Source organism: Fundidesulfovibrio putealis DSM 16056 (assembly GCF_000429325.1).
GTDB lineage: Bacteria > Desulfobacterota > Desulfovibrionia > Desulfovibrionales > Desulfovibrionaceae > Fundidesulfovibrio > Fundidesulfovibrio putealis.
The window spans coordinates 396,445-454,115 of record NZ_AUBQ01000003.1 but is presented as its reverse complement, the minus strand read 5'-3'; the positions used below and the strand labels follow the sequence as shown (position 1 = coordinate 454,115).

48 protein-coding genes and 1 riboswitch (2 of these 49 only partly in view) are annotated in these 57,671 nt (G+C 65.6%); of the genes, 17 read left to right on the top strand and 31 right to left on the bottom strand.

The window, feature by feature from the left end:
- The 7 genes from G453_RS0102155 to rsmI all read right to left on the bottom strand — a co-directional run.
- On the bottom strand, window positions 1-240 hold the 5' portion of the coding sequence (locus G453_RS0102155; RefSeq protein WP_027189714.1) for a glycosyltransferase. Its footprint begins 942 nt before the window's first position; the window shows 240 of its 1,182 coding nt (coding positions 1-240); it begins with the start codon at window positions 238-240; its stop codon lies beyond the left edge, outside the window.
- Window positions 241-243: 3 nt separating this feature from the next.
- On the bottom strand, window positions 244-954 hold the full coding sequence (locus G453_RS0102150; protein ID WP_156920759.1) for a hypothetical protein: 711 nt from the start codon (window positions 952-954) through the stop codon (window positions 244-246).
- Window positions 955-1,057: 103 nt separating this feature from the next.
- On the bottom strand, window positions 1,058-2,905 hold the full coding sequence (locus G453_RS21890; protein ID WP_235731667.1) for an ABC transporter ATP-binding protein: 1,848 nt from the start codon (window positions 2,903-2,905) through the stop codon (window positions 1,058-1,060).
- A 68-nt stretch (window positions 2,906-2,973) separates the two neighbouring features.
- Entirely contained in the window at window positions 2,974-5,757 is a 2,784-nt protein-coding gene (locus G453_RS21885; RefSeq protein WP_051271453.1) for a glycosyltransferase, read from the bottom strand.
- A gap of 263 nt (window positions 5,758-6,020) precedes the next feature.
- On the bottom strand, window positions 6,021-6,368 hold the full coding sequence (locus G453_RS0102135) for an Hpt domain-containing protein (RefSeq protein WP_027189712.1): 348 nt from the start codon (window positions 6,366-6,368) through the stop codon (window positions 6,021-6,023).
- Window positions 6,369-6,408: 40 nt separating this feature from the next.
- Window positions 6,409-7,932, bottom strand: a complete 1,524-nt coding sequence (locus G453_RS0102130; RefSeq protein WP_027189711.1) for a two-component system sensor histidine kinase NtrB — start codon at window positions 7,930-7,932, stop codon at window positions 6,409-6,411.
- On the bottom strand, window positions 7,925-8,773 hold the full coding sequence (gene rsmI, locus G453_RS0102125; protein WP_027189710.1) for a 16S rRNA (cytidine(1402)-2'-O)-methyltransferase: 849 nt from the start codon (window positions 8,771-8,773) through the stop codon (window positions 7,925-7,927). Before rsmI ends, G453_RS0102130 begins: the two co-directional genes overlap by 8 nt.
- 79 nt (window positions 8,774-8,852) lie before the next feature.
- On the opposite strand from rsmI, the gene G453_RS0102120 reads away from it, so the two are divergent.
- A complete protein-coding gene (locus tag G453_RS0102120; protein ID WP_027189709.1) occupies window positions 8,853-9,059 on the top strand; it encodes a hypothetical protein in 207 nt (68 codons plus the stop codon).
- A gap of 97 nt (window positions 9,060-9,156) precedes the next feature.
- Here the strand turns inward: G453_RS0102120 and G453_RS21880 are convergent, their stop codons facing one another.
- Window positions 9,157-9,804, bottom strand: a complete 648-nt coding sequence (locus tag G453_RS21880) for a YdjY domain-containing protein (RefSeq protein WP_051271451.1) — start codon at window positions 9,802-9,804, stop codon at window positions 9,157-9,159.
- A gap of 69 nt (window positions 9,805-9,873) precedes the next feature.
- Window positions 9,874-10,389, bottom strand: coding sequence for a C-GCAxxG-C-C family protein (locus G453_RS21875; RefSeq protein WP_043643951.1), 516 nt, complete (start codon window positions 10,387-10,389; stop codon window positions 9,874-9,876).
- Between the two features lie 154 nt (window positions 10,390-10,543).
- On the opposite strand from G453_RS21875, the gene G453_RS25905 reads away from it, so the two are divergent.
- The 9 genes from G453_RS25905 to G453_RS0102065 all read left to right on the top strand — a co-directional run bounded on the left by G453_RS25905 (window position 10,544) and on the right by G453_RS0102065 (window position 22,806).
- A complete protein-coding gene (locus G453_RS25905; protein ID WP_051271448.1) occupies window positions 10,544-12,577 on the top strand; it encodes a penicillin-binding protein activator in 2,034 nt (677 codons plus the stop codon).
- 120 nt (window positions 12,578-12,697) lie between these two features.
- Entirely contained in the window at window positions 12,698-13,975 is a 1,278-nt protein-coding gene (locus G453_RS0102100) for an acyltransferase family protein (RefSeq protein ID WP_084502045.1), read from the top strand.
- 1 nt (window position 13,976) lies between these two features.
- Entirely contained in the window at window positions 13,977-15,050 is a 1,074-nt protein-coding gene (locus G453_RS0102095) for a hypothetical protein (RefSeq protein ID WP_027189707.1), read from the top strand.
- Window positions 15,047-15,337 carry an Asp-tRNA(Asn)/Glu-tRNA(Gln) amidotransferase subunit GatC gene (gatC, locus tag G453_RS0102090; protein ID WP_027189706.1) on the top strand — a complete coding sequence of 97 codons (291 nt, stop codon included), beginning with the start codon at window positions 15,047-15,049 and terminating at the stop codon, window positions 15,335-15,337. The genes G453_RS0102095 and gatC overlap by 4 nt, the downstream gene beginning before the upstream one ends.
- 11 nt (window positions 15,338-15,348) lie before the next feature.
- Window positions 15,349-16,821 carry an Asp-tRNA(Asn)/Glu-tRNA(Gln) amidotransferase subunit GatA gene (gene gatA / locus G453_RS0102085; RefSeq protein WP_027189705.1) on the top strand — a complete coding sequence of 491 codons (1,473 nt, stop codon included), beginning with the start codon at window positions 15,349-15,351 and terminating at the stop codon, window positions 16,819-16,821.
- Window positions 16,822-17,042: 221 nt separating this feature from the next.
- A complete protein-coding gene (locus G453_RS0102080; protein WP_027189704.1) occupies window positions 17,043-18,284 on the top strand; it encodes a NupC/NupG family nucleoside CNT transporter in 1,242 nt (413 codons plus the stop codon).
- A 174-nt stretch (window positions 18,285-18,458) separates the two neighbouring features.
- Window positions 18,459-20,138 carry a hydantoinase/oxoprolinase family protein gene (locus tag G453_RS0102075; RefSeq protein ID WP_027189703.1) on the top strand — a complete coding sequence of 560 codons (1,680 nt, stop codon included), beginning with the start codon at window positions 18,459-18,461 and terminating at the stop codon, window positions 20,136-20,138.
- Window positions 20,132-21,451, top strand: coding sequence for a histone deacetylase family protein (locus tag G453_RS0102070; protein ID WP_027189702.1), 1,320 nt, complete (start codon window positions 20,132-20,134; stop codon window positions 21,449-21,451). Before G453_RS0102075 ends, G453_RS0102070 begins: the two co-directional genes overlap by 7 nt.
- Before the next feature lie 272 nt (window positions 21,452-21,723).
- Window positions 21,724-22,806 carry a calcium:proton antiporter gene (locus G453_RS0102065; RefSeq protein ID WP_027189701.1) on the top strand — a complete coding sequence of 361 codons (1,083 nt, stop codon included), beginning with the start codon at window positions 21,724-21,726 and terminating at the stop codon, window positions 22,804-22,806.
- A 168-nt stretch (window positions 22,807-22,974) separates the two neighbouring features.
- On the opposite strand, the gene G453_RS0102060 is transcribed toward G453_RS0102065, so the two are convergent.
- From G453_RS0102060 to G453_RS21860, 5 genes are all read right to left on the bottom strand, one after another.
- On the bottom strand, window positions 22,975-26,502 hold the full coding sequence (locus tag G453_RS0102060) for a type VI secretion protein IcmF/TssM N-terminal domain-containing protein (RefSeq protein WP_027189700.1): 3,528 nt from the start codon (window positions 26,500-26,502) through the stop codon (window positions 22,975-22,977).
- Between the two features lie 6 nt (window positions 26,503-26,508).
- Entirely contained in the window at window positions 26,509-27,393 is an 885-nt protein-coding gene (locus G453_RS25900; protein ID WP_051271445.1) for a DotU family type IV/VI secretion system protein, read from the bottom strand.
- Entirely contained in the window at window positions 27,394-28,785 is a 1,392-nt protein-coding gene (gene tssK, locus G453_RS0102050; protein WP_027189699.1) for a type VI secretion system baseplate subunit TssK, read from the bottom strand.
- Window positions 28,782-29,360, bottom strand: coding sequence for a type VI secretion system lipoprotein TssJ (tssJ, locus tag G453_RS0102045; RefSeq protein WP_027189698.1), 579 nt, complete (start codon window positions 29,358-29,360; stop codon window positions 28,782-28,784). Before tssJ ends, tssK begins: the two co-directional genes overlap by 4 nt.
- Window positions 29,361-29,543: 183 nt before the next feature.
- Window positions 29,544-30,773 (bottom strand): SEL1-like repeat protein, encoded by a 1,230-nt coding sequence (locus tag G453_RS21860; protein WP_051271443.1) that lies wholly within the window; start codon window positions 30,771-30,773, stop codon window positions 29,544-29,546.
- A 164-nt stretch (window positions 30,774-30,937) separates the two neighbouring features.
- On the opposite strand from G453_RS21860, the gene G453_RS0102035 reads away from it, so the two are divergent.
- A complete protein-coding gene (locus tag G453_RS0102035; protein ID WP_027189697.1) occupies window positions 30,938-31,738 on the top strand; it encodes an AMIN domain-containing protein in 801 nt (266 codons plus the stop codon).
- A gap of 680 nt (window positions 31,739-32,418) precedes the next feature.
- Here the strand turns inward: G453_RS0102035 and G453_RS0102030 are convergent.
- The 8 genes from G453_RS0102030 to G453_RS27700 all read right to left on the bottom strand — a co-directional run bounded on the left by G453_RS0102030 (window position 32,419) and on the right by G453_RS27700 (window position 40,107).
- A complete protein-coding gene (locus tag G453_RS0102030) occupies window positions 32,419-33,435 on the bottom strand; it encodes a DUF1786 domain-containing protein (RefSeq protein WP_027189696.1) in 1,017 nt (338 codons plus the stop codon).
- Window positions 33,435-34,013, bottom strand: coding sequence for a hypothetical protein (locus G453_RS0102025; RefSeq protein ID WP_027189695.1), 579 nt, complete (start codon window positions 34,011-34,013; stop codon window positions 33,435-33,437). Before G453_RS0102025 ends, G453_RS0102030 begins: the two co-directional genes overlap by 1 nt.
- A 3-nt stretch (window positions 34,014-34,016) precedes the next feature.
- Window positions 34,017-34,502, bottom strand: a complete 486-nt coding sequence (locus G453_RS0102020) for a hypothetical protein (protein WP_027189694.1) — start codon at window positions 34,500-34,502, stop codon at window positions 34,017-34,019.
- Between the two features lie 11 nt (window positions 34,503-34,513).
- A complete protein-coding gene (locus G453_RS0102015) occupies window positions 34,514-35,167 on the bottom strand; it encodes a CBS domain-containing protein (RefSeq protein ID WP_027189693.1) in 654 nt (217 codons plus the stop codon).
- A 72-nt stretch (window positions 35,168-35,239) separates the two neighbouring features.
- On the bottom strand, window positions 35,240-37,507 hold the full coding sequence (locus G453_RS25895) for a PAS domain-containing sensor histidine kinase (protein WP_084502041.1): 2,268 nt from the start codon (window positions 37,505-37,507) through the stop codon (window positions 35,240-35,242).
- Window positions 37,507-38,640 carry an ABC transporter substrate-binding protein gene (locus G453_RS0102005; RefSeq protein WP_027189692.1) on the bottom strand — a complete coding sequence of 378 codons (1,134 nt, stop codon included), beginning with the start codon at window positions 38,638-38,640 and terminating at the stop codon, window positions 37,507-37,509. The genes G453_RS25895 and G453_RS0102005 overlap by 1 nt, the downstream gene beginning before the upstream one ends.
- A gap of 505 nt (window positions 38,641-39,145) precedes the next feature.
- The gene (locus tag G453_RS28310; protein ID WP_169725274.1) at window positions 39,146-39,298 is read right to left on the bottom strand and encodes a hypothetical protein; all 153 of its coding nucleotides are present in this window, start codon (window positions 39,296-39,298) and stop codon (window positions 39,146-39,148) included.
- Between the two features lie 308 nt (window positions 39,299-39,606).
- A complete protein-coding gene (locus tag G453_RS27700) occupies window positions 39,607-40,107 on the bottom strand; it encodes a hypothetical protein (protein ID WP_051271438.1) in 501 nt (166 codons plus the stop codon).
- Between the two features lie 252 nt (window positions 40,108-40,359).
- Here G453_RS27700 and G453_RS0101990 point away from each other — a divergent pair, with 252 nt between their 5' ends.
- Both G453_RS0101990 and eboE read left to right on the top strand, forming a co-directional pair.
- A complete protein-coding gene (locus G453_RS0101990; protein ID WP_027189691.1) occupies window positions 40,360-41,538 on the top strand; it encodes a 3-dehydroquinate synthase in 1,179 nt (392 codons plus the stop codon).
- A gap of 2 nt (window positions 41,539-41,540) precedes the next feature.
- Window positions 41,541-42,809 carry a metabolite traffic protein EboE gene (eboE, locus tag G453_RS0101985; RefSeq protein WP_027189690.1) on the top strand — a complete coding sequence of 423 codons (1,269 nt, stop codon included), beginning with the start codon at window positions 41,541-41,543 and terminating at the stop codon, window positions 42,807-42,809.
- Window positions 42,810-43,479: 670 nt separating this feature from the next.
- Here the strand turns inward: eboE and G453_RS0101980 are convergent.
- The 3 genes from G453_RS0101980 to G453_RS21845 all read right to left on the bottom strand — a co-directional run bounded on the left by G453_RS0101980 (window position 43,480) and on the right by G453_RS21845 (window position 47,282).
- Window positions 43,480-44,376, bottom strand: coding sequence for a PEP-CTERM sorting domain-containing protein (locus G453_RS0101980; RefSeq protein WP_043643946.1), 897 nt, complete (start codon window positions 44,374-44,376; stop codon window positions 43,480-43,482).
- A 699-nt stretch (window positions 44,377-45,075) separates the two neighbouring features.
- Complete coding sequence (locus tag G453_RS0101975) at window positions 45,076-46,236, bottom strand: glycosyltransferase (RefSeq protein WP_027189688.1); 1,161 nt, start codon at window positions 46,234-46,236, stop codon at window positions 45,076-45,078.
- A 2-nt stretch (window positions 46,237-46,238) separates the two neighbouring features.
- Complete coding sequence (locus G453_RS21845; RefSeq protein ID WP_051271435.1) at window positions 46,239-47,282, bottom strand: polysaccharide deacetylase family protein; 1,044 nt, start codon at window positions 47,280-47,282, stop codon at window positions 46,239-46,241.
- 393 nt (window positions 47,283-47,675) lie between these two features.
- On the opposite strand from G453_RS21845, the gene G453_RS0101965 reads away from it, so the two are divergent.
- Window positions 47,676-48,146, top strand: a complete 471-nt coding sequence (locus G453_RS0101965) for a hypothetical protein (protein ID WP_027189687.1) — start codon at window positions 47,676-47,678, stop codon at window positions 48,144-48,146.
- Window positions 48,147-48,185: 39 nt separating this feature from the next.
- On the opposite strand, the gene G453_RS0101960 is transcribed toward G453_RS0101965, so the two are convergent.
- Both G453_RS0101960 and G453_RS0101955 read right to left on the bottom strand, forming a co-directional pair.
- The gene (locus G453_RS0101960) at window positions 48,186-50,183 is read right to left on the bottom strand and encodes an O-antigen ligase family protein (protein WP_027189686.1); all 1,998 of its coding nucleotides are present in this window, start codon (window positions 50,181-50,183) and stop codon (window positions 48,186-48,188) included.
- A 12-nt stretch (window positions 50,184-50,195) separates the two neighbouring features.
- Window positions 50,196-51,185 (bottom strand): glycosyltransferase family protein, encoded by a 990-nt coding sequence (locus G453_RS0101955; protein WP_027189685.1) that lies wholly within the window; start codon window positions 51,183-51,185, stop codon window positions 50,196-50,198.
- 69 nt (window positions 51,186-51,254) lie between these two features.
- Between G453_RS0101955 and G453_RS0101950 the strand changes: the two genes are divergently transcribed.
- The 3 genes from G453_RS0101950 (at window position 51,255) to G453_RS0101940 (ending at window position 54,343) form a co-directional block, all read left to right on the top strand.
- On the top strand, window positions 51,255-52,586 hold the full coding sequence (locus G453_RS0101950; RefSeq protein ID WP_051271432.1) for an ATP-dependent 6-phosphofructokinase: 1,332 nt from the start codon (window positions 51,255-51,257) through the stop codon (window positions 52,584-52,586).
- A 111-nt stretch (window positions 52,587-52,697) separates the two neighbouring features.
- Window positions 52,698-52,871, top strand: a riboswitch (cobalamin riboswitch).
- A gap of 109 nt (window positions 52,872-52,980) precedes the next feature.
- Entirely contained in the window at window positions 52,981-54,060 is a 1,080-nt protein-coding gene (gene cobT / locus G453_RS0101945; RefSeq protein WP_043643943.1) for a nicotinate-nucleotide--dimethylbenzimidazole phosphoribosyltransferase, read from the top strand.
- Between the two features lie 88 nt (window positions 54,061-54,148).
- Window positions 54,149-54,343, top strand: coding sequence for a hypothetical protein (locus G453_RS0101940; RefSeq protein WP_027189682.1), 195 nt, complete (start codon window positions 54,149-54,151; stop codon window positions 54,341-54,343).
- Window positions 54,344-54,433: 90 nt separating this feature from the next.
- On the opposite strand, the gene G453_RS0101935 is transcribed toward G453_RS0101940, so the two are convergent.
- The 4 genes from G453_RS0101935 to G453_RS0101920 all read right to left on the bottom strand — a co-directional run.
- Window positions 54,434-55,801: a hypothetical protein gene (locus G453_RS0101935; RefSeq protein ID WP_027189681.1), complete on the bottom strand. Its 1,368-nt coding sequence runs from the start codon at window positions 55,799-55,801 to the stop codon at window positions 54,434-54,436.
- A gap of 411 nt (window positions 55,802-56,212) precedes the next feature.
- Window positions 56,213-57,139: a hydroxymethylbilane synthase gene (gene hemC, locus G453_RS0101930; RefSeq protein ID WP_407635546.1), complete on the bottom strand. Its 927-nt coding sequence runs from the start codon at window positions 57,137-57,139 to the stop codon at window positions 56,213-56,215.
- Entirely contained in the window at window positions 57,136-57,378 is a 243-nt protein-coding gene (locus tag G453_RS0101925) for an FmdB family zinc ribbon protein (protein WP_027189679.1), read from the bottom strand. The genes hemC and G453_RS0101925 overlap by 4 nt, the downstream gene beginning before the upstream one ends.
- 124 nt (window positions 57,379-57,502) lie before the next feature.
- On the bottom strand, window positions 57,503-57,671 hold the end of the coding sequence (locus G453_RS0101920; RefSeq protein WP_027189678.1) for a D-sedoheptulose 7-phosphate isomerase. 449 nt of this gene lie beyond the right edge of the window; 169 of the gene's 618 nt are visible here — the last part of the coding sequence; the start codon falls outside the window, past its right edge — the gene reads right to left on this strand; its stop codon occupies window positions 57,503-57,505.

Below are 57,671 nucleotides of genomic sequence, written 5' to 3'. Positions count from 1 at the left end.
CTTGGCCAGATCAGGGTGCAGCGCGCTCAGGTAATCAGTCAGATATTTGATATGATACGAATAATCTTCCGTGAAAGTCACGTTGAAGGGGTCGTAGGCCCAGCCGCCCGTGTCCTCGAGATAGTACACGTCGTGCCCGAGCTTGTGGAAGCCGTGCAGGTACTGGATGTAGTCCCAGGCGACGCCGCCCAGGGGATAGGTGCAGGCCAGTCCTGATACGATGATGGTGCGCTTTTTCATGTGCTAGAGCCTCGGAAGGGGTGGATCCGGGATGGCGGGACGAGACGGCTTGAAAGGCCGGATGTTTCCGGCGCCGTCCACTTCCACGTATGACTCGCCGCTGGTTCCGGCGTATTCGGCGATGGCCGCCGCCAGGGCGGGCATGGCCTTTTGCAGGTCGCTGGTGGGGCCTTTGCTGACGATGTTGATCTTCCAGACCACGTGCCTGGGGTCGTTTCGGGCGAAGCGGGCCATGTCCACGGCCTCCAGGGAGACCTCGCGGATATAGGTCAACACGAAGAACGGCCTCGGGGTCGGCCCCATGGCGCGCTGGGAGAAGGTGTCGAACTGTGAGCGGCCGTCCTCGCGCACGCGGTAGACCAGATACAGGCCCAGATCCGCCTCGGCGAGGCTGGACGCATGCGTGTAGCCCTTGGCCACCAGGGCTCCGGACAGACGCGCGGCCACGGCCTTGAACTCGGCGTCGTCGGACTTGGTCTCCATGATGCCGGGCAGGATGTAGAAGCGCCTCCCGTAGGGGACGGACTCGGCGTAGGCGTCCACGTGCATGGTGTAGGTGGGGCCTGCCATGCTGGCCATGGGGCCGCAGCCGGTGAGGGCTGACGCCACGGCCAGCAGCACAAGCAGGGCGGCTGCCCGGACCGGACCGGAGAAGACGGCGCGGCAGACGCCCATGGACGCAAGGCTGCCGGAGGCTCTTCCATGAATGTTCACCGCTGTGGCCTCCGATGGTATTCCAGGCGCGTGCCTGGAGGCGCGTCCCGAACTGCGTCCCGAAAGGCTCTCAAGAGTACCCATGGTGCGCTCCACTGCGGTCCTACGGCGCTTCCTCGACCGCGTCCTCGACGGGCTTCTTGCGCTCCTTGAGCGGCGCGAACTGAAGCGAATGCAGTCGCGCGAACTCCCCGCCCTTGTCCAGAAGCTCCTGGAACGTGCCCATCTCCCAGACCTTCTTGTCCTTTATCACCAGGATAAGGTCCGCCCGGCGCATCATGGACAGGCGGTGGGCGATGACGAAGGTGGTCCGGTTCAGCATCAGCCGGTCCAGGCTCTCCATGATGAGGGCCTCGGTCCCGGCGTCCAGGGCGGAAGTCGGCTCGTCCAGGATGAGCAGCGGCGCATTCTTCAGGAGCGCCCGCGCGATGGACAACCGCTGGCGCTGCCCGCCCGAGAGGTTGGAGCCGCGTTCGTCCAGCTTGGTGTCGTAGCCATCGGGCATGGCCATGATGAACTCATGGGCGTTGGCCATCTCGGCGGCGTGGATGACCTCCTCGCGGGTGGCGGTGCGCTTGCCATAGGCGATGTTGTCGTGGACGCTCATGGGGAAGAGGTGCGTGTCCTGAAGCACGATGGCCACCTGCTGCCGCAGGCTTTTCAGCGTCACGGACCGAAGATCCTGGCCGTCGATGGTGATGCTGCCCTGCTGCGGATCGTAGAAGCGCAGCAGCAGGCTTATGAGCGAGGTCTTGCCCGCGCCGGTCTGGCCCACAACGGCCACGGTGGACCCGCCGGGGCAGGAGAAAGTCACGTCGGTGAGCACGGGCCGCGCCGGATCGTAGCCGAAGCCCACGCCCTTAAAGGAGACGGACCCCTTGGCGATCTCCAGGGGTTTGGCGTCCGGGGCCTCGGGCACGGCCTTGTCCTCGGCCAGGACGTCCAGCACGCGCCGGGCCTGGGCCAGGGAGCCGCGGATCGCGCCCATGGTGTTGGCGATGGAGTTGAGCGGCGTATACAGCGAGGCCAGATAGCCCAAAAAGATCAGCAGCTCGCCCGTGGTGAGGTCCCCCTCCATGACGTGGCGCGCGCCCACGTAGAGCACGTAGGCCGTTCCGGCGGCGGTGATGGCCCCGATGACCCATCCGTAGGCGGTCTGGAGCGAATAGAGCGAGAGCTTGCGGTCGAAGCTGTGCTGCGACTGGCTGACGAAGCGTTTGCGCTCCTCGTCTTCGCGGGCGAAGGCCTGCACCAGGGAGATGGAGTTGAAGATGTTCTCCACCGTGGAATAGACCTGCGACTCCTTCATGTGGGTCTCGTAGGTCAGGTTGCCGATCTTCTTGGTGACGGCGGAGATGGCCAGGATGAGAAGCGGCACCACGGACATGGCGTAGAGGGTCAGCTCCCAGTCGATGCCCAGGAGCACCACGAACATGCCCGCCAGCAGAACCAGGCTGGTGAGGGTGGTGAACACCCCGTTCATGAGCAGTGTCTGCACCGAGTAGGTATCGCCCATCAGCCGATAGAGCAGATCGCCCGTGGGGCGGGTCTGGTGGAACAGCAGGGACTGGCGCTGGAGGTGGTCGAACAGCTCGCAGCGGAAATCCTGCACCATGTCCTGGCCCATGCGGATGGTCAGGTAGTTGTTGGCCAGGGTCACGAAGCCGGAGAGGAAGTGGATGGCCACCAGCGAGATGGCCACGATGGCCAGCTGCGCGCTGGCCGAGAACATGTCCGGGGATACGGTGAATCCCCAGAATTCCAGAGGCTTGTGCGCGATCACCTGGTCCACGGCCAGTTTCAGGGGCCAGGGCTTCAGAAGTTCCAGCCCGCTCTGCACGCCCACCAGGGCCAGGCAGAACAGGAACAGCAGCGTGTAGGGCCGCAGGTATCCGAGGAGCTTGAGGAAAACGGCCATATTCTCGTGGGGGATGTTGTGGTTGGACCGCATACGGGCCGCGAAGGCTTATGCCTGCGCGGCCCGGTCGGGTCTATACGCCAGTGCGTCTAGGATGTCATCTACTGAAGCGGCGCTTCAACGGTGGTGCGGGTGGCCTCGGCCTTCCCGTCCGCCAGGGAGTCTTCGGCCACTTCCAGCGCTTCGGCAACGACCAGCTGCTCCTTCACGGCCACGGCTTCGTCGGCAGTGACGGCGGCTTCCTTGGCAGCGGCCTTCTTGGCGCAGGCGGGCTCGTCCATGCTGCAACCGGCCTTGCAGGTCATCAGGTGCTGGGACAGCTTGGTGACCATGGACGCTGCCGAGGACATGCCCTTGGCGGTCCACAGGATGGAGAGGAGCGCCGCGCCGCCGCAGGCCGCAGCCGGGATCATGGCCTTGAAGCCCAGGCAGGTGGCTGCCGCGGCAAGGCAAAGGCCGGTGAGGGCGTAGGCGAAGCCGGTGGGCAGGATGGAACCGGCCAGGCGCACGAACCGCTTCTCCGAGCCGTGGTTCTCCACGGTGGCGCGAAGGGTCATGGCGGTCATCAGGCCGGGCTGCACGCGCAGGTCCCAGGGGGCGGTGTTGGAAGAGGCGGCGTACCCGGTGTCCGTGGAGTGGCTCACGTTCAGGGTGCGCAGCACGCGCAGGATGTGGTCCAGCACGTCCTCGCGCTCAAGGGAGGCGTTGTTCCAGAAGAAGCGGTGGAACTTCAGGCCCCTGCGGAAGATGGACGTGGTGTCCTTGATCTTCTGCCAGAAGGTGTACTTGGGCAGGTTGGCTTCCTCGGGCAGGCCCAGAACCGCCATGTTGCCACGGGTCGCGCCCTTGCGGCCGGCGCGGCGAAGCTCCATCAGGGTCTGGTAGCGCGCCTTGCCGCGAATCCAGGGCTGGGCCAGGGTCAAAAGGGCGATGACCACGCGCGACAGGAAGTTGTCGTGCGCCTTGGGCAGCTTGGCCTGTGCGGCGCGGTGGCCGACGAAGGCGAAGGTGGTCAGGAGCATCAGTGCGCCCACGGCGAACATGGGGGCGAAGGCGAAGCCCGTGCCCAGGGCCACGAAGGCGGCGATCATCCATTCGAAGGACAAGGGCAGGTAGGCGGTCAGGCTGCCCTTGGGTTCGTACAGGGTCTGGAACAGGCCCGAGCCGAACACGCCGTGGTAGATCACCGGGCGGGTGGACAGCAGCGCGCCGGAGATGTCGCCGTAGATGCGACCGGCCCAGCGGGAGTTGCCCAGCACGTTGAAGCGCTGCGGGTGCTTGGGCATGAGCAGCGCCTCGGCGCGGCCGTAGCCCTTCTGCTGCTTCAGGTACGCCTTCACGGTGTTGCGTCGGTGATGCCAGACCATCATGCCCGCGTGGAAGCCGATGGTGTGGCCCATGTCCATGAGCCTCCAGCACAGGTCCACGTCGTCACCTGCGGCGCGGTAGGTCACGTCGAAGCCGCCGGTGGCCATCAGGTGCTCGCGGCGATAGGCCATGTTGCAGCCGGGGATGTGCTCGGCGATCTCGTCGGTGACCAGCACGTGGGTGGGCGCGCCGGGAGACACGGCCACGCAGGCGGCCGTGCGGTTATCCTCGGGAGGGGGCAGGTTGGGGCCGCCCACTGCCGCGAAGCGGGGGTCCTGGAAGGCCCAGGCCATGTAGGTCAGCCAGTGGGGGTCCACGTAGCAGTCGGAGTCGGTGTAGGCGATGATGTCGCCCTTGGCCGCGTACATGCCCACGTTGCGGGCGGCGGACAGGCCGAGGTTCGGCTGGTGGATCACGTGGATGAAGGGGAACTTGGCGGCGTACTTGTCGCTTATTTCCCCGGTCTTGTCGGTGGAGCCGTCATCGACGACGATCACCTCGAAATTGGGGTATTCCACGTTCTGGAAGCTGGCCAGGCAGCCCTCCATGGTGGAGTCGGCGTTGTAGGCGCACACGATCACCGAGATCATGGGCTGATGCTCGGGCAGCGGGGGCAGCGGGTTGGCGTAGGCGCGGGCCACGGCCTCGAAGGCGGCCTTGGGCTTGCGCTCGGCGTCCACGATGCCGAACTTCCAGTCCTCCACCAGATGGCCGCCGGTGTACCACTCGTCGGTCCAGGCGAAGACCATGGTGCCGGACACGCCTTCCTCAAAAGAAGCGCGCACCTGCCAGTCCAGGAAGTCGGCCACGGCGGCCTCTCCGTGGCGCAGCGAATCCATGCCGAACTCAGACAGCACCAGCGGGATATCGCCGGCAACGTTCTGCAGGCGCTTCACATACGCGCGGAAGCTCTTTTCCTCGTGCAGGTAGACGTTGATGCTGAGGAAATCCAGGAAGGGCAGCTTCAGGTATTCCGTGGAGGGGTAGTTGGCGTAGGTCACCAGGCCCGAAGGGTCCTCCTGGCGCACGATGGACGCAAGCTTCGCCAGGAACTTCTCCACCTTCTTGGCGCCGCTCCAGCGAACGATGTGGCTGGGGATCTCGTTGCCGATCAGGTACGCCAGGATGGCCGGGTGTCCGGCGCAGGCGCGGGCGGCCTCGCGCATGGTGTCCTTGATGGACTCCTTCACTTCCCACTGGTCAAGGAAGCACAGGTGCTGGGGCCAGGGGATGCCGACCATCACGTGGATGCCCGCGCGGGCGGCGGTGTCCAGGAACCACTTGGGGGGGACGTAGTACACGCGGATGGTGTTCACGCCGATGGAGCGCATCAGGCGGAAGTCCTCGGCCACGCGCTCGGGCTCGGGCAGGGGTTCTCCGTTCTCGTTCTCGGGGAAGGGACCGTAGGTCACGCCCTTGATGAAGAACTTCTTGTCGCCAAGAAACAGAAAGCGCCCGTGTACGCGGGGACGCTCCAAGATGCCTTGTCCGGCTGCGCCGCCTTCCAGTTGGAACATGGTGTCCTCACCCTTTCCGGCGTGTGCCGCCGGGATATCGCTTTGTTGGCCTCGCCCGCCCGGTGTGATCCGGGATTCCGGGGGCCGCGCACAGTGTGCGCGAGGTGCCAACAGCAAGGCGTGTGCCAGGGGTGAGGATGGGTGGGAGGCCGCGCCAGGGCTTGCCGGGGAAACCGATTACGAAGCCCGGTTACGAAAATTGCGCACGAACCGGTTACGATAATTTCCCTTGACGCGTTTTACGGGAATCGGGGCGGGGACGCCTACAGCGTCCCCTTCATCTCATCCATGGCCGCAGCCGTCTGTTCCAGCAGGGTAAGAACGGGCGCGACCAGCGCCGCCAGATCCTTGGTCCGGTTCTCGCGGGCGGCTAGTTCGAGCGCCTGGCTGGCCTGGCGCAGCGGCTCGGCCTGGAGGGTGCCGCTGGCGCCTTTCAGCGAGTGGGCCAGCATGGTCATCGTGCCCATGTCCATTTCGTCCAGCGCCTTCTCGAACCGGACGCGGCGCGCGGGCGCTTCCTCCACGAACACGCTGAACACTTCCCGGATGAGCTCCCGGTCGCCTTCCATGCGCTCGTCCAGCTTTGCCATGTCGATGAGATTTTGTTCCATAAAATGATTCCTACCATGCGCCGCAACGCGCAGGCAATTGCTATTGACCGGTTTTGCCGCCCGCCACGTCCAGCGCCGGGGACAGGCGCAGCACCACCTCGGTGCCGTGACCCTCGCGGCTGGCCACTTCCACCTGCCCGCCCCAATCCTCCACGGCCTTGCGGATGAGCGCCAGCCCCAGGCCGTAGCCCTTGCCCTTGCCGACGCCCTTGACGCTGAAAAACGGACTGAACACCCGCTCCAGCACCTCCTGGGGCATGCCGCGCCCGGTGTCGCGCACGCCGATCAGCACATGGCCTTTCTCCAGCGACGCCTTCACCTCCACCAGCCCCGGTCCTTCCATGGCTTCCACGGCGTTGGTGACGAGGTGCATCACCCCCTTTCGCAGGGTGTCTTCGTGGGCCAGCACGTGCGGCAGGCCGCCGCCCACGGCCAGGGAAAGCTCCACGCCCGTGGGCAGGAACCCCGAGCGCATGGTCTCCACGGCCTCGCGTACGATCTTCTCCGCGTCCACCTCGCCGGGTTGGTCGGAGCCGGGACGGTAGAAGCTGATCATCTCCTTGAGCACCACATCCAGCTTGGCTGTCTCCTCAAGGATGATGCGCACCTTCTCGCGTTCGCGCTCGGTCAGGTTGGGTGACTTCAGCAGCGAGTTGGTGAAACCGCCGATGGCGAACAGCGGGTTCCTGATCTCGTGGGCCATGTAGGCGGACAGGCGCTCCACCACGCCCACCTTCTCGGTCTGTTGCAGGCGCTTTTCACTCTCGGTCCGGCTGGTGATGTCACGGCGCATGACCATCACGTGGGTCAGGCTGCGCGTGGCATCGTACACGGGATAGGCGTACTCGCGGAAATACAGGAGCCTGCCTTCCTTGCTGACGCGGGTCTCCATGGACTCCGCCTTGCGCCCGGTGCGCAGCGCCGTGTGGAAGGGGCAGTCCTTGGTCTCCGGGTGGCAGAAGGGCATGTCGTCCCGCACGGCCTGCACGTCCCAGCAGGGCTGGCCCAGGAGTTCCTCCTTGGGTACGCCCCGGCGCAGCACCACGTTGCGGTTGCAGTCCACCACGCGCCCGTGCTTGTCCAGCAGCAGGATGTCCTCCGGGACCTCGTCGATGATGGCTTGCAGGAGCACCCGCTGGTTGTCCAGGCTCAGCTGGCAGTGGGCGCTGATGGAGGCGAACTTGTTCAGCGCGCACAGGAAGAACGACGCGGTGTGGTCGATGAAGCTGACGGTGTCGGGCAGCGAGGCCACGATCTGCTTGATCTTGTAGCGCTTGCCGGCCAGCTCGATGAGCAGGTTGATGTCCGGATGGGCGGCCAGCATCTCCTGGTAAGTGGGGTACACCGGCATGTCGGCCACGCGCGGGTCGTGCAGCTTGTCGGTCTCCGGCCCCGGCTCGCTCAGCGCCACCAGGGTCATGGGCGGCAGGAAATCCGCGATGGCCGGATTGTGGATGATGTCCAGGATGGAGAGGAATCCCGCGCCCGTGCCCATCATGCCCACACGGAAAGCCGTGTCCTCCAGCTCCCAGAGGCAGTAGCCCACTGGCAGTTGATCAGCCATGCGCCCTCCCCTGCTCCGCCAGGATCATCTCGTAGAGTTCCTTGACCGTCATGCCGGAAAGCCGCGCCGCCGCCCTGCGCGCCACGTCCTTGGGCTTGCCCCCGGCGTCCAGCTCCTCTTTGAGCACCTGGGCAACGTCCTCCTGCCCGGAGACGTGCTTCTCCAGGGCCGGGCCGATCACCACGGTTATCTCGCCCAGGAGGTCCAGCTCCCTGCCAGCGAAGTCGGACAGATTTCCCGACAGGAACTCCTCGTGCGTCTTGGTGAGTTCGCGCGCGATGACGCATTCGCGCTCGCCCAGCACCTCGCGCGCCACGGCCAGGGACGCGCCCAGGCGGTCCTTGCGCTCGAAAAACACCAGCGTGCACCCGGCAGGCGCGAACCGCGCGAGCGCCTGGCGGATGTCGCCCGCCTTGCGCGGCAGAAATCCCAGAAACACGAACGGCTGCGGCGCGAGCCCGGACGCCGACAGCGCCGCCATCACCGCCGACGGCCCCGGCGCGGGGCGCACGGCGTGGCCCGCCTCGCGGCAGGCGCGCACCAGCAGGAATCCCGGGTCGGACAGCACCGGCGTGCCCGCGTCGGAGATGAGCGCGGCTTCGCCCCCCTGGCCCAGGTGTTCCAGCACCTGAGGGATGCGCCCGGCCTCGTTGTGGTCGAAAAGTGACAGGAAGCGCGCAGGAGCGATGCCCTGCTGCGCGAAAAGACGGGAAGCGCGCCGGGTGTCCTCGCACAGCACCATGCCCGCGCGCGCAAGAATCTCCTTCGCCCTGGGGGTCAGGTCCGAAGCGTTGCCAAGCGGCGTGGCCACGACCCAGAGGGTGCCTGGAGTCTCACTCATGGCCGTTTTATTTCATGGCCGCCAGTCGATTGCAAGCAGGGGCATTGACAGGGGAATACGCCGGGAATAAATGTGTGCCATGGCTGATCCAGCATACAACGTCGGCACCAACGGCCCCCTCTCCGTGGCGCTCTCCCAGCGTCTCATCACCTTCGAGCCCCAGCAGGCGGCCATGGACAACTTCGCCCAAAAAACCGTGGCCGTGCCGCCAGTCTCCGTGAACGCCTGGAGCAACGCGTTCGAACAGATCGAGAAGGGGCGCATCATCGGCAATGTGGTCATTTAACTTAAGAACATGAGAGAAGAGTGAGGCAGAATATGCCTCCGGCGGCCAAAGGAACACGTTCCTTTGGAATCCTTTATAGCTTCGCGTAGTGTGCGCTTTACTTGCGGGAGATGGTCACCACGGCCATCTTTTTTGTTTGGGGAGAAGCGAGGCCGGAGGCAGTATACTTCACGCTCCCCCACCAGCCCGTCTCCTTGAAGAACGTGTCGTGATTGCTCACGATCCCCATGGGGCAGCTGAACAGGCAGATCAGGCAGCCGCTGCCGTCCGGCTTCGTGGCCATCTTCAGGTTGCCCCCGAAACGCATGGCGATGCCGCGCCCCTTGGAGTCGGTCACGAGTTGGGAAATGTCCATTGGTTGTGGCGAGCCTTCGAGTTGCACCGAGATTCGCAGGGCGTCGCCTTCCACCCGGGTGGTGTCCCAGTTCTGCATCGTCATGTTCTCGCCGGGTTTGAAACCCAGCGCCACCAGCGCGTTGAACAGGTCACGGGGCGCGACGAAGCCTTGCAGCAGGGCCTTGTCGGCGTATTCGCCGTCGCGAAAGACGGCGAAGTGCTGGAGAGGTTCGCCCACCATGGCCGGATTCAGTTCGGCCAGGAATGACACGCTCCCCGAGCCGATATCCATGCGCATCGGGTTCTGCGGGGAAAGGCCGGACAGCCCGGATGCAGCCAGGACCGGACCTGCGGCAAGGCTGGCGATAAGGCTGGAGAGCAAGGCCAGGGCGGAAATCACACGCTTCATCGAGGTCACTTCCCAGGGCAGGATTGGCAGGCGGGCGGCTGCCCGCCGCCGCCCCGGACGGGCTTACGCTTATTCCACCGCCGCCGCCAGCCTGCGCAGAAGCGAGGCCAGCCGGGAGGGTTTGCGGGGTGGAGCAGCCCCGGAGGCCAGCTCCGGCAGGCGCTCCAGAATGACCCGCGCGGCGAGCTCAGCCCCCTTTCGCGTAAGGCCCGTGCATTGCGAAAAATGCTTGGGCGGGTCGGCCTTCACGGGTTTTATGAGCACCCGGCAGCAGGACGAGCCGTGCTCCTTCTTGAAGCGGTCGTGCACCTCGCGCGCGGCCTCGCGCACATCCCTGGGGTCGAGCCCGCGCGACAGGAACCAGGACGCGGCCAGCACCGCGCCGCCAAGCGCCCCGCACAGGCACCCCGCCTTGCCGATCCCCTCGCCAAAACCCATGGCAAGGCCCCGGGCCTGCTCGCGTTCCAGCCCGCCGCCAAGCCCCTCGTTCAGCGCGGTCATGATGGCCTCGCCGCAGTACATCTCTCGGTTGGCGAACAGCGCCTCGGCCCTGTCCGCCATGGATTGCACCAGATCGTCGTTCATGGGGCTTGTGTGGCAGGCGCTGGCTCAAAAGGCAAATTCGCAATCCCGATGCCACGGTCCCCGAAGCATCCGATACCCCAATCCTTGATTTGATGAACCAACAGCGCTAGAGTGCGGCAATCTCGATATCATTCGCCACAAGGGTCTACCTGCAATGAACACCCCACGCACGCTCCGCGCCCTGCTCACCGTCCTGGCGCTCTCCCTCGCTCTCTCCCTGTCCGGCTGCGCCGGAATGGACTTCTTCGGCAAGGACGCCCCGCCCGCCTCCGCCCAGGAGCAGCAGGCCCTCCAGGCCAAGGCCGACGACGCCTGGCGCGCCGGAAAGTACGAGCGAGCCCTGACGCTCTACGGGTTCGTGCTGCAAGGCCAGGCCCTCACCCGCGAGGCCAAGGTGATCGCCCTGGAGCGCACGGCCAGAGCAGCCCTCACGCTGGGACGCTACCAGGAGGCCCTGGACGCCTTGGACAACTGGGGCCAGACCGACCCCAAGGTGAAGTCCACCTGGGAATGGACGAGCCTCTCCGTGCAGGCGCTCTCCGCCACCGGGCGCGAGCGTCAGGCTGAGGAGCTGTTGGCCAAGATCATCCAGACGCGCGGCGCGTCCTTCGACCTCACCGGCCCGGCGGGCATCGAACTGGCCAAGCGCTACGCCTCGCGCGACCTGTCCAGCCAGGCCGCCCAGTCGCTGCGCACGCTGCACGCCAAGGCCCCCTCCCGCAAGGAGCGCGCCCAGTTCGAGTCCGAGACCGCCCGCATGCTCGGCTCGCTCGAGCCCAAGGCCCTCTCTTCCCTTCTCTCCACGGTCAACAACGCCAACCGCAGCGTTTTCCCCTACAACCTGATCGCCTTCGAGGACTTGCGCCGCGCCACCGTGGCCAACCCCGCCGAGCGCTCCCGCATGCAGGACATGGCCGACAGCCTCTCGCGCTCCTCGGATCTGGCCGACCGGGGCCTCCCTGGGCGCATCCTGACCCAAGGGCTCACCGCCGCCACCGCAGGCGCCGTCAAGGACGCCCCGCCCCTGCCCGACAAGGATCTTGCCGCCGTGAAGCCCGGAACCGTGGCCATGGCCCTGCTCCTCCCCCAGACCGGGCAGCTTCGCGCCCTGGCCGCCAAGGTGCAGGCCGGAGCCAACGCCGCCAAAGACATCCTGGCCGCCCAGGGCGTCCAGGTGGACATCCGGATCATAAACACCGACGATCCCAACTTCGTGGACCAGCTGACCGCCCTGCCCCACGAGGTCACCCTGGTGGGCGGCCCCATGCACTCCAGCTACTTCAAGAACCTGCCCGCCAGCGGAGAGCTCTCGCGCAGGGTGTTCCTGGCCTTCATGCCGGAAGTGGCCGAGGCCGAGGAAGGCAAGCACATCTGGCGCTTCTTCTGGAGCCCCCAGGACGAGGTCAACGCCGTGCTGGGCATCCCCGTGGAGGAAGGCGTGAAGCGCTTCGGCGTGATCTACCCCGAAGACCGCATGGGCAAGCGTCTGGCCGACGCCTTCTCCACCGCCGCTGCCGCGCGCGGGGCCGAGGTCACTGCCATCCAGGCCTACCCGCCCCAGGACGCGCCCAAATGGGGCGACATCGTGAAGACCATGGTCAGGGCGACGCCCACCGGCACCGACGGCAAGAGCTTCACGGCGCGTCCGGATTTCCAGGCCATCTTCATCCCCGACGAGTTGCAGCGCGCCGACCACATCATCGGCCAGCTCCAGTTCTATCAGGCGGATTCGCTGGTGATCTTAGGCCCCCAGCTGTGGTCCGCCGCGTTCAACACGCCCGGAAGCCGCACCAACATAAGCCCCGCCAACTACCGCTACGCCTTCAGCCCCGGCGCATGGTGGCCGCAGTCCCCCGTCCGGGCCGTGTCCGACCTGAGGGCCCAGATGGCCAAAGCCCAGCAGGGCGAGCCGGATTTCTGGGCGGCCCTCGGGTTCGACTTCGTCCGTCTGGCCGCCGGAGCCGGAGCCATGCCCCCGGATTCGGCCCCCTCGGAGATCAGCAAGCGGCTGAACGACTCGTCCAAAAAGATGGAGTGGGCGCTGGCCCCCATCACCTGGGACGCGGGCGGCCACGCCAAGATGAACATGTTCTTCCTGCGCCCCTCGGTCGACGGCCCCGCCCAGGTGGACAAGGACGGCTTTCGGGAACGCCTGGAGGCGCTCAAGGCCAAACAGCAGCCCCAGTGAGTCGGGCGAAAAGCCTGCGGGAGTCTTCCCTGACCCGCGCAGGCGGGGACTCGGATTGCGCCCCCGGACAGCCGGGAGGCGTTCTGCCCGGTTTGTCCGATCGGCGCAGGCAGGCCTGACATGCCAGGCGCGAGTATCCAGAACCGGACCGCCCCAGGGGGCGTGGACACCGCACGCCCGGAGATCCTTCCTGGCCGGTTGAGCCTGCGCTCCCTGTCCGGCCGGGACCCGTTCGCCCTGGCCGGGCGCGCCGTGCCCGGCCTGGACGGCCTGCGCGGGCTGGCCTGCCTGATGATCTTCAACGTCCATTTTTTCGCCCAGTACTCCGAGCAGAACTACTTCACCTGGCCGCAAGGTTTCCTGTACGAGGTGCTGCGCGCCCTGCATTCCGGGTCGCACGGGGTGGACGTATTCTTCGTGGTGTCCGGCTTTCTGATCTACGGGTCGCTTACGCGAAAACGCCCCGGCCTCGCGCGCTTCCTGCTGGAGCGTTACAAGCGGCTTTTGCCCGTGGTGCTGGTGATCAACATCCCGGCCCTGTACTGGATGAACGCCACCTGGAAGGAGGTGGTGGACAACGTCCTGTTCCTGGATTTCTTCGGCTCCCGGCTGGTGACCTTCGTGTCCTGGGCGCTGATCTACGAGATGTACTTCTATCTGCTGTGCTGCGTGTGGCTCATCGTGCTGCGGCGTTTCACGCTGGGTCCCGCAGGTGGGGAGCAGCGCCCGCCCTGGCTCTCCTGGGCGGTCCTGACCGGGCTGTTCATCGCCAACTGCCTGTATTTCCGGGTGACGCCCATCCTCTCTGACTGGCGCTTCGCGGGATTCTTCGTGGGCATCGGGCTGGCCATGCTGCGCGCCGATCCGCGCGGGCGCAGACTGTTCGCGATGATTCCGCCCGGAATCTGGCCTCTCGGGCTTGGCGTGCTGGCCCTTGGCTGCTGGCTGTGGTCGCGCGACTTCGTGGGCACGCTCTCGGCCATGTCGCCCGCATTGGCCCTGGCCTACTTCATCGCCTTCGACCTGTGCGTGGCCGTGCTGGTGGCCTCGTTCGTCAATGCCCGGCAGGCTCCCCCGGCCCCGGAAACTTCCGGGGCAGACCATGCTGAACCGGACGCCTCGAAATCCCTGCCAGCGCCCACAGGCGCAGCAACGACGGCCCCGCCGACAGCAGGCGGCCTCTTCGCCTGGGAGCCGCTGCGCTGCCTGGGCGCGGTGAGCTATTCGCTGTTTCTGCTGCACACCCAATGGGGCCTGCCCCTGGCCAACAGCTTGTTCGGCGCTCCCGCCTCGCTGGCCGGACTGACCCTGCACTACTCCCTGAGCCTGGGCCTGTCGTTTGCGCTGGCTGCCTTCCTGTACATGCACCTGGAACGCTTCTACTTCACGAGGCGCTGACGTGCACTGGCTCGGGCGCACCTTCCTCTACCGGGACGATTACATCCCCGCCTTGCAGGGCCTGCGCGGCGCGGCGGCGCTGTGGTTCTTCCACTGGAGCTTCTACGCCCAGTTCGACCCGGCCAAGCTCTCGCGCATAACCGAGGGCAAGCCCTGGCTGGCTTCGGCCTTGGACGCGGTTCGCTACGCCCTGGCCCCTGGCGAGCTGGCCCCGGTGGTGGCCGGGCTGCTGTGCGGCTTCCTGCTCACCTGGAAGCAGTCCGGCAGGGACGCGCCGCTCGCCCGCCTGTGGAGCGCTTTCGCGCGCATATACAGCGTCTATCTGGTCGCGATCCTGCCTACCGTCAGCTATTCCGGACTGGACTTGCGCGCCGTGGGCAATATCCTGATCTTTCTGGACGCCCCCCCGGGCTTTCCGCCGTTCACTTCCTTCCTGGGCGTGATCCTGGCCTACAAACTCCTGGTTTTCGCCTCCAGCGCGGCGGAAGCCCTCGCCTCGGACCGGCATCGGACCATGGTCAAGGCCGCGTTCACCGTCGCGGAGCTGGCGCTGCTCTTCGGGACCAATTACCCGTGGGGATTCACCCTGGCGCTGCTGGTGTCCCGCACGGGTTGGCACGTCCTGAAAGACGGCGAGCTGAAAGGGAAATTCGCCTACCCGGGCCTGCTGCTGCTGGCTGGCGCAGGTGTGGCGCTCCTGCCGCTTCCGCTGCCGGTGCGGGCCTTTTTGGCCATGGCTATCCTGGCGCACGCGCCAACGGACATCTCGCGCCTGACCACCCGGGCCACGCGCCTGCTCTCGCATCCGCTGCTGCGCTATTTCGGCGCGGTGGCCCTGCCCTTCTTCCTGATTCACACCACCTGGGGGTTCAGGCTGTCGCGCTCCATCCTCCAGGGGGAGCTGCACTCCGTGCAGGCCATCGCCTCGCACTACGCCCTGAGCCTCATCTTCTCCGCCGTGTTCGCCGGGTTCCTGCACGTATTTTTCGAGCGCCCCCGGTTTTTGCAAAACTTGCGAAACGGGCCGTCAGCGGCTATCAAGCCTTCGTCCGCCATCCAAGGAGCATCCTCATGACTTTCACCCCGGATCAGGCCGCCAAGGTGGCCACGCTGGCGCGCCTTCGGCTGCCGGAATCCGAACTGGAACGCCTGGCCGCCCAGATGGGCGACATCCTCTCCTACATGGACACGCTGGCCTCCTGCGAAACCGAAGGAGTCGAGCCGCTCTACAGCCCCGTGGAGCACCCCACGCCGCTGCGCATGGACGTGGCCATGAAGACCTGCGAGCGCGCCGACATCCTGGCCGGAGCGCCCGACACCGACGGCCGCTTCTTCGTCGTCCCCAAGATCGTCTCCGGGTAAGGATTCAGATAATGTCCGACATCACCTCGCTTACGCTCACCGACCTGCGTGCCAGACTGGCCGCCAAGGATATTACCGTCACCCAGGCCGTGTCCGCCTGCCTGGACCGCATCCGGGCCACCGAGCCCGCCGTGGACGCCCTGCTCTCCGTGCAGGCCGAGGCCGCCCTGGCCCAGGCCGCCGAGATGGACGCCAAAGGCCCCGGCCCGGACGCCTCCCTGTGGGGCGTGCCCATCGTGGTCAAGGACGCCATCTGCACCAAGGGCGTGACCACCACCTGCGGCTCCAAAATCCTTGAGAATTTCGTCCCCTTCTATGACGCCACCTGCGTGGACCGCCTGAAAAAGGCCGGGGCCGTGATCCTGGGCAAGGCCAACATGGACGAGTTCGCCATGGGCTCCTCCACCGAGAACTCGGCCTACAAGCCCACCCGCAACCCCTGGGACGTGAGCAAGGTCCCCGGCGGCTCCAGCGGCGGCTCCGGGGCCACCGTGGCCGCGCGCCAGTGCTTCGCGGCCCTGGGCACCGACACCGGCGGCTCCATCCGCCTGCCTGCCTCTTTCTGCGGCGTCACCGGCATCAAGCCCACCTACGGGCGCGTGTCGCGCTACGGGCTGGTGGCCTACGGCTCGAGCCTGGACCAGATCGGCCCCATGGCCCGCACCCCCGCCGACTGCGCCGCCATGCTCCAGGCCATGGCCGGGCACGACCCCAAGGACTCCACCTCCGCCCCGCGCTTCGTGCCGGACTTCGTGGCCGAGACCGCCGCCCGCACGGACCTCAAGGGGCTGCGCCTGGGCATGCCCGAGGAATACTGGGGCGAGGGCCTGGCCCCCGAGGTGCGCGAGTGCTGCCAGGGAGCCATCGAGGCCGCCAAGGCTCTGGGCGCGCAGGTGGTTCCGGTGAAGCTGCCGCACACGAAATTCGCCATCGCCACCTACTACATAGTGGCCATGGCCGAGGCCAGCTCCAACCTGGCGCGCTTCGACGGCGTGCGCTACGGCTACCGCCACCCCGAAGCCAAGGACCTGCGCGACCTCTACGAGATGTCGCGCTCGCACGGCTTCGGTGAGGAGGTCCAGCGCCGCATCGTGCTTGGCACCTACGTGCTGTCGGCCGGGTATTACGACGCCTACTACCGCAAGGCTGCCCAGGTGCGCCGCCTGATCAAGCAGGACTTCCTGGACGCCTTCGAGGCCTGCGACGTGATCGTGGGGCCGACCTCGCCGTTTACGGCCTTCGGCCTGGGCGAGAAGACCGGCGACCCGCTCCAGATGTACCTTGCCGATATCTTTACCATCTCGCTGAACCTGTCGGGGCTGCCTGGGCTGTCCATGCCTGTTGGCCTGGGCAAGGAGAGCGGGCTTCCCGTGGGCTTGCAGATGTTCGGCAGGGCCTGGGACGAGGCGACGATCCTGGGCGCGGCCAACGCGCTTTCCGGAGCGGTCGGGGAGTTGGGGGAGCCGAAGGGAATCGAAAAGTAAGAGTTTCAGATGCCTCCGGCGGCCAAAGGAACAAGTTCCTTTGGAATCCTTTATAGCTTCGCGTCCATCAGCGTTCACCCTGATGGGCGCGAAGCCTGTTGAGGGTCCAGGGGAATGATCCTCTTTGGGCCCCTGGCGGGTGCAGGCCCGGTGCATCCTGACCCTGCCTGGGTGCGGGGCGCAGCCCCGCCAATCATCACCTCAGCAACCGGGAGTTCCTCGTGCTGCAAAGCGCCTTCGGTCTGTGCGTCCTGGTCTTTCTGGCCTGGCTACTAAGCGTAAACCGCAGGCGCTTCCCCTGGCGCATGCTGCTCGGCGGCGTGGCGCTCCAGTTCGCCATCGCGGGCCTCATGCTGAAAGTCCCGGTGTTCTCCGGCGTGTTCATGGCGCTGAACAAGATCGTCCTGGCCATGGAGGACGCCACCCGCGCGGGCACGACCTTCGTGTTCGGCTACGTGGGCGGCGGCCCCCTGCCCTTTGCCGAGCCCCGGCCCGGTGCGGGCTTCATCCTGGCCTTTCAGGCCTTGCCGCTGGTCATCGTCATCGCGGCCCTCACCTCGCTGTTCTACTACTGGCGCATCCTGCCCCGCGTGGTTCGCGGCTTCTCCTGGGTGCTGCAAAAGAGCCTGGGCATCGGCGGGGCGCTTGGCGTCGGCGCGGCGGGCAACGTGCTCCTGGGCATGATCGAGGCGCCGCTGCTGATTAGGCCCTATCTTGTCCAGATGACCCGCAGCGAACTGTTCGCCCTCATGGCCACCGGCCTATCCTGCATCGCAGGGACCATGCTCATGCTCTACGCCGCCGTGCTTGGCGGCGTCATCCCGGACGCGCTGGGCCACATCCTGACGGCGTCCGTCATCCACGCTCCTGCTGCCCTGGCCATCGCGGCGGTCATGCTGCCTGAGACCCAAACCCCGACGCTGGGCCAGGACATCCCGCCCTCTCCGGCCACCGGAGCCATGGACGCCGTGGCGCGCGGCACCTGGGACGGCCTGCAGCTGCTCCTGAACATCGTCGCCATGCTCATCGCCTTCATCGCCCTGGTGAAGCTCGTGAACATCGGGCTGGACCTCTTTCCCCACGCCGGAGGCGCGCCGCTCACCCTGCAGCGGGTGCTGGGCTGGCTGCTGGCCCCTGTTGCCTGGCTGTTGGGCGTTCCCTGGCAGGAGGCCCAGACCGCCGGGAGCCTGCTTGGCACCAAGGTCGTCCTGAACGAGTTCATCGCCTTCATCGACATGGCCAACCTGCCATCAGGCGCGCTGGGTGAGCGCACCCGGCTCATCCTGGCCTACGCCATGTGCAGCTTCGCCAACTTCGGCAGCGTGGGCATCCTGATCGGCGGCATCGGCGCGCTGTGCCCGGAGCGGCGCACCGAGATCGCCGAATTGTCCATGCGCGCCCTGGCCGCAGGCTTCATCGCCTCCCTCATGACCGGCACCGTGGTCGGAGTGCTCTTCCCGTAACGCCGCGTTCGTGAAAACCATGAACATGGTTTTCACGAACAAAACATATGGTTCTCTTGGTTTGGGTTCATATCTTGTGTGAACGCCAGCTGAGCTCGCCATGCTGGCCAGGAAAATCGAAAGCCCCCCTTCGCGGCAATGGTGTTCGGGAATTTTTCGTGCTAGATCGAACCCATGCTGCTAGGCATAGACGTGGGGGGCACGCACACGGACGCCGTTCTTGTGGGGACGGATGGTCTGAAAGCCTGGGCCAAGGCCAAGACGAACCACGCGGACCTGATGTCGTCCATCCGCGAGGTTCTGGGCTTGATCGTGCCCAAGGCCCAGGGTGCGCCCATCACCCGCCTGAACCTGTCCACCACCCTGTCCACCAACGCCATCGTCGAGGGCCGCACCGAGCCTGTGGGCGTGTTCGTGGCCTCGGGGCCGGGCATCGACGCGCGCGCCTACGCCGTGGGCCAGCACTTCCGCATCATCCCCGGAGCCACCGACCACCGGGGCCGCGTCACCTCCCCCCTGGACGAGGCCGTTGCCCGCCAGCACGCCGCCCACTGCAAGGACGCCGGAATCAGCGTGTACGCCTGCGTGGGCAAGTTCTCGCCGCGCAATCCGGATTTCGAGGAGGCGCTTCGCGCGGTAGTGCATCCGCAGGCTGACTTCGTCAGCTGCGGGCACGAATTTTCCGGCCAGCTTGGCTTCGGGCGGCGCATCCACACCGCCGCCTACAACGCCTCGGTCTGGCGGGTGTTCAACCGCTTCGCGGACGCCGTGCAGCGCTGCGCCCTGGAGTTCGGCCTGAGCGCCCAGGTGAACATCCTCAAGGCCGACGGCGGCACCATGCCGCTCTCCATGTCGCGCACCTTTCCCGTGGAGTCCATCCTGTCCGGCCCGGCCGCCTCGGTCATGGGCATCATCGCCGTGTGCGACATCGCCCAGGACTCGGTCATCCTGGACATCGGCGGCACCACCACCGACATCGCCCTCTTCGCCGACGGCGCGCCGCTCATCGAGCCGGAAGGCGCGGTCATCTCCGGGCTGCCCACCCTGGTGCGCGCCCTCAAGAGCCGCTCCATCGGCATCGGGGGCGACTCGGCAATCACCGTGCTGGAGGGCCAGGTCCGCGTCGGCCCGCGCAGGCTCGGCCCCTGCATGGCCGAGGGAGGGCAGCACCCCACCCTCACCGACGCGCTGAACGTGCTGGGCGCAGCCGAATTGGGCGACGTTTCCGCCTCGCGCCGTGGCCTGAACGAGATGGCCGCCAGACACGGCACGGACGGGCGCACCCTGGCCCAGGACGCTGCCCTGGCCGCCGTCACCTCCATCCGCGCCGCAGTCATCGACCTGACCCGCGCCGTGAACGACCGCCCCGTCTACACCATCTACGAGCTTCTTGACGGCAAGCGCCTGATCCCGCGCACCGTGTACGTGATGGGCGGCCCGGCCCAGGCCATTGCAGGGCTCCTGGCCGAATCCTTCCCCGAAGACGTGGTCGTGCCGGAGAGCTACGCCGTGGCCAACGCCATCGGCGCGGCCCTGTCGCGCCCGACCCTCTCGGCAGAACTTTTCGCCGACACCCAGCGCGGGCGCATGCTCATCCCCGGCCTTGACGTGGAAGAGGAGATCGACGCCGACTACGACCTCGCACAGGCCCAGGACGACGCCGCCCGCTTCCTGCGCGGGCATCTGGACAACGCCAGCATCCACGACCCGGATGCCCTGGTGGAGACCGTTGAGGCCCAGTCCTTCAACATGGTGGAGGACAGCGCCCTGGTTGGCCGCTCCATCCGCGTGAAGTGCCAGATCAAGCCCGGAGTGCTCCCGGGATTCCGCAAGGCGGTGTGCTGCAAATGCTGAAAGCCGCGAATCCCCTCGGCGTGGTGTTCTTCCCGGCCTACGACTGGGCCATCAGCCCCACGCACCCCGAGCGCCAGGAGCGCCTGCTCTACACCCAGGACCAGCTGCGCGAGGAAGGCCTCTTCGACATCGAAGGCATCCGCGAATACAAGCCGGACGTGGCCAAGGCCCACGATGTGGATCTTGCGCACTTCACCTTTCCCGAAGTGGAGGAGGTGCTCACCTCCTCGCACCTGATCTCCGCCGGCGGAGCCATGCGCGCCGCCCGGCTGGTGATGGAGCACGAGGCCAAGCGCGCCTTCGCCCTGGTGCGCCCTCCCGGACACCACGCCATGAAGGTGGTGCACGGCACGCGCGGCTTCTGCACCGTGAACATCGAGGCCGTGATGGTGGAATACCTGCGCGAGCGCTACGGCGTGCGCCGCATCGCCATCGTGGACACCGACTGCCACCACGGAGACGGCACCCAGGACATCTACTGGAACGACCCGGACGTGCTGTTCATCTCCATCCACCAGGACGGTCGCACCATCTACCCCGGCTCCGGCTTCCCCTACGAACTGGGCGGGCCGACAGCCATGGGAGCGACCTGCAACATCCCGCTTTTGCCCGGCACCGGCGACCAGGGCATCCTGCACATGCTGGACTCCGTGGTTTTGCCGCTGCTGGACCGCTTCCAGCCGGAAATCATCATCAACTCCGCCGGGCAGGACAACCACTTTTCCGACCCCATCACCAACATGTCCTTCTCCGCCCAGGGCTACGCGGAGCTGACCCGCCGCCTGAACGCGCACATCGCCGTGCTGGAAGGCGGCTACTCCATCCAGGGCGCGCTGCCCTACGTGAACCTGGGCATCTGCCTGGCCATGGCCGGGGTGGACGCCTCCAGCGTCACCGAGCCCGACTACGACCCCGAGCGCGTCAAGCAGGAGCAGCGCATCACCGACTACACCGCCTCGCTCTCCGACCAGCTCCTCGCCTATTTCCTGGACCCGCCCAAACTCCCCAAGCACGGCCGCGTGGAAGGGGAATGGTTCATCCGCGACAAGGAAATCCACTACGACACCGACGGCATCTTCGAACGTCAGGTGGAAAAGGTCCACCTGTGCGGGCAGTGCTCCGGCACGGTGGTCATCGAGAGCCGCGCCGGGTCCGGGCCGCAGTGCCTGGGGGTGCAGATTCCCCTGAACGCCTGCAACGCCTGCCGCGAAAAAGGGCACGAGGCCTTCGAGATGGGGCAGCGCTCCAGGAATTTCAGGCGGGCCATGCTGGTGGACAGACCGGGGAAGAGTGTGAAGAGGGTGCTGATTTAAGAGAAGACGACGCTGGGGCTTCGCCCCAGACCCCACCAGGGCTCTGCCCTGGACCCGCCAGGGGGATGATCCCCCTGGACCCTCAACGGGCTTCGCGTAAAGGCTCGTCTCTATGGGAATAGCCCCCTTTGAAAGCCTGAAGCGCGCAAAGCCGCGCTTCGGGCCGTGTTGTCTTGAAGCCGGTGTATTCGGCGAGCCGGATGCACCGTCCCAAGGCCGCAATGCTGCAAGAAGAATAGCCAACATGGCACGTCTGGGCTATTCTGCGCGCCATGAAAGCCCCAACGTTTCTCCCTGTGTGGACCATCGCCGCGCCGATCGCCGCGTGGGTTCTCTTCGCAGGCCTGAGTCTCGGCCTGGGAGGCGCGTATCAGATCCTCCTGGCAGCCGGGATGCTCGGCAGCGTGCTGGCTGGCGTGCATCACGCCGAAGTCGTGGCGCACAGGGTTGGCGAACCCTTCGGCACCCTGGTGCTGGCCGTGGCGGTCACGGTCATCGAGGTCGCGCTCATCGTCTCGCTGATGCTGGCGGGCGGTCCCGAGACCACGGCCCTGGCACGCGACACCGTGTTCGCGGCGGTGATGATCATCCTGAACGCCATCGTCGGGCTCTGCCTGCTGGTGGGCGGGGTTCGGTTCGGCGAACAGTGTTTCGGCCTCTACGGCGTGAGCGCCGCGCTGACCACCCTGGTCGCCATTTCCGTGCTGACGCTCATCCTGCCCAACTACACGACCAGCGTGCTCGGCCCCATGTACAGCGACAGCCAGCTGATCTTCATCGCGGTGGTCTCACTGGTGCTCTACGGCACCTTCGTGCTGGTGCAGGCCGTGCGGCACAGGGACTACTTCCTGCCCGAGGACGGGGAAGGCGACGAGGAGAAACATGCACCTCCGCCGCCGACGCGCATCGCGCTCACCAGCCTGGGCCTCTTGGTCATCTGTCTTGCGGCTGTTGTCCTGCTGGCAAAGGCCCTGGCTCCGGGCATCGAAGCCGGGGTTGCCGCCATGGGAGCGCCGAAAACACTAGTGGGCATCATCATCGCGGGAGTCGTGCTGCTGCCCGAAGGCCTCTCAGCCGTTCAGGCCGCCAGAGCCAACCGCCTCCAGACCAGCCTGAACCTGGCGCTGGGGTCCGCACTGGCCAGCATCGGCCTGACCATCCCGGCGGTTGCCCTGGTGTCCATGTACACCGGCATGACCCTGACGCTCGGGATCGACATGAAGTCCACCGTGCTGTTCCTGCTCTCGCTCTTTGTCTCCGTGCTCTCGCTGGCCACGGGTCGCACCACCATCCTCCAGGGCGTGGTGCTCCTGATGGTCTTCGCCGTGTACCTGCTCACGTCCATCATCCCCTAGAACACCCCTCAATAAACAAACGGGAGACGCGCCTTCGCGCGTCTCCCGAAATTCTCCCATACGTTCGCACCATCGCGCGAAGCCCACTGAGGGTCCAGGGGGATCATCCCCCTGGCGGGAGAGTCCAGAGAGGGCAGCGCCCTCTCTGGCCGCCGGAGGCCTCTTCTCTTATCTCACGCACTCGCAGATGCTCTGGGGCAGCGTCGTGGGCGTCACGGACAGCAGCCGGATGATGGGCTGGTTGCCGTCGAACACGTAGTTCACCTGAATACGCTTCACGCCGAGCGAGCCGAGCATGTCCTTCTGTCCGGGGAAGTCGTCCGGCGTATAGGTCTTGGAGCCGCCGTTGCGGAAGTCCTTGAGGAACAGCGCGAAGCCGTTCACGCCCGGGTAGGTCTTGGAGATGGTGAGGTCGTTGAAGGTGATGGTCACGATGGTGTCGCCGCAGCCGTCGGACTTCCACTTGAACGAGGCGGAGTCCAGGAAGTTGTAGTTGGCGAGGGTCTGCTGCTGGTTGCCGCAGTTGAGCGTCAGCGTGGTCAGATAGGGTTTCTGGCGCGCCTCGGGGTTCACGGTGGTGGGCACGGTCTTGACGATCACGTCGTATTCCGGCTGCACCTCCTGCACTTCCTGCCCGCCTTCGTCCAGGAAGGTGAGGAAGTTGCGGTGGATGGGGAACGTGACGCGCATCCAGCTCTTGGCGGCCCAGCCCCTGATCTCGCGGGTGAGGAACGGCTTGGCCGGGCCGTTCACGAACTTCCAGACCAGCCCGTCCTTCTTGTCGAACAGGGCGGCGCGATACTTGGCCTGGGGCAGCCCGGCGGCTTCGGCCAGCACGCGGCTCTCCCAGAGGCGTTGCAGCTCGCAGGAGGCCTGCTCCGTGGCAAAGAGCACGAAGAAGGCCAGAGGCCCGCTGACCACCTGGCTGAAGGCGTCCGATGTGGCCCCGATGGATGCTCCGAGCAGCGCGTTCATGCCCATGAGCGCGGCCTCGGCGGCCTGGGCCGGAGACTTCGCGGAAGGCCCGGCAGCGGGAGCCGCTGCGTCGCCAGAACCTCCCGCAGAACCGCCCCCACCTCCCCCAGATCCTCCCATTGTGGAGCCCACGAACTGATACGCCGCCTCAGGCGTGGCCACGCCCGGAATCATGTCGGTCAGGGCCTTCTGGTATTCCTGCAGCTTGCCGGTGGCGGCCAGGAGGTTCTCGAACTGCCTGGATTCGCGCGGGTCCACGTCACCCGCCACGCGTTGCAGGGTCACGTCGATCTTTTCCTTGCCCTTCTCCAGGAGCGGCTCGTTCTTGATCTGGGACCTGGCCTGCTCCATGACGATGTGGAAGCGCCGGACCTCGCCTGCCCAGGCGGGCTCGCTGGAGGTCTTCTTGAGGGCCTCCAGGTCCTTGGCCATGCGCTCCAGCATGGCGAAATAGGGGCTGGCGAAGGTGGGCATGCGCGCGGCCATCTTGCGCTTGTCGGTGTCGTCCAGCAGGAAGCCGTAGCCCGCGTGGAAGCCCAGGGCGAACTGGTTCCAGGAGAGGTAGTACTGGTTGGTGTACCAACTCCAGAAGGCGTCGATCTTGTTCTGGAAGGCCTTGGGGTTGTCCACGGCCTGGTCGAATTCCTTGATGAAGCCCTCGATGGCCTTCTTGCCTTCCGCCGTGTAGCCCGCCGGGACGAAGGCGTCCTGCCCGGAGACCTGGCCCACGCCGCCCCAGAAGTCATTGAGCGTGACCGGATGCAGGTAGGGCCTGGTGTTGGCCCAGTCCACCAGCCACTGCATCTGCCCGTCCTTGAGGGAGGCCAGGCGGGTGAGGCGCACCTTGAAGTCGGCCAGATGCTGGGCCAGGGTTTCGTCCCAGGGCTGCCAGTAGAGGTAGTCCAGGTAGCAGTCGTTGAAGAAGGGGGCCAGCTCGGGCACCAGCTTGGGGTCCACCTGGGTGAGCACGGCGTCGGGATAGGCGGGGATCTTGCGCATCTCCTCCAGGGAGGCCCCGCGCTGCTTGGCCTTCAAAAGCTCGATGCGCCAGACCATGTGGCCGATGTACATACCGATGGCCGTCTCCGAGGCGCGGTTGTCCAGGGCGTCCACGGAGGCGCGCATGGAGGCGTCCAGGGGCTTGAGCACCTGTTCGCGGAAGAGGTTCGAGTAGGCGGTCTTGACCCTGGCCTCTCCGGAGAGGCTCTGGGTCAGGCCCATGCGCGGCAGGAACCAGTCGTTGTTGACGGTCTCCATGCGGATGACCTGGCGGCGGAACTGGTCCACGGCCAGGAGCTTGGAGTCCATGGCTCCGGTCAGCTCCGGCAGGGCGGAAAATTCGGAGGAGATCACCCGCAGGGCGCGATCGTTATGGGTGTAGGAGAGGGTCAGGAGTCCGGCCATGCAGAACATGAGGAACAGCCAGGCCACCACGCCCGCGAAGCGCGTCTTGGAGCGCCAGCGCAGGAACTCCAGCATCGGCGTGAACAGGTTGCGGTCCATGGGTAAAAAGCGCGAGAACACGTCGTGCAGGAAGGCTCCCCGGTCGGTGGCTGCGCGCTCGGAGAGCTGCGCGGCCACGTCGGTCAGGTCCTCGGCCATCACGTGGGCCGGGCCTTCCTGACGGGCGCTGGAAAAGAACACGCCCCGAAACAGCGGCGTCTCCAGGTAGGGATTGTCCGCGAACAGCGCCCCGGTGAACACCTTGAGCTTCGCGCCCAGGCGGGCCATCTCGTCGGGCAGCATGAGGTAGGCCGGGTCCATGGAGGCGGGATCGCAGGGCAGCAGCAGGCGCAGGTCCTTAAGCCGCGACACCACGCGGGCCAGGCCCTCCTCCAGGCCGTTCACGGCCGGGAGCAGCGTGTTCTCGTTCAGCGCGCCCATGGCCTGGAGCAATTCGTCGTTGCCAAGCTGGTCCACAAGTCCGTTCATGCCAAGTATCTGGTCCATCTTGGTGACCAGCACGAACACCGGGAACTTGGCCCCGATGACCCGCATCAGCTCGTTGACGCGCCGACGCAGGCTCACGGCGTAGTCCACCAGCGCCTCGTCGGAAGAGTCGGCGGCCTTGTCGGCGGATATCACCAGCACCAGCCCGTTCAAAGGCTCCTTGCGCCGGTGTTTGACCAACAGGGACAGGAAACGTTCCCACTCCTCGCGGTCGCGGGCCTCGTCCTGGGGGATGGCGTAGCGCCCGGCGGTGTCCAGGATGACGGCATCGTCCGCGAACCAGAAGTCCACGTTGCGCGTGGGCGAGGGCTGGCGGTCCTGCCCGACGTCAGTGAGGATGGAGGCAAGCTTGGCCCGGCGAAGCGCCAGGGACTTGCCCGAGCCGGTCTCGCCCATCACCAGGAACCAGGGCTTCACATAGATGGGGTCGCCCTGCTGGCGCAGTTGCGAGCCGCGCAGGATCTCCACCGCGCGGGCGAAGCGGTCTTCCACGTCGCGCAGCAGCCGGGCCTTCTCGCCCTGGGCAGCCGAGATGGAGGCAGTGTCCTGTTCCACCACGCGCTTGACGAAGCTGCGTTCCTGGCGGCGGAACCACCAGCGCCTGAAGAACACCGCGCCCACGATGAGCCCGGCCACGCCGCAGCCGATGGCCGCTGCGGCCCAATTGGGCCAGCCGCGCCACTGGGCCAGATACCAGGCTCCGACGCCGATGGCCGCGAACAGGAGCAGCCATAGGAAGATTTTCAGGACGATGAGCAGGATATTCTTCATTGCGGCCTACGGACCGCCCAGGAAGCCCTTGAGCGCCCCGGACAGGATGAAACTGTACGCGTAAAACATGACCGCGACCCCAAGGATGGGAAGGCCGATCACCACCATGTCCACCCAGTCCATGCCGCGCCAGAACCTGCGGCGCGGCTTGACCGGGGCCTGGGCCGGATACAGGCCGGGGAACAGGCGCGCGGCCGGGTCGCGCCCGTAGTGGGCCGTGGCGCCAAGCGCCGTGGTCACCACCTTCTTGCGCAGCGAATGGAGCGCCGCCTGATCGTCGGGATGGAAATATTTGCCCTGGAAGCCGAGCATCAGCGTCAGCCCGTAGACCTCCAGCACGCCGCGCACCCCAAGGCCCGTGTCCGTGTCGTCTGCCAGGGCCTGAAACGGCGCGCCCGCCTTTGGCAGCCTGCAACTCCCGCCTCCGTCATCCGCGGCGCCGTCTCCGGAATCGGCGGATTCCCCGCCAGCGCCGGGTGCGTCAGGCCCGAAGGACAGCTCCTCCACGGTCGCTTTCCCGCTCGAGACAGGCGACGGCGAAAAGCTGAAGTCCTGCGCCGTCTTGGCCAGAAGATTGTCCAGGCGCTCGAAATACTCGTCGCCCGCGTTCACGGTGTTGTACACCGTGCGCTGCAGGGGCTGGTGCAGCCAGGAGGCCTTGCCCTCCCACTGGGAGCCCAGGATCATCTCATCCATCCAGGCGCACACGGCGAAACGCGCGTCCTGGAACTCGGAGGCCGCCACGCCCAGCGTCTTGGCCATGTGGCCCGAAGCGTTCAGGAGTTCCTCCACCTTGGCGCGCACCACGTCGAACTGCGGGAAGGCCTGCGGCTTTCGCGCCACGTCCAGGACGTAGGTGACGGCCTCGATGAAGCAGTCGGCCAGACGCACTTATTTGCCCCTCAGCACGGCCAGATGCACGGCAAGGTCCTCGGGCGGATTGTCCCAGAACATGGCCAGGGACTTGTTGCGCGCCACGTCCATCCACAGCGGGTTGGAGCTGTCCAGCAGGAAGTAGTGGGTGCCGGAGCGCTTGGGCAGCCCGGCGGGGGGATTCTTGGAGTAGGTCAGGGGCACGCCCGGCACGGCCTTGACCAGAAGTGTGGCCATGAGCGGCGTGGCGCACAGCTTCACCGTGGAGAGCACCATCTGGGGCACGGCCTCCGGGGCCTGCTCGGTGCGCACGATGAGCCAGAAGCGGTTGGTGGGGCTGAACACGCGCTCGGGGATCTCGGCGGTGTAGTAGCTGTCCTTCTTCTGCAGGGCCACCAGGAGCTCGATGGACGTGCCGATGCCCTCGATCATGCGCTCGATCAGGCGGCGCGTCTTGGTGAAGCACTCCGTCAGGTTTTCGTGGTCGTAGTCGGGCACCAGCTTTTCGCCGTCGAAGCGCTCGCCCGTGGCTCCGAAGTCCTCCGCGAAGGTGGATAGCTCGCCCAGGAACTGCCGGAACACCCCGTACACGTCCCACGGATGGACGTTTCTGGCCTCCACGTAGTGGCGCAGGAGCGGCACGTAGCGGTTGAGCGTCATGAGCGCCATGAGAAAGACCATATAGCCGGGGTCGAACTCCTTGGAGGTCAGCTCGCCGCGCATCTTGTAGTCTTCCAGGGCGCGCGCCCGCGAGGACACCAGGTCGGCCACGTCGTTCACCAGCTTCTCCAGCGCCTGGCTGGAGCCGATGCTCAGGCAGGGCGGGATGAAATCCGGGTCATAGGAGATCTTGTCGCCCTCGCGCACCACGCGCGCGAAGGGCACCAGCACGTACTCGCCCAGGTTGGGAAGCTCATGCTCGAAATAGATGGCCACCGCGAACTGCATGGTCTTCACCTGGGCGGGAGGCCCGCCCGCGTGCATGTCCGGCATGGTGTCCGGGTCGGCCTTGGTGACGAACGTGGTGGACGGCTGGCCCGTAAGGCTCAGCTCCGGCAGCACCGTGACGTTGTTGCCCTCGGGGTTCAGGCGTCGCACGCCCATGTACACGGTGACGGGCTTGTCTGATTCGAGCGCCGCGTCGTCCAGGGAGCGCGAGGCCATCACGCCGTTGCCCGGATAGCTGACGAACGCGCCCTCGTGGAAGAGCACCTCCACCGAGGACACCTCCACCTTCCTGGCGGCCAAGGCGTCCTCGCGCATCTGGATTGCGCCGATGCCCCAGAAATGGCGCTGGGAATAGCGCGTGAACAGCATGGCCTTGCGGTGCTGGTGCCAGTCCATCAGCTGGAAATGCTGCGGCGTCAAAAAAAGGCCCTGATGCCAGAAAAGCGGCGACTGCGCGCTCACGAGCCGTCTCCCATGGTCTGCACGCCGGTCTTGCCCAGAAGAATCTTCTTGGAGAGCTTGCCGGGCTGGTAGGTCGTCTCTTTCCACCACAGCCAGCCCGAGGTGTCGGAGCTGACCGGAATCTCATACACCCTGGTGGCCGCCCCCAGGTTCAGGTCGTAGTAGCCGCAGGCGATGGCCACGAACTTGGCCTTCTCGTTGCGGTCCACGGTGAGCACCTCGTTGCGCCCCGGCTGCACGATCACCCGCTGAGCGCTGACCACGCTTTGATCAAAGGACGTGCATTCCAGCAGTTTGGAGATGCCCGGCGCGGTGGCCGCCAGCTGCTGGAACGCCGTGGGCGTCTGCAACTGGTACACGCACACCGAGAGCGTGTGGGCCGCGCCCTCGTACTCGTTCAGGAAGGGGTCTGAGATGAAGGTGAACTCCAGCGCCTTGGGGGCGAACGCCCAGTTCATGGTCTGGGGGCTGGAGGAGGGATTTGTATATTGCGACGGGGGAGCGGACTTGCCGCCGCCACACCCCGACGCCAGAGCCAGCGCCGCGAGCGCCGCCAGTATCAACACCTTTCGCATCGAATCCTCCATGGCCTATACTGCAATGTTCGCTGGGCTGCGAAATGTCAAGCGACGACGGGAGTATACCGGGGCTTTGCCCCGGAACCGGAGTCGGACTCCGCCCGAACCCGCCAGGGGGATGATCCCCTGGACCCTCAGTTAGCTTCGCGTCGGGCATCCCTCGTGAGCAGAAGGCAGGGCTCAGCGCTTGGGCTGCCAGCCCTTGGCCATGCGCTCGGCCTGAGCCTTCTGCCGGGGCGTCAGTTTGGACGAGGCAAAATCGAGATTGCGCTTGGCGTCGGCGTTGCCCTGCTGCGCGGCCAGGGTCAGCCACATGTAGCCGCTCACCGGATTCTTCTTCACGCCCTGGCCCTCAAAATATCTGACCCCCAGGTCATTCTGGGCGTCTGCGTCGCCCTGCTCGGCGGCGCGCGCAAGCCACTTGGCCGCCTCGGCCTGATTCTGCTTCACGCCGATGCCCTTGGCGTTCAGCACGGCGAAATCGTACTGGGCCTGAGCGCTGCCTCTCGCTGCCGCCAGTGCGTACCAGTGCGCTGACTGGGCCGCACTCTGCGCCACCCCGTGTCCTTTGCCGTACCACTGGGCCAGCGACAGCATGGACGGGATGTCGCCCTGGGCCGCCGCCTTCTCAAGCCAGACCGCAGCCTGGGCAGGGTCCTTTTGCACGCCGTTTCCCGTGTCGAACTTCACGGCCATGTTGTACTGCGCGTCCGGGTCGCCCTGCTCCGCCGCCTTCTGGTACCAGCGGGCGGCCTCCTGCGGATTGGAATGCACCCCCAGCCCCCGGTCGAACAACACGCCCACCTGGAACTGCGCGGGTGCGAACCCGGCGTTGGCGGCCATTTGCAGCCATTTGGCCGCCTCCTGCACGTTCACCGGGACGCCGCGCCCCGTGGCCATCATCATGCCAAGCTGATACTGCGCCTTGAAGTCGCCCTGCTCGGCGGCCTTTCTGTACCAGTGCTCGGCCTGGGCCAGGGTCGCCCCGGCGGCCTTGCCCCTGGCGTTCAGCTCCGCCAGAACGAACTGGGCGGCCACTTCGCCAAGCTCCGCCGAACGCCTGAAAGCATTCTCGGCCTCGGAGGGCGACGACGCCAGCCTGGGATTGCCGGTAAGAAGCATGCCCAGATGATACAGAGCCCTGGCGTTGTCCTGCTTGCCGGACAGGCGGAACCATTTCACGGCTTCTGCGGGATTGGCGGCCACATACTGGCCGAACTCGTACATCAGGCCCAGGTGATACTGCGCGGACGCGTCTCCAGCCTCTGCCTGGGGACGCAACTCTTTGAACGTGGCGGCGTGGTCGCCCCTATTATAGATGACTTCGGCGCTCTCTGCATGCAGCAGGCCGCACGGAGCCATCAGGCACGCGAAAAGCAGGAACGATGGTGCCAGTCTGAAGCGCGACATTGCCGCCACCTGATGTTTTCTGATTATCAAACGATGTTCCCTGTACTTCAGGATGCAGAATCCTTCAATACCTGCTTGATGCTTTTCGGCTCTCGGGCTAATGGACTGTTGCGCATGTGTATGGTCGCGGCAAGGACCAGCGCGCCGCGCGAAGGATGCCCCGCATGTTCGAGACAAAGGCCGCAGGATTCTCCCGCACCTTCTACCTCGCCGCCGTACTGATCTGGTCCGGTGCCGTGGCGCTCATGTTCATCACCGCCGTGTGGGGCGGCTTCTACGGCATGATGGACGCCATGATGGCCGGGCGCGAGGCAAAGCATCTGGCACAGACCCTGCCCGATCAGCCGCAGCAAGGCGCAACTTCCGCACCCCTGGCCCCCAATCCCTTCGAACAGCCCCAGACGCCGCAGTCGCCCACAAGCTGGACCGTGAACGAGATCGAAAAAGCACTCGCCGCGCTGGAACTGCGCACCGAAAAACTCGTCCAGAAGGAATTCGGGCCGGACAAACCCCAGCCGCCCACCTTCGCCGCAACGCCCCCCGTCGCCGCCACACCCGCCGTCCCTGAAGTCCGCCAGCAGATCAGACAGCCCGAACCCAAACGCGAACCCTCCGGCCCGCCGCTCATGCAGGGCGAACTGGGCGTGGTCAAAGGCGTCAAATACGAACCCGGCGACGGCCGCTTCCTCATGACCATCCAGACCACCGCGCCGCCGGACAAGGTCAGCTATTTCTACCTGGACAACCCAAGACGCCTCGCCGTGAACCTGCAAGGCGCATGGCGCAACACCGCGCCGCGAATCGCCGACTTCGCCACGGGCCCCATCGCAAAAGCCGCCGTGGGCGAGCACCCCGATTACGTGCGCGTCACGCTGCACTTCCGCGACCCCAACGCCCCCAAGCCCGCCGACCCGACCCTCACCAAGCTCAAAGACGCGCTCGGCGTGAGCTTGACCACGAAGTAAGAGAAGAAAAAGCGAAGATGCCTCCGGCGGCCAGGGGGATGATCCCCCTGGACCCTGCAATAAGCTTCGCGGGCAGCACCGTTACTGTTCTGATAGTTCGCGAGAAAGCCCTGAAGCGCGCAAAGCCGCGCTTCAGGGCTCTTCTATTGGAGAATCACTGCATTCGACGATTCCAAGAACACGTACTGGAACTCAGGGTTACGGATCCAGGTCGCAGAATTGGAGCTGTTATGCGGGTCGGAACTCAAGGTCGATGGGCAGAATCGGAACCCAGTACAGGAAAGCAAGATCGCAAGACCGGTATATAGATCTGTTTCAATGCCCAGAATCGAAGGTCAAAATCAGAACTCATGGTCGACATTCGGTGCCGAAACTCGTGTTCAGGGCCAGGGTGTATGCGTGGTCTGGGCCGGAGGCAGGTGGCTGGGAGTTGTCACGGTCGGGTTCTGGCGGGCGGGCGACGAATCGTCTTCACATCGGTTCTAGCCCGCCCGCCAGGACACGAACGGGACAGTCCCCAGCCACCTGCCGCCGACAACTCGCTCTCTCCCAAGCCATCACCCCAAACGCAACACACGCGCGCACGACGCGAAGCGAAGAGCCGGGTGCAGGGGAGGCTTCTCCCCTGCCGGGTCCAGGGCAGAGCCCTGGCGGGTCTGGGCGGAGCCCAGCATAGCCGACTAATTCCGAGCCTCCCACGCCTTGAGCAATCCAAAGCACCCTGTGAGCATCATGTCTCCCCCCGGAGCGGGAAACTCGGCCCCGGCGCCGACGTACTCGCGGCGCCTGGGCCCGATGACGAAGGTCTGGGCGAAATCGGCCTGCCGCTCCAGAAGCGCGCAGCCATGCCCGCCCGAATCGAACACTTCCTCGCAGGTGAGGTCCCCGGCGCGGAAGCGTTCCAACTGCGAGGCCAGCTCGCCTGGCTGGATCTGGCCGGTGTGATGCTCATAGACGGCGGCCAGCCTGCCCGCGTGAACAAGCAACCCCAGCACATGGCTGTTGCCCATGTTGACGATGAGCGCGCCGTCGCGGTTGATGCGCTGCTCCAAATCGGGTTCGAAGAGTACGCCAAGCGCGGCTGCCGGGCCGGTGTCCATGACGGGTCCGCCGCCGGTGGAATCCTGAAGCGCGGCGAGCCGGGTGAAGGGCTGGGGGACGACGTCGTAGAGCATGTCTTCGAGCCGGTGCGAGGGTTCGGCCAGGGCGTCCTCCCAGAGGCGGAAGCGCCCGATGCGGCTGGACTGTCCGGGATGATGGCCGTGGTCCTGCGCGCAGGCCAGGACGAGATCGGGCGGCTCGAGGCCGGACTGGGCCAGGAGCGCGTGCCAGAAGCCGGGGTCGTAATCGGCCAGGGCGACGGCGGTGTGGCCCTTGGGGCAGGTCTCGGAAAGGGTGATGCCGTGCCGGGAGAGCGACGGCGGGTCGTCGGAGAGGGCCAGGGCCGCTTGCGAATGCGCGGACACGGCGAGCCCGGCGCGCAGATGCTCGCGCACCGCACCGAAGAAGCCGCCGCCCATGTTGCGCCCGAAGAGGTGCAACGGACGGGCCTCGGCGGTGAGCTTGCGGATGCGCGCGGCCACCAGCTTGGCCGGGGAAGGCAGCACGAACTTGGGACAGTTTTCCAGGGAGCGGTCCGGCGTCCAGTACAGGACGTCCTGTGTGCCGCTGCCCACGTCAAGGCAGAGAATACGCATCAACGTCCTTTGGCGATGCCGTTCTTGAGGCTTGCCCCGGGCTCGACGTTGCGCATCACGCGGCGCACCAGGATGAACTCGGGGTCCGGGATGCGTGCAATGAGCTTGTTGGAGGCGTCGCGGACCTCAATGGCGCTCATGAGCGGTCGGAAGGCTTTGTTATCCCCGCTGAGCCCGAACTCGGCCACGTAGAACACCTGGGCGGCGTCGGAGTTGACGCCCAGGCTGACCGCATCGGCAGGAAGCTTCAAGGGCGCGCTGACCAGGGCCGTGCGAGAAGCGGCGGAGCCCTTGCCAAGCCATTTGGCAGGCCCGGAGAACCAGCGGTAGCGGGCGAAAGCCTCGGCCAGGGTCAGTTGGCTGTCCACCTTGGGGAAGGTGCCGTTCATGACGGCCTGGAGCACAGGGTCGTCAGCGGGAACGGCCACGGAGGCGTGTCGCGCCTGGCCCGCCAGAGGGGCCGTGCCTTCCGTTCCGGGTCCGGTGGGTTTGGCGAGCCACGCCACGCCGATGGACACGGTGCAGAGAGCTGCGATCAGCCAGAATATCCAGTCACGCGCGATGAGTTTGACGACCATGCCTTACTCCACGGGGCAAGGAAGGTTCTTGAACACGTAGCTGAATTCTCCGGTGCGGCGGTTGGCGTCGTAGTAGAACAGGATGTCCACCTCCTTGCCCACGTAGGAGAGCATCCCGCCTCCGGTCTTGACGGGCTTTCCGTGGCGCTTGGCCAGCTCGGCCGCCAGCGTGTCGAAGGCCTCGCGGCCATCCACTTCCATGTCCACGGTGAACAGCCGCTTGTACATGAACAGGTAGGAGAGGGTCTTGAGCGGCACGCCGTGCAGTCGCAGCTCGTCGCTTGGGCGCGTGCAGCGAAGCCCTTCCTCGGAGTCGAGCTGGCAGACGAAGGAGGCGTCGGGCTCGTATTCCTTGCCGAAGGGGATGCCCTTGAACTCGACGGGTTCGGCCTGCATGGCCGCGAGAGCCGGGCATGCCAGGAGGACGGCAAAGAGAGCGGCCTGAAGAACGGCCTGCGGAACGCACAGAAAAGGAAATCGTCTGGACATGGCAGTTCCTGTCAGCTCCACTCGCCCGCGAAGTTGGCGGCGGATTCCAGGCGGTACCCCTTCTCTTCCAGAGCGCTGCGCAGCGCCGTGTCGTCGGCTGCGTCCACGCGGATGACCACCATGCGCCTGCCGTTGTGGAAAAAGGTGCTGGTGGAGAGGATGCTCACGTCATGGGAGGAGATGACCTCGGCCACTTCGCGGATGACGCCCGCCCTGTCCTGCACCTCGAACACCAGGCGCGAGCCGCCAAGGGCCAGGCCCATTTCCTCGACCAGCACTTCCAGCATCACGGTGCGGTTGATGTAGCCGATGAGCTTGCCGCCACCGCCCACCACGGCCAGACCCGCCAGATTCTTGTCGTGCATGATCTGTGCGGCCTGCTCGATGTCCATCTCCGGCGGGACGGTGGTGATGTCTTTGCGCATCACGGCTTCCACAGTGAGCTTGGAGATAAGGTAGAGGGCTTCGTGGCGCTCCAGGGTGGAGAGCATGGAGGGCAGCGCGGCGCTCATGTCCTCGTGGCGCACGTAGCCCACGAGCTTGTCGCCGTCGGTGACCAGAAGCATCCAGTATTCTTCCTTTTCCAGGATCTTCTTGGCCTCAGCCAAGGACGTTTTGGGAGTAACGGGATGAAACCCCTTGAGCATTTTCAAACCGACGTACATGCGACCCTCCTGAGCCGATAATGAGAACGTGTCTTAAGCGTATAGCGCAGTTCGTTTCCGAGTGGGAGCACTTTATGATGCCTGCTCCGGGCTGCTTCCGGGGCAGATATGATGGCTGCCGTCCTGCACGGGGTGGCGGCGAAGCGGCAGCATCACCGTGAACACGGCCCCCTCGCCCGGGGTGGAGTCCACCCGGATGGAGCCTTTGTGCATGGTGGTGACGATGTAATAGGACACGGAGAGGCCAAGTCCCGTGCCCTGGCCCACCTCCTTGGTGGTGAAGAAGGGCTCGAAGATGCGCTCCCGGACCTCTTCCGGGATGCCGGGACCGTTGTCGCGGACCTCGAGCACGGCGTCGTCGCCTTCGCAGCGCGTGGTGATCAGCAGCTTCGGCGTGCGCGTGGCCGCCGTCTCGGACATGGCCTGGGCGGCGTTCTTGAAAAGGTTGAGCAGCACCTGCTCGATCTGGCTGCGGTTCACCGGGATCTCGGCCAGATCCGGGTCGTAGACGCGCTCCACGGCAACGGTCTTGAAATCGAGGCGCTTTTTCAGCTCATAGTCGTTGGCGGCCAGCTCCAGGGCGCGGTCGACCAGCTCGTCGATCTTCACGGGGATGTAGCCCGAGTGGGAGCGGCGCGAAAAGCCGAGCATGTTGGAGACGATCTTGCCCGCGCGCGCGCCAAGCTCCCGGATTGCCTCAACTTGTTCGAAGATGCCGCGCGCCTCCAGATAGACGGACATGGCCTTGAGGTCGATCCCGGCGGCCTCGGCGGCGCGCTGGTTGGCGGGCAGGTCCGGGGAGAGACGCCGGGCCATGTTCTGGGCGGACATGATGATGCCGCCCAGGGGGTTGTTGATCTCGTGGGCCATGCCTGCGGCCAGCCCGCCCACGGTCATCATCTTCTCGGTGTGCACCATGACCTCTTCCATGCGGATGCGGTCGGTGACGTCGTCGATGCGCAGCACCGCGCCGCCCTCGGCCCCCTCCTCCCCCGCCCTGCCGTGCCGCAGCGGATACACCAGCACGTCCACGATGCGTCGGCCGAAGCCGAAATCCAGGGTCAGCTTCTCCCACTTCACGGGCAGGCCGAGGATTGCGGACTGCTCAAGCGCGGGAAGCACCATGACAAGCGGCGCGACCGCCTCTTCCAGGGGCCTGCCCAGGGCTTCCTGGGCCTTCACCCCGGTCAGCTTTTCCGCCTCCACGTTCCAGAGCTCCACGCAGCCTTCGCCGTCCGTGGCGGCCAGGAAGGAAGGCATGGCCTCCACCACGGAGGACAGCCGCCGCCTGCTCTGGTCCAGGGCCTGTTCGCGGGCCTTCAGCGCGTCCGCCATGGTCAGGAAGCTCTCGGCCAGGGGCTCGAACTCGCGGAATGCGGGCTTGATGTCCAGATCGTAGCGCCCGCGAGAAACCGCGCGGGTCTGGGCCGTAAGGTCGCCCAGGGGTCTCAGCAGCTGGGCCTGGAAGGCCAGCATGGCCAGCACCGAGCACAGCGCCACCACGGCCACGCCGCCCAGGGTGTAGGAATAGAGATTGCGCACCGAGGCGTAGGCGTTTGCGGCGGGTTCGAACACCAGCACCAGCCAGCCGGTCTCGGTGACGGGGGACACGCTGGCGATTCCGGGTATCGAGTCGTAGACGCCCTGGAAGGAGCCTTCCTCGCCCGACAGGCCCTTGCGGACGGCCTCCAGGTTCAGGAGGCTCTCGCGCCGAAGCGCCGTGGCGGGATCGGAGTGTCCGATCACCACGCCCTTGTTGTCCACCACAGCCACGAAGCCGCCGCCTTCGGGCGGCAGCACCATGGCCATGCGTGAGATTTCCTCAACCCGCAGCTGCATGACGGCCACTCCCTGGGAGTAGCCCTCGGAGATGGTGGCCGTGGCCACGGACGTCTGGGCCGAAACAAAGGACTCGGAGAACACCTGCCCCCTGCGTTCGCGCGCCATGCGGAAAAACGGCTGGTTTGAAAGATCAAGGCCCAGCTGGTCCGAGTTGGCCGGGGCCACGGCTCTCACCAGCCCGTCCACGCCGAGCACCTGGACCAGCTCCACCACTTTGGTGAAGTGCCGGATGCTCTCCAGGGTGTCGACAAGATCCTGCCCTTCCAAGCCTTCCTCCAGCTGCACGGACAGGGCGGACAGGGCGAAGGTGGGCTGCGCGATGGCGTTGGACACCTCTCCGGCCAGGGCGTGGGCCAGCCCCTGGTTGCGCTTGGCCACGTCGTCGCGCATGCGCTCGGCGATGCGTCCGAACACTGCGAACTGCATGGTGACCCCGATGCAGGCCAGGAGTGCGAGCCCCAGGGCGAGGCGCATGCGAAGACTGGTCCTCGATGCCATCAGGGCGACTCCTTTAGGCTCAGCCGACCATCGGCTACCGTCAAAAGATGGAGCGGGCGCGACACGTCGCCGAAGCCGTCCAGGGAGTATTCCCCCTGGAGGCCGCGATACGTCTTTCTGTCCAGGATGATGCGCTTCAGGGCTTCGCCCCTGGCGTGGGGGTCCGTTTTCAGGGCGGAAGCCAGAAGCATCACCGCTTCGTAATTGAATATGCTGGAGAAATCAGGGTCCTTGCCGAAACGCGCCCTGAAAGCCGCGACGAAGTTCAGGTAGTCCGGGTCCCTGCTCTCGGGATTGAAGGGCACCATGGACAGGATGCCTTCAACGGCCCGGCCGCCGCTCTGGATCAGTTCGCCGGACATGCCCCACGCCGAGGAGAACACCGGCACGCCGGGTTCGAGGATGCGCAGCCGCTGGCACATGAGCGCCGTATCCAGGGGGCTGGAGACCAGCATGACGCCGTCCGGACGCATGGCGAGGGCCTTTGCGGCCAGCTCCTGGAAGGAAGGCGACTGGCGGGAATCGTACTCGAAGACCAGCAGCTCGCGCCCGCCGGATTCCAGGAATCCCCTGCGGAACGAGCGGATGACGCCCGCCGAGTAGGAGGCGTTGGCCTTGTCCGCGAGCACCGAGATGGTTTTCAGAGCGCGCGCAGCGCCGCAGTAGCTTCCAAGGGAGGTGGTAAAGGCGTCGGCGGCGGGGATGACGCGCAGGAACAGGTCGTCCTGGGCGTTGAAATCATCGGAACTTACGGTGGGGCTGACCACCAGCACGTCGGCCTCCTGGGCCGCGTCCACCATCGAACGCGCCACGGCGCTGGCAAAAGGCCCCACGATGGCCACAGCGCCCAATGCTTTGAGGTGGATGACGGCCTTCCGGGCCACGTCGGGGTCGAAGGCGTCGTCTTCCATGTCCAGCCGGAGGGATCTTCCGTCAATGCCGCCCCTGGCATTGACGTGCTCCACGGCAAGAACGGCTCCGTCGCGCCCGGAGGCGGACAGCGCCGAGAAGCGTCCGGAAAGGCTGGAGATGTACCCCAGGATTATCGGGTCCACGGGCGGGAGACGCATCAGAAGATGGCCCGCCAGTGCGAGGGCCAACGCAGCGATCACCGCAAAAACGAGCTTTTGCATGCCCGCGCTCCGAAATAGCCCAGAAAAACAGCGCGCACCCTGTCGCAGACGCCCACGCCGGAAATGATCCTTGGCCGGCAGGCCACTTCACCACGAACAACCGTCATCATCCCGAGGCGTCACGGACAGGCACGAAAGCCCCGATCAAGAACAGACGCCATCATTCCGAAGCGTACATTGACCTTACGGAAAGGCGTTTGGCCTGTCAAATCGGCAGTCGATAAAGGGAGATACGTTCACAACAGGGGTCGAAGCCAGATCCAGGCAGGCCGGGCTGACCTCATGCACATTGGCAAGCCGGGAACGCGCAGGAACACGGCGGCAGACCGGGTTTCCGTTCGCGCCAGCATAAGAACGAGCAGGCGGATGAGCGAGTGGGATGGGAGATGGCAAATACGGGCCGGAGGGCTGGACGCGCCACGGTGGCCTGAATGCCCTGATCGCCCTGAGGGGGATGACCCGCGCAGCGCGGCGTGTCCGGAGCAGGTCCGCGCAGCGGCCCCGATCAGGCGAGCCAGCTGCGCGAGTAGAACTTGGCGTAAAATTGGATCATTCGCCTTGCATTGGCCTTGGCCAGGCCGAAATCACACAGTCGGCAATAGATGTGAACCGGGTTCAACCTGTGTTGCAGATAGCTTCGCAGTTTCTTGGGAATCATGGCCGCCTCCTCCGGACGTACCGGTCTTCAGTAAAATTGCATGCATTCCTCGTGCCGAAAACAGCGTTCATCATTGCGTCTGCGACGCCATGCCAATCTTATCGGCCACGCGGGCCAGGGGTTTATGCCCGGTGGCGGAGGGCGAACGAGAGGGGAGGGCCCCATGCCCTCCCCCTGCGCGCTCAACTGTAATTCTTCAGGACAAGTCTGGCTTTCTCAAGAAAGATTCGTGCTGCGTGAGACTCTGCCAGCGAGAATCATTCATTTTTACTTTGAAAATCATGTCCACGTCTTTCAAAGGAGCGGCACTAGTTGGCCTTGACCGTTGCGGTTTCGGGCTTCTTCACTGCCGGGGCGGCCTCGGCTGTGTGCTTCGCTGCCTCGGCAGGCTTCATGGTCACGGGCTTGGCCTCAGGCTTCGCTTCGGGCTTGGCGGCCTTGGCGTCCAGGGTCGTGGCCTTGGCCGGAGCATTCTTGTCCGCAGCCTTGGCGGCGTCAGCCTTCGGGGCCTCGGCCTTCACAGCGGCCTTGTCGGCTTCCGGCTTGACGGCGTCAGTCTTCACGGCGGCCTTGTCGGCAGATTTTACAGTGTCGGCCTTGGCCGGAGCCGCCGCGTCCTGCTTCAAGGCTGCGGAGGGGACCGGGGTGGCCGCAGTCGTCGCCGTCTCAGGCTTCCTCACCACCGGCGCGGCCTCGGTCTTGACGCTGCCCTTCGCGGAAGCATCCACCGGAGCCTTGTCGGACGCGAAAACAGCAGGTGCGGTAAGCAGAAATGCGCCCATGACACTGGTAGCAATGATGCGTTTCATCTTCTTTATCTCCGAGTCACTGTTGTTTATGCACCGAACAACGTCTCCAACAGACATCGTCTGCGCATGCAACCCACAAAGCATCAAGCGTGCCAACGCCAATACCGCCATGAAAAGCCGTTTCCCAGTCATGAATTACCAAAATGAGCTGTGAAAGTACGTTTTTTGCTCTTTTCCAGCGCATCCGGTTACGGTTCTTGCCCACGCCCCGGATTGACTTCCCCCCTCTCCGCCCTCTACATACTCGCCTGTATGACCAGAACCATCCACCAGACCATCGCCGTCCGATACGACTTCCCGGTGATCTTCACGAGAGACGCCCTTGCCCCCCAAAACTCCGCACTGGCAGGACTTTTCCCGCCCTGCACGCCCGCTCCCGGCGGCTGCGGCACGTCCCCGCAACAGGGCTGCGGCCCGCATCGCCTGGCTGCCGTGCTGGACGACGGCCTGCTGGCGTCCTTTCCGGATCTCGGCGCGCGCATCGAGGGCTATTTCCGGCACAACCCGGTGGCCAGCCTGACCGCGCCGGTCCTGGCCGTGCCCGGCGGAGAGCGGGCCAAGGCGGACCTCTCGGTGTTTCAGTCCGTGCTGGACCTGATCTTCGAGGCGCGCCTGTGCCGCCAGTCCTACCTGCTGGTGATCGGCGGAGGCGCGGTGCTGGACGCGGCGGGGTTCGCCGCCGCCACGGCGCACCGGGGCGTGCGGCTCATCCGCATGCCCTCCACCGCGCTGGCCCAGAACGACGCCGGAGTGGGCGTGAAGAACGCCGTGAACTTTTTCGGGCGCAAGAATTTCCTGGGCTGCTTCGCGCCGCCCTTTGCCGTGCTGAACGATTTTGCCCTGCTGGACGGCCTGGAGGAGCGCGAACGCCGCGCCGGACTGGCCGAGGCGGTGAAAATCGCGCTCATCAAGGACGCGGTGTTCTTCGACAGGCTCTTTGCCGACCGCCACGCCCTCAAGCGCCTGGAGCACGGCCCGCTGGAGCACTCCATCGAGCGCTGCGCCGAGCTGCACCTTGAGCACATCGCCACCGGCGGCGACCCGTTCGAGTTCGGGTCCTCGCGCCCTCTGGATTTCGGCCACTGGAGCGCCCACGCCATGGAAGAGGCCACCAACGGGGCGCTCGGCCATGGCGAGGCGGTGGCCATCGGCGTGGCCCTGGACTCGGTCTATTCGCACCTGACCGGGCTCTTGCCGGCTGACGACCTGGCGCACATCCTGGAAATCCTGCCCGACCTCGGGTTCACGCCCTGGCACGCAGCTCTGGAGACCCTGGACGCCCCGACGGCCATCGAGTCCTTCCGGGAGCACCTGGGCGGCAGGCTGTTTCTGAGCCTGCTCACGGGCATCGGAGCCCGCGTGGAGGTTTCCTCCATCGATTTCGCCAAAATGCAGGAAGCTGTAGCCATCCTGCGGGAGCGGTTCGCGTAAAGATGCATCCCGTCACCTACTGCACCAACATCCACCCCGGCGAATCCTGGGAGCAGACGCGCGCCAACTTGGCCTCCCACACTCTGGCCGTGAAGGCCGCCGTCTGCCCGGATCGACCGTTCCCGGTGGGGCTTCGCGTCTCCGGGCTGGCCAGCCGGGAAGTGACGCCCGAGGAGGCCCTCCGCTTTCGCGAGTGGCTTGACGAGAATGGCCTGTACGTGGCCACGGTGAACGGCTTTCCCTACGGCACATTCCACGGACGCCCGGTGAAATCAGGCGTCTACCAGCCGGACTGGCGCGACCCCGCCCGCCTGGAATACACCCTGAAGCTGGCGGAACTGCTGGCGGTCTGGTTGCCTGACGGCCCGGATAGCATAACCGGGTCCATCTCCACCGTGCCTGTGGGTTTTCGCGCGGATTTCGACTCTGCCCAGGAGCACCTGGCCTTCGCCGCCCTGCGCCGGGCCGCCGAAGGCCTGGACGCCCTGGCCCAACGCACCGGCAAGCGCATCCGCCTGTCCCTGGAGCCGGAGCCGGGCTGCCTGGTGGAGACCACCCCGCAGCTGATAGCGCTTTTCGACCGGCTTGACCTGCCGGACCACCTGCGCGCAACCCTGGCTGTCTGTTACGACTGCTGCCATCAGGCCTTGCAGTTCGAGGATCCGGCATGGTCGCTCGCACAGCTCGCGGACAACGGCGTGGACATCGGGCACGTCCAGGTGTCTTCGGCCCTGCACCTGTCCTGCGCGGACCTGTCGCGCCTGGCGCGCTTCGACGAGCCGGTGTACCTGCACCAGTGCGTGGCCCTTGATGAGGGCGGAGGCCTCGTGCGCTTCGACGACTTGGGCGAGGCCCTGGCCGCCTCGGCTGGAGCGAGCGTCGGGGATGGAACGGTGGACGTGGAGAGCAGGATTGACCGGGCTCATACGGTTGGTGCGACTGGATCGGCGGGCTTGTCCGGCGGTCTGGAAAAGCAATGGACCGCGAGGCGCGTTGCTGAAACTGACGCCCCGTCCTGCCTCGAAAACGCCGCCTGCTGGAGGGTGCATTTTCATCTGCCGGTATTCCTGGCGCAGTTGCCCGGATGCCTGAGCACGCAGCAGTTCCTGAAGGATTTCCTGCCGCTGGTGTCCCCGTCCGTGCCTCTGGAGGTGGAGACCTACACCTTCGACGTTCTTCCGCCGGAGTTGCAGACACCCACCGTGGTGGAATCAATCGTCCGGGAGATCAAATGGGTGGAGGACTGCCGCGCCGGAAGGCTGAAAGATTGATTGATTCCGGGTTGATGCGTGATAAGCGGCGGGTGAAACTCGGTCAGGATCGGCAGGCCTTCTGGTGAACGCCTGGTATTGAACGCAAAAAAAGACCTGCTGGCGCGATAACCGGATCTCCGGCAGCCTCCCCTACCTTCAGGTGTGGCTCTTACGCTGCGCTTGCGCAGGTCTTTTGATGATGCGCCTCGATGCGCTGGCTATGTGAGGAATCGTTTATTTCGGAAAACCTACCTGTTGCATTCCCTGCAACCATTCCAAACGGGTTTGAGAGGTTTACTTCCACCGGGGCCTCTGCCTGTGATTTGCTGGCGCTGGAGCCGGATTGTCCGGCAGCCTCCCCTTCCTTCAGGTGTCGCTCTTACGGTGCGCTTGCGCAAATCAAATCATCCTTCGCCTGTTCGGGCGGATTATGATCTGAAGCGTTTATTTCGCTCACCCCTCCGCTTAGGTTGGCCACATTGGCCTTACTTACATAATAACCATGTTTTCCGGCATGTACAGGCCAATGCAAAAGGCCGCCCCCGAAGGGGCGGCCTTGAATTACGCATTACCCTGCTGGGCTGGTGTAGCACCCTCAAAGCACGTTCTAACACGTTAAGAACCTAAACCGAGAGAACCATTCATTTTGTTTGCGGAAAACATGTTCATGCTTTTCGCAAACCCGGCACTAGCGGGAGGACCTGGACCGCTTGCGCAGGTAGCCCACGCCGAGGATGCCAAGGCCCATGAGCAGCATGGTGCCGGGTTCGGGCGTCGGGACCCGGGTGTGTTCGAACAGGACGTCGTTGGCGCAGGTCATGGTGTAGGCGATGACTATTTCCTTGCCCATCAGGCTCAGGAAATCGATGCCGCCTATGCCGCTCAAGTCCCAGGTGGAGGACCCGACCGCCGTGGACTTGGACAACCGGTCGAGTTCCGAAAAGCTGTCCCATCCGTCGAAGCCGACCACGCCAAGGTCGAGGATGCCGCTGTTGGCGTTTTCGGTCGTATAAACGTACTTCCCCTTCACCTTCTTCTCGTATTCGTACGGCAGGATCGAATCCTTGACTGTGGAGGGGTGCCAGTCGCGGTTGTCGGTGTTGCCGTAATAGGCCTCGTACTGGGCAAACTTCCCATTCTCATACGCTGTCGACGTCCCATACAGTATCTTGTCATTGGTCTGGTACAGATGGTATGCCGTGTTATCCACCCACTTGTTCTTGTCGAAATCCCACACCTGATCGGGACGGTGTATCACGTAGTCCCAGGCGTTGTTGTTATCCACATCGATATACCAGTCGCCAGCTTCGAGTGAGTTCCAGGAGGACTGTCCCCAGGACTGGTTCGCGTAGTGGTTGGTATAGTTCAGCGTGATGGATGTCAGGGTGTGCCCCGCTGAATAGGTCATCGACCCCCCGGTCAGATCAGGCACGCCGTTCTGGTCCTGATTGGCCAGTTCTGGCGTCTTCTTCAGGCCGGACCAGACGTTGACCGAGTCGCCGAAATTCACGACGGAAGCTTGGGCTCCGGCTGCACCAACGGTGATGGACAGTATTGCCAGGAGTGCGGACAGTATCAATTTCATGGAAGACCTCGGTTTTCGACGCTTTCAGTGGGACAAGCAAAAACCAAACCACCGACACAACACAGCCATTTTATTCACCTTAATAGCAGAACTGGCACAGGAAATATGTCTTCACCGGCATACTGTGTCGGAAATATTTACGACCCGTGCCAGTACGAAGAAGCCTATACTTTCAACCGGTTACCATCAAGCATTGAGGCAGATCTAATCCGACTTTGTCGGATTTGGTTACAGTCCGAAAAAAAAGGATTCACCTGTTTCCGGCAGGATACGCCGTTGAAAGGTCCCTTGTGCGTCCCTTTTTCCCGGATTGGCCTTCAGCTTCGTTCCCCAGGCTGCTGTCGGCGGGGATGCGACAGCGTCCGCAAGATGGCGCAGCCGCAGGCTCCGCCGCATTATTGACGTTTCGCCCCGCGACAAGCCGTCGCAAGCGCTCATGCAGGCCTCTTCGGACCCAATATCCAGAGCCTCACGTCCGGGATTGCCGGACACGCCAGCCTCTCCCCGGCAGGAACGCCCTAACGAAACAAGGCCGCCCCCTGTCGGGAGCGGCCTGAACATCGGGCAGGTCCGGCGAAGCACGGGAAGGCAGGTCCGAGGCAGCCGCAACCGCCCCCGCCGCCTGCACACGAGGCGCCTTCAACCCGACCGCATTTATTCCAACCCGGAAAACAGCTCCGCGTTCTCCAGGGTGCAGCACTAAAATCCGCAGGTCTTCAGAATGCCGGTGAGCACCTTGTCGGCGTCGAAGAACTCCTCGGCGATTTTCCGGGCGGCCTTGCGGTGTTTAGGGTAGTCGGAAAGCACCGTCTCGATGGCGGCCTTGGCGTTGTCCACGCCGTCGAAGGTGACCAGCCCCTCTCCCACGGGCAGGTAGGTGCCAAAGCCCGTGTCCTCCACGATGACGGGGCGGCCCGAGGCCAGGTAGCTGGCGGAACGGTCCGAGAACCAGCCGGATTTCAGCTGGATGTTCTGTTCCTTGGCCACGGTGAACTCGGACGTGGAGTTCAGGATGTAGTCGTGGTAGCCCCAGATGTCCTTGGAGAGCTCCAGGGCGTTCTTCACCTTCCAGCCGTGGGCGGCGAAGCGCTGCGCGTCTTCCTTCATGCCGCTCATGGTGAGGTCCAGGGTGACGCCGGGGAGCTTCTCGGGCAGGTCGATGATCTGCTCGTACTTCTCGGACTTGCGCCAGGAGAGCTTCTTGCCCTCGTGGACGATGTCGCGCCCCTGAGCGTCCCAGTTGCCGATGGTGGTGAAGCCGGAGCCGGAGCCTTCCACGTTGGGCCACATGTCCAGGACGATGGGCACGCGGGTGGGCGTGTATTCGATGCCGGAGAGGGCCACGCCCGTGGACCCGGTGGGAATGTTGTGCCCCCAGGTGAAGAACGCGTCGTGCTGCAGGAAGTAGTCGCGGGTCCACTCGTCGGTTGCGATCTTGGACTGGGTGAAGATGGGGTCGGTGTCGATGATGGCCCGGACCTTGGCCTTCATGTAGCTTTCGCGCAGCGGGATGACGCCCGACACGTTCAGGAAGAGGTCCGCGCTTTCGCAGAAGCGGTCCAGGTCGGCGCGCTCCATGCCGTAGAGCTTGTTCTCGAAGATGGTGTTGTAGGCCCAGCGTCCGGAGAGGCCGATGCTCTTGAAGGCGTCGTCCAGCACCGCGCGACCGTGGCTCGAATCGGCTGAGGCGAACCCCTTGTTGGGGTCGAACGGCAGCGCCCAGTCGGCCGTGTCTTCCACGAAGATTACATCATGCCCCTGGCGCTTGAGCCCTTCCATGTAGTGCATGATCATCCAGATCTGGCCCCCCAGAGGGAAGCTTACGGCGTACCCACCAACCACGATCTTAAGCTTGCGCATGTCTACGAACCTTTCCTAACGAGCGATTTGGTCTGCGGAACGTTTTGATTTTTCTTGAGCTCGGCCATGATTTTCGCGCCGTCCCGAATGGTCACGACGGGTATCTTCTGCTCGACCACCCAGCCGAGCACAGCGTCCATTCCCTCGGCGGAATAGGGCTCCCAGCCGGTATTGTCACCCACACCGTGGAAACAGAACACCACCCAGCCACCGTGTTCCAGGCAGTGGTCCTTGATGATGCGCATGTAGGACTGGGGGGTATCCTTGCTGTGGGCCATGAACCGCTTGACTGCGTAGGGATCGAAGCTGCCGGGCCTGTTGTCGGAGTCGCGCCCGGTGCAGGCGCGCGCGTAGTAGCGCTTGCTGATCACCTCGACATCGTCGGTCCAGTAATTGTGGGGGGCGATGTAGGTGTCCACATTGTAGCCGAGCTCCACGAGGATGCGCTTGGATTCCTCCAACTCGCGCTGGTAGGACCCGGCCCGGATGCCGATCTCGGCCGGGTCGCCGCCGCGAAACGGACGCGCATGCAGTTCGGCGATGCACCGGTCCAGCCAGTAGGAACCGGGCGTGGCGGCAAGCTCCGCGAGGCTGAAGACTTCCTTGAGGGGCTTGCCGTCCTGGTAGAGTCCGGCGATGCGCTCGTACTCGTACTGGGTCTGGAAGTGGGAGGGATCCTTCTCGTCCACGTGCCAGCCGACCACCGGCTCCTGCTCGTAGGTTTTGGGGATCTGCACGGGCCGCGAATGGGTCAGGCTGTGGGAGGCTATCTCCCAGCCGCTCTGCTCCAGTTCGCGCACCTGGTCCACGTTCATGTAGTCGTTGTTGCCGGAAGTGACGCGGCTGGCCACGATTCCCGCCGTGGCAACCTGGCCCCGGCGCTTGAAGATGGGCAACGCGTAGTTGTAGTTGCTGACGAGTCCGTCGTCGAAGGTGAAGGTCACCATGCCGAGCGGCAGAGGTTTCTCGGCAGCCCATACGGCCATCGGAAGCGATGCGGACGCGGCAAGCACGGGCAGCATGGAAAGGAAACGGCGACGATTCATGCGGACGGACTCCTCAGACAACATAGTCGGTCCCGCGCCTGAAAAAATGACCTAGCAGCGGGCGGCGACTCAGCAAAGCAAGGACCGGGCCAAGCAAAACATGAAATTTGGGGATTCTTCCGGCCCATGGGACAGGCTGGAAGCGCTCCATTATAGGAAAGCCCCCCGAAAATCAAACCGTAAACCCGCCCGACGGTCCAGTAACGATTCTTGCCCGCGAATGGGCAAAAAGCGTAACTGCGACTCCTTGACCCCGCCAAGGAAGCTGCTAGTGTCGCGCCCGTGCAAGGGGAGTCCGCTTTTTCAAACAATCCCCATATTTCCGGAATGTTGCCTCATGAACGTCCCTGACGCGTCTCATGAGCGAGCTTACGCGCAGTCGCGGAGGTCGTCATGCTAGCCCACAGCCCACTGCGGCTCTCCACCCTGGTCGCCTGCGCACTGGTGCTGGCCTTCGCCGGGCAGGTCCGGTGCGAGTCCAAGCATTTCCAGGCATCCCAGCGTAATTTCGAGGACCTGGCCGCACAGGCAGCCCGTCTTTCCGCCGAGGTGGACTCCTCCTGGGAAAAAAACGCCTGCAACTATTACGCGGCCACCGCCGTGACCTACGCCGTACGCAGCCACGCCCTGGCCCAGCTGGCAGGCGTTGCCGCCCAGATGCGCCAGCCCGAGGACCAGGCCCTGCTGCAACGCACGCTGGCCGAGACCGTGGCCTACGTCAGCCGTTACGTGGACGACGACCTGAAGGTCCTGGAAGACCTCGCCGCAGGCAGCAAGAACGCCCGCATCAAGGATCTGGGTCTGCGCCTTATCAACGTGCTGCGCGTGTTCGAGCGAAACGCCCAGGCCCTGGTCAGACGCTGATCGCCTTGCCCGCCCCCGCCTTCCCGATGCTCCGCCCCGTCACTCTTGCCCCAGGCCGAGCCCAGGCCCGGCCACCCAGGCCCCGAGGGCGCGGTGGTCCTTGATGCCGGACACGATGGGATAATACAGGCGCGACACGCACAGATACACGCGGTCTCCGGGACGCGCCTCATCCGCACGGATAGTCAGCGCGCCGGTGCGGGCCGTTGCGGAGCCGAACGTTGCCTCGGCCAGTACGCGCCCGTCCCGTGAAAACGCCACGCGCACCGGTTTCGCGGAGAGGTCGGGGTGGGTGATCCCCAGCTCGAAACGCCACGGCCCCTGTCCTTCCAGCCTGAAAGACGACGCGCCGCAGCTCCACAGCACCAGCCGCCCGTCCACTGCCTCAGGCCCGGAAAATCCCTGGAGCTGGCGCGCGCCCTCAGGCGGCCAAACATCCTGCCCCAGCCGTCTGGCCGTAGCGGCGAACCCGGCGTTGCCCAGGTTGATGCACAGCGCCGCCAGCACGGCCAGGGCAACTACCCGCGCGGCCCGGTTCTGCGTGAAGTCCGCGACCCAGCCGCCGATCTCGTCCTCCTGGCGCAGGCACCAGGCCGCCACCGCAAAGAACAGAAGCCACACCGCCGGGATGTAGATCATCTCCTGGAACAGCCCGAACACGTGAAAGGCCCCAAGCGACAAGAGCACCGCGAGGCTCATGGCTTCGGCCCGCCGCCGATGCCGCCTGAGCGCCAGCTGCGCCGAGCGCCCGGCCAGCAGGAGCCACGCCGCCAGCCCCAGCGCGCCGCCGCCAGCGAAAATCTGGATGAACAGGTTGTGGGTGGCCTCGAAGACCTCGGCGTCGGCAGGAATTCCCTGCTTAAGCCCGCTGGCCGGGACGGCCATCAGGGCCGGATAGTGCCAGGCGTAGGTCTCGTAGCCCATGCCGGACACCGGCGACTCCAGGCCCACCAGCACGCCGCTCTTGAACACGGTGGGGCGCGGCGTCTCGGAGAAGCGCTCCAGGCGCTGGGCAATCATGGTGGCCAGGGGGAAGTTCAGAAGCGAAATGCGCGTGGCCGAGAGCACGCCGTACACCCCGAGGCCCAGCACGGCCACCGCCGCGCCGCCCAGGGCAGCGCCCTTGGCCATGCGCCGGTAATCCAGGGCGAAGAGGTCGAACCGGGCCAGCCCCGCCACCACGCAGGATACGGCCAGCAAGGCGGACAAGAGCCAGGCCGCCCGCGCCATGGTGAAGACCATGGCCGCAAGCGACAGGGCCAGCACGGCAAAGAAGAACCAGCGCCCGCGCCTGCGCCCGAAAAGCAGCAGGAAGGGCAGGCCCACGCACACGTATTCCGCGAACCAGCCAGGGTTTAGAAACAGCGAGGTGAGCCTGTCGCTCATGGCGTAGGCCTTGCCCCTGGCCAGGAAGTACTCTGCCAGCCCGAAGACCAGGGCGGCGGGCAGGGACGCTGCCACGCCGCGCAGCAGGGAGGACGGCCCGTTGTCGGCCCCGTCATGCCGCAGTCGCGAGAGCTCCCAGGCGAACAGGGCGTACAGCGCCAGCCTGTCCAGGGCGGCCAGGGCGTAGAAGGAACTGGAGGCCACGGAATACCCCGCCATGCGGACAAATCCCAGCGGTCCAAGTTCGCGAAACGCCTGGGCGTACTCGCCAAGAGGCAGAAGCGGCAGGCCAGCCGCCATCACACCCACGAAGCCCATGAACCACAGCCGCAGCGGGCCGTAGGATCGCGTGCGCAGCCCCGGCCCGGACGCGGCCAGCAGCATAAGCGCGCAAACACTGACCAGATAGTGCAGCACCTGGGCCTGAGCCGAATAGGACTGGAACCCGAAGAACATGAGCCCAGCGCCAAGCGCGGCCAGCAGGTGTTGGATCATGCCCCGCCGCCACAGGCACAGGGCGCAGCCCAGGGGGAAGGCCAGCACGAACATTTTGGAACGCCCGCCCATCTCCCAGCACAAAAGGCCGGAGAACAAGGCGTTGACTGCCAGGAACAGAAGTTTGGAGGCGAATGCTGCGCGCGCGGTGGTCATGCAGGAGGGCTTTTAGCCCAGGCGCTCCCAGAAATCGAGCACCGCTTTTCGCTGCGGTGAAAGGCCGTAGGCCTGAGCTGTCGCGGCGCAGGCGTCCAGCACGGCGCGCAGGGGCTCCCCGCCCGAGACGCGCAGGGCCAGGGCCTTTTCCAGGGCCTGGGCCGCGCCCATCACATCGTTGTCCGGCACGAAGAAGCCGTTGCCGCCCCAGGCGACCGGGTCCAGAGGACAGTCCGGCTGGTAGCGGCCCGGTTCGGCCTGGCGCATGTAGTCCCAGCCGCCAAGGCCCGCGAACCCGGCGGGGATGGCTCCGCTGGCCATGGCCTCCAGGGGCGGCAGCGGGCAGCCCTCGGGAAAGCCCGTGGCCAGGAAGGCGTGGCTGCGCGCAAGCGCCCCGGCCACTCCGGCCTGGTCCAGGCCGCTTATTTCAACCCACTCCACCTGGAAGTTGCCCCTGGCCGCGATCACGGCCCTGATCTGCTCGGCCAGGGCCTTGTTCTTGCGGGGCATGTAGGACACGGTGAGCCGATCGGGCTTCTGCTCCGGCGCCGCGAACACTGACGTGTCGATGCCGGGGCGCAGGATGGGGACGTCCACCCCCAGGCTTTGCCCGATGAACCAGGACACGGGACGAGACACCGCAAACAGCGTCACCGGGAGGCTCCGCCAGTCCACGCCCTGAGGCAGGCCGGAAAAGAGATACGCCCAGTTCTGCACGTAGGACAGGCAGCGCGCCCCGGCCTTGAGCCCCGGCGTCAGCGCGTTCACCCAGCCCTCGGGGACCACCCACGCGTCTTGCGGGGTGAGCTCCACTTCGGAGAAGTCGTCCTCGGGCAGTCCGGTGCAGTCCGGCCTCCACCCGGTTCGGTCCCGCAGGGCCAGGCGCGCGTCGTGCCCGGCCTCACGCAGGTACTGCGCCATGCGCACCAGCACCGCCACGCCGCCAGCGGCCCGGCGCACGGGCGGGATGAAAAAGAAGGTCCGTCCCGAAAGGGTTTTCATCTTGTCATACCGCCTTGACGAAGGCTATTTATCCAATGAACTCGATAATCCCCCACCCGAGGCCCCATCATGCACGAAAGCGAGCGCACCGGCCAGCCCTGGCCTGAGCTGACCCCCGAACAGACCCGCATCCCCACTCTCGGGCAGGCCAAGATTCCCAACCCGCGCACCAACTCGCTCTTCGTGGACGACGGCCAGGGAGTTCTGGTGGACATCACGCACGGCGCATCCGGCAGGCGCGCCCGCCCGGCGGCCATGGAGCAGGCCGGGGCGCGCTGCCAGATCTATTTCGACCCCCCCAAGACCAAGTGCGCCATCGTGACCTGCGGGGGGCTGTGCCCCGGCATCAATGACGTGATCCGCTCCATCGTCATGGAGGCGCACCACGGCTACAGGGTGTCCTCCATCCTGGGGGTGCGCTACGGGCTGGCCGGGTTCATCCCCAAATCCAGCCCCGACGTGGTGGAGTTGACCACGCAGGCCGTGGCCGACATCCACGAGTTCGGCGGCACCATCCTGGGCTCCTCGCGCGGGCCGCAGAACCCCGAGGACGTGGTGGACGCCCTGGAGCGCCTGAACGTGGGCGTGCTGTTCATGCTGGGGGGCGTGGGCACGCTGCGCGCCGCCCAGGCCATCCACGAGGTGACTGCCAAACGAAACCTGCGCACCGCCGTGGTGTGCATCCCCAAGACCGTGGACAACGACATCCACTATGTGGCGCGCACCTTCGGCTTCGACACCGCCGTGGAAAAGGCCATCGAGGCCATCCGCTGCGCCCACGTGGAAGCCCTCGGTGCGCCCTATGGCATAGGGCTGGTCAAGGTGATGGGTCGCGAATCCGGGTTCATCGCGGCGGCTGCGGCCCTGGCCATCAAGGAAGTGAACTTCGTGCTGGTGCCGGAGATGCCCTTCGCCCTGGAAGGCCCCGGCGGGTTCCTGCCCCAGTTGGAGGCGCGCCTCAGGCGGCGCGGCCACGCCGTGATCGTGGTGGCCGAGGGCGCGGGCCAGCACCTGCTCCCGGAATCCGGCCTGACCGACGCCTCCGGCAACAAGATCCTGGGCGACATCAGCAAGCTCCTGCTTTCGAGCATCAAGAGCCACTTCGCGGACCGTCTGCCCATCACGCTCAAATTCATCGACCCAAGCTACATCATCCGCTCCATCCCCGCCGGAGCCGCAGACCGCGCCCACTGCAACATGCTGGGAGCCATGGCCGTGCATGCGGGCATGGCCGGAAAGACCGGGCTCATGGTCAGCCAGCTGCACGGGATTCCCGTGCACATCCCCCTGCCGCTGGTCACCCTCGGGCGCAAGCAGATGGACCTGAATACCAGTTACTGGCAGCAGGTGATGGACTCCACCGGACAGAGCCAGCTCAGCGCGACCCCAGCCTGCCCCTGACACGTTCTTGATGCACGGGGGGCTGTTTCCAGGAGCAGCCCCCCGACTGCGTCGCCGGGGTCATGGCCAAACCATGCCGCCTGCACCCGGCCTTGACACGCTCGTCCTGCCGGGCTAGCCGTTCCCGACCATATCCGGCCATTACGGAACACGGTGCAAATCCGTGGCGGTCCCGCCGCAGTATGCGAAGACGAAGCCAGCGAAACCACTGTCCCTCACGGGATGGGAAGGGCTGGCGGAGGATGACTCGCGAGCCTGAAGACGAATGGCCGGAATCGTTTCGCGGATTGAACCCATGGTAAAGGCGATCCCTTGACCCCATCATCTGGGGCCAAGGGATTTTTTGTTTGCGCCGTCCGCACGCAACCACTCTCTTTCACAGAGGATTCATACGATGACCACCACGCTCGACACCCGGTACCAGGCCCTGCTCGCCCGCATCACCCCCGTGGACCAGTCCCTGGCCGCAGCCGGGCAGACCCACCTGGACAGCCTGACCAAACCCCAGGGGAGCCTGGGCCGCCTGGAAGAGTTGGCCCTTCGCCTGTACATGATCCAGGGCGGCAAAGCCCCCGCAGCAGACCCCGCCGTGATCTTCACCTGCGCGGGCGACCACGGCGTGGCCGCCGAGGGCGTGAGCCTCTTCCCCCAGGAGGTCACCCGGCAGATGGTGCTGAACTTCGTAAGCGGTGGCGCAGGCATCAACGTGCTGGCCAGGCAGGCCGGGGCGGACCTGCTGGTGGTGGACGCAGGCAGTGCAGGCGGGACCTATCCCGAGCACCCCAAGCTGATCCAGGCCAAGGTGGCCCCCGGCACGGCCAACATGGCCAAAGGCCCGGCCATGACCCGCGAGCAGTGCCTGGAAGCCCTGCTGCTGGGCGTCCGGCTCGCTGGCGATGCCGCCGCGCGCGGCTGCCGCACCATCGGCACCGGCGACATGGGCATCGCCAACACCACGCCCTCCACGGCCATGTTCTGCGCCTACCTGGGGCTCTCCCCGCAGGACGTCACCGGCCCCGGCACCGGGCTGGACGCGGGCGGCGTGTCCCGCAAGGCCGCCGTCATCGCCACCTGCCTCGACGTGAACAGGGCCGCCGTCGAGTCCGGCGACCCGCTGGACGTGCTGGCGGCGCTCGGCGGCTACGAGATCGCCTGCATCGCCGGGCTCATCCTGGGCGGCGCTGCAAACCGCATGGCCGTACTGGTGGACGGGTTCATCTCCACCGCCGCCTGCGTAGCCGCCACCCGCATCGCACCCGCCGCAGCCGACTGCTGCTTCTTCAGCCACGCCTCGGCGGAACCGGGCCATCAGGCCGTAATGCGAGCCCTTAACGCCAAGCCGCTCCTGGACCTGGGCCTGCGCCTTGGCGAGGGAACCGGCGCGGCCCTGGCGCTCGTGCTGCTGCGCGGCGCGGCCGCCATCTTCAACGAGATGGCCACCTTCGCCCAGGCGGGCGTCAGCACGTCTGAATAAGGGAGTCGACAAACTTCACGGCAGGAATTATTGTGTGGGAAGGACGGACCTCTTCGGGCCGTCCTCACCCCAACGCCCGGAGTCAGCCATGAACGACGGTCTGGTCCACATAGCCACCTACGATGGCCTTGTGCATTCGCCGGACGCCATCGTGGCGCACCCGCCGGGCGACCCCGTGGCGCACCCGCCAGGGCACGTCATCATCCCCACGCCCCCCGCCGATCAGGTGATTCATGTGATTCAGGAAGGAATCATCGGACACGTCATCAACGAACTGGTCTAGATTCCGAGACAGTATGAAGTGGGGGAAAGCCTCCGGCGGCCAAAGGGACAAGTCCCTTTGGAATCCCCTATGGGGTACGCCAAACAGCGGCTATCTCGGGATGCGAGCGAGTCCCACGGCCACGAAGGACCATAGAGACATGCCCCACAGCGTCAGTCCCAGGCCCCACAGGCCCAGGCGAAGGCGCGCGGCTGTCAGGTTGGCGGGCTCGACGCTGCAAAAGCGCGTCATCAGGCAGGCGGTCATGGCCAGTATCGGGAACAGGTAGCGGCCCTGCGCCTGGAAGTCCGCTGTCCAGGAGTGCCAGAGCGACTGCCCCACGGTCAGAAGCGAGAACACCAGCCACAGCCCCCAGGCCTCCCTGGCCTGACGCCCGCACACGGCCATGTTCACGGCCAGGAGCGCCATGAAGGCCCAGAACGCCCAGCCGATGTAGCGGTAGAAGATCAGCGGGGCCTCTATCTCCATGCCGCCATACTTGCCGAAGGCGCTGCGGAAGGTGAACACGTGCCACTTCCACTCGCCCGTGAACATCTCCACCAGGGTGACGCCCTTGGAGCGCATGCGCGAACCCCAGAAGCCCTCACCCTTTTCCTGCTTTGAGGGCTTGAACTCCTCGGCCGCGAACTGCTCGGCGACCTTGGCCACCACGTCCGGGGCCTGATCGCGCACCACCCAGGCGTGCACGCCGTAGCGCACGCCGAAAATGGCCGCTGCCAATGCCAGCGCCAGCCCGGCCTGCCTCAGGTTCGGAAGCGGCAGTACGGGCCGCTGCCGCGACTGCCAGACCGCCAAGCCCCAGAACGCGCCGAAATACGCCAGATACACATAGTAATTCTGCTTCGAGATCGACATCATCCCCAGCGTCGCGCCCAACAGGAGCAACCGGCGCGTCTGTCCCGCCTGCCTCATCGACACGGCTGACTCGCCTGTTCCGGCCCCAGCGCCCGGCGCTTCATCCCGCAAAAGACCCGCCAACAGGTACACGGTGATGAAGCTCAGGGCCAACGGCAGGGCGTCGCCGTTGAAATAGCTGAACACGTACCAACCCTGCGGCGAGATGAACAGCGGCAGCACTCCAACCCGATACCGCGCCGGAATCCGCCAGCACAACGTCATGAGCAGCGCGAACATGCCCACGTTGAACAGCCGCAGGGCCAGATAGTCTTCCCCGGCCAGGGGTTTCACCACACGCGCGAACTTGCCCGCGAAAAAGTACACCGCGTCCAATTGGTGCAGATACGACACGCCGTAGTTGCTGTAGGCCCCCCTGGCGCGCTCATCGCCGGGCTGCGGCGGGTCCCAGTACTCCATGTAGTACTGGCCAGCGCCCACGTGGTCCTTCTCGTCCGGGTGGGCCTTGTAGGCGCTGGTGAATGCCATCGACGCCACGCACCACAGCGTGGCCGCCAGCGTAAGCCCCCACAGCGCGGACAGGAGCTTGTCAGTGCGCGGCATGGTGATGGCTCACGGGGGGAGAGGGAGAGAGGCAAAGGCGAAGGCGAAGAGAAGACCAGGGCTCCGCCCTGGACCCGCCAGGGGAGAAGCCTCCCCTGGACCCGGCTTTCCGCTTCGCGTCGTGTGCAGGCGGGGTCGGGCCGGAGCGGGGGGAGGCGGGGTGTTCCGCCGGGAACGCCCAAAGCGGCTTATCCCGGCGGCCAGCCATCGCCGAAGACGGCGATTTCAAGAAAACAGGCATGAAGCGCGGCTTTGCGCGCTTCATGACCATGCATGCAGAATATTCCAGAGTAACAGGGCGATACGCGAAGCTACTGGGGATTCCAAAGGGACTCAGTCCCTTTGGCCGCCGGAGGCATCTTATTCTTCTGCCTCCGCTTTTCTCTCCCCGCGTCACGCAGGCGTCCCGCACTATTTCCCGGCCCCGTAAACGGCCTCGAGAATCTTCGCCGCCCCGCGCTCCATGACCTCTTCGGCCACGACGCGACCGAGCGCCTGGGCTTCGGCGCGAGGCGCTCGCTTCTCGGCGCGGATCATCACCGTGCCGTCCGGGTCGGCCACGAGGCCGGTCAGGGCCACGTCGCCGCCGTCGATGCGCCCGAAGGCCGCGATGGGCACCTGGCAGCCGCCCTCCAGGCGCGCCAGGAAGGCGCGCTCGGCGCTGACGGCGTCGCGGGTGTCGGGGTGGTCCAGAAAGGCGGTGAGGTCGCGGATGCGCTGGTCGTCGGCGCGGTATTCAATGCCAAGCGCGCCCTGGGCCACGGCGGGCAGGAAGTCCGGCGCGCAAAGGCGCACCATGCAGGGCGCGGTGAGACCCAGGCGGTTCAGGCCTGCGGCCGCCACCACGATGGCGTCGTACTGGCCGTCCATGAGCTTGCCCACGCGGGTGTCCAGGTTGCCGCGAAGCATCTGGATGTTCAGGTCCGGGCGAAGCGCCATGAGCTGCGACTGGCGGCGCAGGCTGGAGGTGCCGATGGTCGCGCCCTGGGGCAGCTCGGCGAGACTCTGGAAGGTCTTGGAGAGGAGCATGTCCGCGTGGTCCTCGCGCTCGGGGATGGCCCCCAGGGTCAGGCCCGCGAGACGCTCCACGGGGACGTCCTTCATGGAGTGGATGGCCAGGTCGGCGCGCTTGTCGGCCAGGGCGTCCTCGATCTCCTTCACGAACAGGCCCTTGCCGCCCACCTTGGCCAGGGGGACGTCCAGAATCTTGTCGCCCTGGGTCTTGAGGATGAGCAGGGAGACGGAAAGACCGGCGTGTCGGCCTTCCAGCAGGGCCTTGATGTGATTGGCCTGCCAGAGGGCCAGCTTGCTGCCGCGCGTGGCGATGGTGATGTTCATTTGCACGTGGAGCAGCTCCCGCCGGAACATCCGGCGCATCCGCCGCCACCGGCGCGCGGTGCGGGGATGGTGTTGCCCTGGTAGCCGCCGGGGTTGTGCCCGGCGCTGTGGCGGCAGGCGCTCATGAGCTTGTGCACCTTCTCGGAGGCGCACTTGGGGCAGGGAGGCGTGGCCCCGCCGAAGACGAGTTCCTCGAAATCCTCTCCGCAGCTTTCGCAGCGGAATTCGTAGATAGGCATGTCGGTCGCTCCTTGAGGCGCGCTGGTGTCGCATCCCTGAAAAACATGAACATGCTTTTCAGGGGTAATCATACTACTCTTGCCCTTTTCACTTCACAAGAAGCGGGCGTGCGGGAACGCCTCGCTAGGGCGTGGCGTCCAGGTAGGGCTTGAGCTCCACCACGGCCTCGAAAAGGTAATGGTCGGTCAGTTTGCACATCAGATGTCCGCAGGCGATGTGGATCTCCTGCACCAGGGCCGTGACCGTGCTCGGCACCAGGATGGCCAGGTCGCTGAACTGGACGACCTCGCCG

Coding starts and splice junctions, on each gene's coding strand:
- G453_RS21860 (WP_051271443.1), bottom strand. CDS start 30,773: ATGTCGCGCTTCAGACTGGCACCATCGTTCCTGCTTTTCGCGTGCCTG.
- eboE (WP_027189690.1), top strand. CDS start 41,541: ATGCATCCCGTCACCTACTGCACCAACATCCACCCCGGCGAATCCTGG.
- G453_RS0101960 (WP_027189686.1), bottom strand. CDS start 50,183: ATGACCACCGCGCGCGCAGCATTCGCCTCCAAACTTCTGTTCCTGGCA.
- G453_RS0102005 (WP_027189692.1), bottom strand. CDS start 38,640: ATGCAAAAGCTCGTTTTTGCGGTGATCGCTGCGTTGGCCCTCGCACTG.
- G453_RS21885 (WP_051271453.1), bottom strand. CDS start 5,757: ATGTTCCAACTGGAAGGCGGCGCAGCCGGACAAGGCATCTTGGAGCGT.
- hemC (WP_407635546.1), bottom strand. CDS start 57,139: ATGAACATCACCATCGCCACGCGCGGCAGCAAGCTGGCCCTCTGGCAG.
- gatC (WP_027189706.1), top strand. CDS start 15,047: ATGACTTTCACCCCGGATCAGGCCGCCAAGGTGGCCACGCTGGCGCGC.
- G453_RS0101975 (WP_027189688.1), bottom strand. CDS start 46,236: ATGCGCAAGCTTAAGATCGTGGTTGGTGGGTACGCCGTAAGCTTCCCT.
- G453_RS0102070 (WP_027189702.1), top strand. CDS start 20,132: ATGCTGAAAGCCGCGAATCCCCTCGGCGTGGTGTTCTTCCCGGCCTAC.
- G453_RS0102015 (WP_027189693.1), bottom strand. CDS start 35,167: ATGTACGTCGGTTTGAAAATGCTCAAGGGGTTTCATCCCGTTACTCCC.
- G453_RS0102035 (WP_027189697.1), top strand. CDS start 30,938: ATGTTCGAGACAAAGGCCGCAGGATTCTCCCGCACCTTCTACCTCGCC.
- gatA (WP_027189705.1), top strand. CDS start 15,349: ATGTCCGACATCACCTCGCTTACGCTCACCGACCTGCGTGCCAGACTG.
- G453_RS21845 (WP_051271435.1), bottom strand. CDS start 47,282: ATGAATCGTCGCCGTTTCCTTTCCATGCTGCCCGTGCTTGCCGCGTCC.
- G453_RS0102130 (WP_027189711.1), bottom strand. CDS start 7,932: ATGGCTGATCAACTGCCAGTGGGCTACTGCCTCTGGGAGCTGGAGGAC.
- G453_RS0102030 (WP_027189696.1), bottom strand. CDS start 33,435: ATGCGTATTCTCTGCCTTGACGTGGGCAGCGGCACACAGGACGTCCTG.
- G453_RS0101965 (WP_027189687.1), top strand. CDS start 47,676: ATGCTAGCCCACAGCCCACTGCGGCTCTCCACCCTGGTCGCCTGCGCA.
- G453_RS21880 (WP_051271451.1), bottom strand. CDS start 9,804: ATGAAGCGTGTGATTTCCGCCCTGGCCTTGCTCTCCAGCCTTATCGCC.
- G453_RS25905 (WP_051271448.1), top strand. CDS start 10,544: ATGAACACCCCACGCACGCTCCGCGCCCTGCTCACCGTCCTGGCGCTC.
- G453_RS27700 (WP_051271438.1), bottom strand. CDS start 40,107: ATGAAACGCATCATTGCTACCAGTGTCATGGGCGCATTTCTGCTTACC.
- G453_RS0102075 (WP_027189703.1), top strand. CDS start 18,459: ATGCTGCTAGGCATAGACGTGGGGGGCACGCACACGGACGCCGTTCTT.
- G453_RS21890 (WP_235731667.1), bottom strand. CDS start 2,905: ATGCGGTCCAACCACAACATCCCCCACGAGAATATGGCCGTTTTCCTC.
- G453_RS0102060 (WP_027189700.1), bottom strand. CDS start 26,502: ATGAAGAATATCCTGCTCATCGTCCTGAAAATCTTCCTATGGCTGCTC.
- G453_RS0102065 (WP_027189701.1), top strand. CDS start 21,724: ATGAAAGCCCCAACGTTTCTCCCTGTGTGGACCATCGCCGCGCCGATC.
- G453_RS25895 (WP_084502041.1), bottom strand. CDS start 37,507: ATGGCATCGAGGACCAGTCTTCGCATGCGCCTCGCCCTGGGGCTCGCA.
- G453_RS0102020 (WP_027189694.1), bottom strand. CDS start 34,502: ATGTCCAGACGATTTCCTTTTCTGTGCGTTCCGCAGGCCGTTCTTCAG.
- G453_RS0101955 (WP_027189685.1), bottom strand. CDS start 51,185: ATGAAAACCCTTTCGGGACGGACCTTCTTTTTCATCCCGCCCGTGCGC.
- G453_RS0102135 (WP_027189712.1), bottom strand. CDS start 6,368: ATGGAACAAAATCTCATCGACATGGCAAAGCTGGACGAGCGCATGGAA.
- rsmI (WP_027189710.1), bottom strand. CDS start 8,773: ATGAGTGAGACTCCAGGCACCCTCTGGGTCGTGGCCACGCCGCTTGGC.
- G453_RS0101980 (WP_043643946.1), bottom strand. CDS start 44,376: ATGAAATTGATACTGTCCGCACTCCTGGCAATACTGTCCATCACCGTT.
- cobT (WP_043643943.1), top strand. CDS start 52,981: ATGACCACCACGCTCGACACCCGGTACCAGGCCCTGCTCGCCCGCATC.
- G453_RS21875 (WP_043643951.1), bottom strand. CDS start 10,389: ATGAACGACGATCTGGTGCAATCCATGGCGGACAGGGCCGAGGCGCTG.
- G453_RS0102025 (WP_027189695.1), bottom strand. CDS start 34,013: ATGGTCGTCAAACTCATCGCGCGTGACTGGATATTCTGGCTGATCGCA.
- G453_RS0101940 (WP_027189682.1), top strand. CDS start 54,149: ATGAACGACGGTCTGGTCCACATAGCCACCTACGATGGCCTTGTGCAT.
- G453_RS0101925 (WP_027189679.1), bottom strand. CDS start 57,378: ATGCCTATCTACGAATTCCGCTGCGAAAGCTGCGGAGAGGATTTCGAG.
- G453_RS0101935 (WP_027189681.1), bottom strand. CDS start 55,801: ATGCCGCGCACTGACAAGCTCCTGTCCGCGCTGTGGGGGCTTACGCTG.
- G453_RS0101950 (WP_051271432.1), top strand. CDS start 51,255: ATGCACGAAAGCGAGCGCACCGGCCAGCCCTGGCCTGAGCTGACCCCC.
- tssJ (WP_027189698.1), bottom strand. CDS start 29,360: ATGCGAAAGGTGTTGATACTGGCGGCGCTCGCGGCGCTGGCTCTGGCG.
- G453_RS0101990 (WP_027189691.1), top strand. CDS start 40,360: ATGACCAGAACCATCCACCAGACCATCGCCGTCCGATACGACTTCCCG.
- G453_RS0102100 (WP_084502045.1), top strand. CDS start 12,698: ATGCCAGGCGCGAGTATCCAGAACCGGACCGCCCCAGGGGGCGTGGAC.
- G453_RS28310 (WP_169725274.1), bottom strand. CDS start 39,298: ATGATTCCCAAGAAACTGCGAAGCTATCTGCAACACAGGTTGAACCCG.
- G453_RS0102120 (WP_027189709.1), top strand. CDS start 8,853: ATGGCTGATCCAGCATACAACGTCGGCACCAACGGCCCCCTCTCCGTG.